Consider the following 57671-nt stretch of genomic DNA (forward strand, 5'->3'; position numbering starts at 1 on the left):
TGAAGACGCTGGTCTTGACCTTCATCAAACGTATGAGCCTTTTACAAGACCGCTTGGAGAAGAGCTTCTTGAACCGACCAAAATTTATGTGAAGCCTGTTCTTAAACAAGTGAAAGCCGGTAAGGTTGACGGTATGGCACATGTGACAGGCGGCGGCTTTATTGAAAATTTACCACGTATGCTGCCTGAAGGGCTTGGCGTTGAGATTGATAACGGCTCATGGCCAGTACCGCCAATTTTCTCCTTTATTCAAGAAAAAGGACAGTTAAAGGCTGAAGAAATGTTCAATGTGTTTAATATGGGCATTGGTTTTGTCTTAGCCGTAAAAGAAGATGACCTTGTCGAAGTGATCAGAGGACTTGAAGAAGACGGAGAGAAAGCTTTTCTCATCGGCCGTGTTCAAAAAGGAGAAGGTGTCACATTCGGCGGTGGAAGCCTCTCATGAAGAAGTTTGCGATCTTCGCCTCTGGAAGCGGGACGAATTTTCAAGCCATTATGGATACATTAAAAAAAGAACAGTGGCAGGCAGAGGCCGCCATTGTGATTTGTGATAAACCGGGGGCAAAGGTGCTGGAGCGTGCTGAGAAAGAGGGCATTCCCTCCTTTGCATTTACCCCGAAGGCTTTTCCGAATAAAGCCGCTTTTGAACAAACGATTATTGAACAGCTTAGGCTGCATGAAGTGGAATGGGTTTTCCTTGCTGGGTATATGAGACTGATTGGTCCGACATTACTTGAAGCATTCAGAGGGAAAATTGTTAATATCCATCCGTCCTTGCTGCCAGCCTTCCCAGGGCTTGATGCTATTGGCCAAGCCTATCAAGCAGGCGTCAAAGTGGCAGGCATCACTGTCCATTTTGTCGATGAAGGCATGGATACGGGTCCGATCATTGACCAAGCGTCGATTTACATCGAACAAGGGGAAGAGCTTGAATCGATTGAAAAAAGAATGCATGAACTAGAACACACACTATATCCAAAAGTGATCAAATCACTTTTAGAATTATCTTAATGAGGTGACGAAGGCATGACGATCAAACGCGCATTAATCAGTGTTTCCGATAAAACGAATCTTGTACCTTTTGTGAAAGGATTAACAGAACTTGGTGTTGAAGTGATTTCAACTGGAGGTACACACAAGCTTCTTCAAGAGAACGGTATTGATGTCATTGGGATTTCAGAAGTCACTGGATTCCCTGAAATCATGGATGGACGACTCAAAACACTTCACCCAAACATTCATGGCGGACTTTTAGCAGTGAGAGAAAACGATGAGCATATGGCACAGATTGAAAAGCATGGCATTCAGCCGATTGATCTAGTTGTCGTGAATCTCTATCCATTCAAAGAGACGATCTCAAAAGCCGATGTGACATATGAAGAAGCAATTGAAAACATTGATATTGGCGGACCGGGAATGCTTCGTGCAGCATCAAAAAACCATCAAGACGTCACAGTGATTGTCGATCCTCGTGATTATGATTCAGTCATTCAGCAAATCAAAGAAGGCGGCGTGTCACTAGAGAAAAAGCGTGAGCTCGCTGCAAAGGTATTCCGTCATACGGCTGCATACGATGCTCTGATTGCGGATTACTTAACAAACTTTGTCGGAGAAACAGAGCCAGAACAGTTCACTGTCACGTTTGAGAAAAAACAATCTCTTCGTTATGGAGAAAACCCGCACCAAGCGGCGACTTTCTATGAAAATGCTCTTCCAGCGAAAGGTTCGTTGGCTACTGCAAAGCAATTACATGGAAAAGAGCTTTCCTATAACAATATTAAAGATGCAGATGCAGCACTCCAAATTGTACGAGAATTCACGGAGCCGGCCGCTGTTGCTGTGAAGCATATGAACCCGTGCGGCGTTGGTACAGGAGAAACGATTGCAGAAGCATTTGACCGAGCGTTCAAGGCAGACGAAACTTCTATTTTTGGCGGCATTGTGGCACTTAACCGTGAAGTAGATAAACAAACGGCTGACGTACTGCATACGATTTTCTTAGAAATTGTCATCGCTCCTTCGTTCAGCCAAGAAGCACTTGACGTGTTAACGGCGAAAAAGAACCTTCGTCTATTAACATTAGATGTAGAAGCGGATCTCGGAAAAAAAGAAAAACAGCTGACAAGTGTCCATGGCGGATTGCTTGTTCAGGATATTGATACGTATGGCTTAGAGGAAGCAACGATCTCTATTCCAACGAAAAGAGAACCAACAGAAGACGAATGGAAAGACTTAAAACTTGCTTGGAAAGTGGTCAAGCATGTGAAATCAAATGCCATTGTTCTTGCGAAAGATCAAATGACAGCAGGGATCGGTGCTGGTCAAATGAACCGTGTTGGCTCAGCGAACATTGCGATTGAGCAAGCAGGTGAAAAGGCAAAAGGAAGCGCACTAGGCTCTGATGCGTTCTTCCCAATGGGCGATACAGTGGAAGCTGCTGCAAAGGCAGGCGTCACAGCGATCATTCAGCCAGGCGGATCTATTCGTGATGAAGAATCGATTCAAAAGGCAGATGAATACGGCATCGCCATGGTCTTCACTGGCGTTAGACATTTCAAACATTAAGGGGATGACAGAGTGAACGTACTAATTATCGGCAGAGGCGGAAGAGAGCATACCATCGCATGGAAAGTGAATCAAAGTGAACTTGTCAGCCAAGTATTTGTCGCACCCGGCAATGATGGAATGACAGATGCTGCGAAGCTTGTACCAATCGACGAAGGCGATCATGAGGCATTAATTCGTTTTGCAAAAGAAAACGAAATCGGCTTAACCATTGTCGGTCCAGAGGTTCCTTTAATCGCAGGTGTCGTTGATGCATTTGAAGAAGCAGGTCTAAAAGTATTTGGACCGAATGCAAAAGCTGCGGTCATTGAAGGCTCAAAGGAATTTGCAAAAGACTTAATGAAAAATTATGATATCCCAACAGCCGCTTATGCTACCTTCACATCGTTTGAAGAAGCGAAGGCATATGTGGAAGAAAAGGGTGCGCCGATTGTGATTAAAGCAGACGGTCTCGCCGCAGGAAAAGGTGTGACAGTCGCGATGACGCTTGAAGAGGCGATCGACTGTCTGCATGATTTCTTAGAGGATGAAAAGTTTGGCGATGCCAGTGCATCTGTTGTTATCGAAGAATTTTTAACAGGCGAGGAATTTTCACTCATGGCCTTTGTCAACGGAGAAAAGGTGTACCCGATGGTGATTGCGCAGGATCACAAACGGGCCTTTGAAGATGACAAAGGGCCGAATACAGGCGGAATGGGCGCTTATTCACCAGTTCCGCAGATTTCAGATGAAGTGGTTCAGAAAGCGGTGGAGGACGTCGTCAAACCGGCAGCTCGCGCAATGGTGCAGGAAGGGCGTCCATTTACAGGCATTTTATATGCAGGCTTAATGCTGACACCAGAAGGCTCAAAGGTGATTGAATTCAATGCACGCTTTGGCGACCCTGAAACGCAAGTGGTTCTCCCTCGTCTACAATCAGATCTAGTTCAAGTATTTCTCGATATTCTTGATGGAAAAGATGTGGACTTACAGTGGAAAGACACTGCGGCTGTCAGTGTGGTTCTTGCATCAGAAGGATACCCAGAAGACTATGCAAAAGGCACACCAATCGGTACCTTGCAAACGACTGTCTCTGATGTCGTGACCTTCCACGCAGGAACAAAAAAAGAAAACAATCAATTCGTCACGAATGGCGGCCGTGTAGCGAATGTAACCGCATTTGACGACACATTTGAAGCGGCAAGATCAAGAGTGTATGAAGCGGTTGAAGAAATCATACAGCCAGGTCTATTTTATCGCCGTGACATTGGTGCCCGTGCGCTGAAGGCTGCGGGGAAAAACGTTTAATCAAAACACCTTTCTATCTGACGAGATGGAAAGGTGTTTTTTGTTCATGAGAAGGGATGATGCTCGAATATGAAGAAGTAATATGGGATGACGAATTTATGAGGAGGCAGCATGGTCATTCAAGGAATCATTCTATTTGCCATCGTTCTACTTATTTTATTTATACTGTTCTCAAATCTCATCATGTATGAAGCGAGAAAGCAAAACAAAGCCAAAAAAGGCTCAGCCATTAGGTATATGATCATGTCGATTTTTTCTGGTATCGTCATTGTTTCATGTTCCATTTGGATTTTTTTTAGCTGATTTATAAGAGAGGATGAGTATATGGTGCAATTGAAGGAACTTGCGAACGAGCGTTTTTCTGCCTCGATCTGTATTGATTCATTTAATGAGCGAATCCGTTTGGATGACTATAGCGGCAGGGTGCGGGATGTGATTCAGTCGGTTCTTCAGGAAGCGGCGGACTGTAAGGCTTCTAAGGTCATTGTGAAAGTCAGGCGTGAGCATATGCGTCTTTTTTTAGAAAAAGGCTTTCGGCTTGAAGGTGTGTTTTCTCATTATTTTCTTGGAAGTGATGCGTACGGCATGTCGCTCTTTCTGACGGAGAGTCGAATGAACAGCCCGTATTGGCTGAAGGAAGATGAAATTGTTGCGTCTATTCAAGAAAAGCCTCTCAAAAAAGATCAAGGCACGTGGCAGGATGAGTATGTGATGAGGAAAGCGGATACGCAGGATATTCACAAGCTGGCAAAGCTCTATGATACCGTTTTTGAAACGTATCCTACGCCAATGAATGAGCCAGATTACATCCAAAAGGTGATGGAGGAAGGGACGGTTTTTTATGCCGTTGAACATGACGGGCATATTGTGAGTGCAGCATCTGCTGAAATCAATGCGCCGTATGGTCATGCGGAATTAACAGATTGTGCAACCCTTCCATCATATAGAAAACTAGGATTCATGCATCATTTGATTCTAGCACTCGAAAAGGAACTTCAATCCATGCACATTTATGTCTTTTATTCTCTTGCACGTGCACTGTCCTATGGAATGAATCAAGTGTTTTATCAGCTCGGGTATACGTATACCGGCCGTTTTCAAAACAACTGCTATATTTTTGACAAAATTGAAGATATGAATCTATGGGTCAAAACGCCGAATGAATCATGAAATGGTTCTCATCTGATCAAGCAGACCAGATAGGCGGTACGCCATGATACTGAGCTGCAGCTTCATCCGATCATCCGTGGATTTGAGGCTGCAGCCTGTTCTCGTTTCAATTTGTTTCAGCCGGTAGCTTAATGTATGTCTGTGAATAAACAATTCTCCCGCAGATTTTTGAATATTTTCATTGTGGGCCAAATACACTTCGAGTGTATGGATCAGGTCTGCTCCCTGTTTTTTCGTATAAAGCAAAGGACTTAACAGCTCCACGTAAAAGTCATGCAAATTCATCCCCGCTTCATTCATTTCAAGAAGCATCCCGTATAAGCCAAGCTTCTGATAATGAATGATGCATTCGTCTGTCTTTAAAAGCGGAAGAAGCCTTGCTGCATACTGCGCTTCTTTCGCGCTTTTTGCAAAGAGACCGATCTGGTCATAGGCTCTCCCAATGCCAATCACGATCGGATGGACGGGAAAAAAATAAGACCAAGTGCTCCGGCACTCTTCTGCTGCGCGATACCACTCCGTTTCTTGAAACGCTTTTTTTCCTGCGGGGGTAAGAACAAAAATGGAATCGAGCCTTGTCTTAAGTAAAAAAGGAATATGTCTGCGTTCAAATATCGACGTGAGCAATTGAGATAGGCGCTGCATCATTTGGTGATCGAGCTGTGTGTGCTGATGCTGAAATTGAAAGTAGATGACCACCTGCTCATCGCTCATATCATATTGCAGCTTAGTTGCTTGTTCGATGACATAGCTTTCTTCTGTATATTGCTGCTGCAAAATATCATCTAACAAATGACCTTGCATTTGGTTTTCTGTATCTTGAATGGCTTTTTGCTTCAGCCATTCAATCGCATACACGGCTCCGGCATGCTCGATGGCAATCGCGTCGAGATGATGCCACGCATCCTTTCTCTTCAAAGATACAATAAACCCGAAAATATCACCCATCGCAATCACCGGACATGCAGCAAGGACAAACGCACCGCATGTGTCATAAACGAGCCGTCCTTTCTCCTCAGCCTGCTTGAGAAGAGGTGTCGTTTCAATTGGTTCACGATCTGTCAGAAAGCCAAAAGCAGGAGAGTACGTCACTTCATCTTTGATGAGATGAGCTGCTGTTTGATGTAAAAAAACATCAAGCACAACAATGTTTGCCGAAGTGAGATGTGCCAGCTCATCTGTAATTTGTGTGACATTTTTATTGCTGACATTTAAATGAGTCAGTCTTTGGTGAATGGCTGAAGAATATTTAAGCTGGTGGAGCTGGCTGCTGACGATTTGCTCTAGAACGGCTTTTGTAATGTCTGAGAAGTTGACATGTGAAGGAATCTCGATGAGTGGAATGCCGCTGTTTTTGGCAGCTTCAATCAGTGATGCAGGAATTTCCGTTAAGTACACGCCTTTATAAATGGCAATGGCGGATAGACGATCAGATTGAATCAGTTCTTCAAGCCGGGCGCGCCTTTCCCTATTGTCTGCAAGCCCAAAGCCGGTTGTGACAAGCAGCTCTCCTTCTGAAAGCCTTGAAGTATCTTCGATAATTTCCACGATGGTCACCCACTGAATGAGGCGATCCAGTCCATTTTCTCCAGCAAGCAGCTTTGTTTCCTTCATGATATCGAGCGAGAGTGCATCTTTGACGAGAATCGCCATAGACTCATGACCTCCTTTTGAACACTCTTATACACGATGTATAAAAAATACGTGTGAAATTCGGGCATGTGGCGAATGGAGGATGACTGCCCTCTTGATTAAGCTAATCTTATAACAAGTATACAAAATTTTCTTGCGATTCATGAAAAAAGAAAGATGCAGCTGCTGACGAGAGAGGGAGGAATGACAAAGTGGAGACCCGGGATTACTTAATCAAACCAATGTTGAATCAGCATTATCCTGTGGCTGTGAAAGGAGAGGGGATTTATTTATATGATCGGGACGGGAAAAAATATTTAGACGGCTCATCTGGTGCTGTCACGGCAAGTATTGGACATGGCATAAGAGACATCATTGATGCCATGACAGAGCAAGCGGAAAAGGTGAGCTTTACGTACAGATCACAATTCACAAATGAACCAGCGGAAGAACTTGCCTATGAATTGAGTACGCTCTGCCCAGGGAACCTGAACTGGTCTTTTTTTGTCGGAAGCGGATCAGAGGCTACAGAAACCGCCATGAAAATTGCCATTCAGCATTGGCAGGAGCGGGGAAAGGCTGAAAAGAATCACATCATCTCAAGATGGATGAGTTATCACGGCATCACACTTGGTGCGCTGTCGATGTCAGGACATATTGCAAGGAGAGAGCGCTTTGAACCACTGCTCGAAAAACACCCGGTGCTGTCTCCGCCATACAGCTACCGTTCATGGCTGCCAAAGGAAGAAAGCAAACAGGTCGAATGGTATGTCCAGGAATTTAAAACCGTCATTCAGCGTATAGGAAAAGAGAGGATTGCGGCTTTTATTGCAGAGCCGATTGTTGGAGCAGCGGGCGCGGCACTTGTACCGCCAGATGGATATTTTGAGGCAATGAAGCGTGTCTGTGAGGAAAACGATATTTTAATGATTGCAGATGAAGTCATGACAGGCTTTGGACGAACTGGGAAAATGTTTGCTATGGAACATTGGGGCGTCGTCCCAGACATTATGGTGCTTGGAAAAGGCATGAGTGCCGGCTATTCACCGATTGCGGCAGCTGTCTCAGCGGATCATGTGATTGCACCAATTCTCAGCGGTTCGGGCTCTGTGATGGCAGGCCACACATATAGCGGCAATCCGCTTTCAGCAGCCGTCTCACTGGCTGTCATTCGATATATGAAAAAACACCAGCTTCCAGAACGAGCTGATCTGTCTGGCCGATATTTAATGAATGCTTTAAAGGATTTGCAAACAAACCATTCCATCATAGGAGATGTGAGAGGAAAGGGACTGCTTATTGGCATTGAGTTTGTCGCAGACCGATTATCGAAAACACCATTTCCTGCCCATGCTCAAATGACACATTTAGTTGTGGAGACGGCCAAACAGAATGGTTTGCTTGTTTACCCAGCAAGCGCTGGAGAGGATGGCGTAGGAGGTGCAGCAATCATGATCGCACCGCCGCTTTCCATCGCGCAGCAGGAGATGGATGAACTCATTCATTTATTCGGGCAGACAATGACGCAAGTTGAACAAGAAGTCATCAATCGAGGGTTTTTCCCATCTGCGATGTAGGGAGGAAAGAGGATGAACAAAACAGCGAGTCTTGATGAAGTGATCACACATTTTAAGGACGGGATGACCATCATGTTTGGCGGGTTTGGCGGTGTGGGGTCACCGCCATCATTGATCGATGCCATCCTAGAAGCCAATATCAAAGACCTGACATTGATCGGAAACGATGCAGGCTTCCCGCAAATCGGTGTTGGCAGGCTGATCACAGAAGGAAGGGTGAAGAAAATCATTGCTTCACATATTGGCTCTAATCCAATTGCCGGGCAGAAAATGCAGGCGGGTACACTAGACGTTCTTTTTTACCCGCAGGGCATCCTAGCGGAAAAGATTCGGGCAGGCGGAATGGGTTTAGCGGGCATTGTGACAGATGTCGGCATGGATAGCCTCAATCTTGATGAGAAACAATTGGTTCCGCTAGGTGGAAAGCAGTATATTCTTGAGCCTGCGCTGACTGCGGATATTGCGATTGTGAATGCCCTCAAAGCAGATGAAGCAGGGAACCTGATTTTTGATAAAAGTGCTCGGAATACCAACCCGATTGTGGCGATGGCAGGAGACTGGACCATTGCAGAAGTAGAAGAGATTGTGCCTGTGGGCAGGCTTCATCCAGAGGAAATTGTGACGCCAGGCGTATTTGTGAACCAGATCGTGCAATCAAAAGGAGTGAACTGGACATGGGCATGGGAGACATCGATTTAAGACACCGCATAGCCAAACGTGCGGCACAGGAAATTGAAGATGGGATGATCGTCAATCTTGGGATCGGCATCCCAACCCTTGCAGCTGAATACATCCCACCACATTACGAGGTGTGGCTGCATGCAGAAAACGGCATTATGGGAGCAGGCGCTTCACCAGCACGAGGGGATGAAGATCCGAATTTGTGCAATGCCGGAGGTTTCCCTATTACATTAACAAAAGGCGGCTCATATATGGACAGCACAACCGCTTTTGGCATCATTCGCAAAGGGATGCTGGACATGACGATTTTAGGTGCACTTGAAGTCAGCAGTCAGGGGGATCTTGCGAATTGGATTGTACCGGGTAAACGAGTACCGGGTATGGGCGGAGCGATTGAACTCGCGCAAAAAGCGAAAAAGGTAGTGGTCGTGATGAGCCACCTTGATAAACACGGACAATCTAAGATAAAAGCCGCCTGCACGCTACCTTTAACAGCTAAGTCTTGTGTGGATCTGATTATTACAGATATGGCAGTCATTGAGGTCAAATCACAGCTGCTCATTTTGCGTGAAGTCATGCCGCCGTTTCAGCCGGAAGATGTCATGAGGGCGACAGAGGCGCCGCTCATTTTAGCGCCTGATGTCAAATCTGTTGTGTAGAAAGGATGACTGACTTGCAGCCAACCACACGTATCAGAAACTGGATGAAAGAGCATAAGGAGGAAGCCGTAACGCTTCTTCAGCAAATGGTGCAATGTGACAGCACACAAGGAAATGAGCAAGAAGTACAGCAAATCGTAGCAAATAAACTTTCTGCCATTGGCTTTGATGTTGACGTATGGGACATTGGCGGAGATGACTTGCTGAACCATCCGTATTTTTATTCCCCGAGGCGTTCTTTTAAAGGAAGTCCTAATGTCGCCGGACGATTGAAAGGAAAAGGCGGCGGCAAATCTATTTTATTAAATGGGCATGTGGATGTTGTCCCAGCAGGAGATCACAAACAATGGACATATCCGCCCTACAGCGGGCATATCATAAACGGGAGACTTTATGGACGCGGGGCAACAGATATGAAAGGTGGAAACGTTTCTTTACTCTTTGCACTTGAGGCACTGCATGCACTTCAGATTCCGCTGAAGGGAGATGTCGTGTTTCATAGTGTTGTTGAAGAAGAGAGCGGCGGTGCAGGCACCCTTGCAGCCATACAGAGAGGATATACAGCAGATGCAGCCATCATTCCAGAGCCAAGTCATATGAAAATCTTTCCGATTCAGCAAGGATCTAAATGGTTCAGACTGCATATTAAAGGAAGGGCTGCTCATGGAGGAACAAGATATCACGGCGTTTCTGCTATTGAAAAGAGTACGATTGTCCTTTCACATATAGCAGCACTAGAAGAAGAAAGAAATCAGCGAATCACGGAGCCGCTGTTTCAGCATATCCCAATTCCGATTCCGATCAATATCGGGAAAATTCAAGGCGGTGATTGGCCATCCTCTGTAGCAGACCTTGTCACAATGGAAGGCAGGCTCGGGGTGATGCCGGGTGAAACGGTAGAACAGGCAGAGAAGGAACTAGAAAATTGGATGGCAGAACTCGGAGAAAAAGATGAATGGTTCCAAGAGCATCCTGTTGAGGTCGAATGGTTTGGTGCAAGATGGCTTCCGGGTTCAATCGATACGGATCATCCGCTTTTAGGTTTATTGAAGGAACAATATGAAGCGGTCATGAAGCAGCCGCCGAAGATCGAAGCCGCCCCTTGGGGAACTGACGGCGGATTACTGTCACAGGCAGCAGGTATTCCCATTATCGTGTTTGGACCTGGAACAACAGAGCTCGCCCATTTTCCGAATGAATCTATCGACATTGAGCATGTGATAGAAGCAGCAGAAATTATTGCAGGGACAATGGTCGAATGGTGTGAAGCAGCGGAATGAGATGAAAATGATCACAAAAAAGAAGGCTGCCTTACTCAGCCTTCTCTTTATGTGTGTCCTGCTGCTCACACATATATGTCACTGGACAAAAACGAAGAATGCCAGATCCTAGTTTCATACCGCCAAACATGATGCTAAAAAGAAGCATTTTACTCCATGGTTTTCTAGCATATAAGGATCCAGCTACAGTACATATTGTCATTCCGCAGGCAATTCTAATGAGCGCTTCCATTAAGCCGAGATTAGGTTTCATTGAAGGTGAATCTCCTTTTTTAAATTATTTTAAGTGTGATTTCAAGAAATTGTAACGTTTCATTAATGCGTAACGTGGTTCGTTATGTTACGATAGGGCTAATACAAATGAAGGAGAGTATGTGAATGTCCGAACGTACTTTTAATTGGAGAAATAATGACATCCGCACACAAATCGATGTAGTCGACTCAAAAATAGTTCCAACACTCCTTTTAACGAATGGACTCGTGCTTAACCCGTTTTTGAAGCAATGGGTGAAGGCAAATATTTGGATACATGATGATCGAATTGTTTATGTCGGAGCAGAGCTTCCTCAAAATAAATCAGCTAAACGTGTGATTGATTGTGAAGGGAAATACATTGTGCCTGGGTATATAGAGCCTCACGCGCACCCGTTCCATATTTATAATCCCCAATCACTTGCAGAATATGTGTCTCAATTTGGCACAACAACAATGGTCAGCGATAACTTATTTCTTCTTTTGCAAAGCAATGAAAAGAAAGCGCTTTCCACTCTATGTGAATTAAAAAAGCAGCCATTTCAGTATTTCTGGTGGTCCAGATACGATCTTCAAACGGAAGTCAGATATGAAGATGAGATGCTGCCAGTCAACTACCGGAAGGAATGGATTGATCATCCTGACGTCCTTCAAGGCGGCGAATTAACAAGCTGGCCAAGATTGATGGACGGTGATGATCTCATTTTATATTGCATGCAAGAAACGAAGAAGCAGAGAAAACGAATTGAAGGGCATTTCCCCGGAGCTTCTGAGAAAACGCTAACAAAAATGAAGCTGTTTGGCGCGGACAGTGATCATGAAGCGATGAATGCGGACGATGTGTTAAAACGCTTGTCCCTTGGCTATCATGTTTCATTGCGGCATTCTTCCATCCGCCCAGATTTAGTGAATATTTTAAGAGAATTGCATGAGCGTGATTTTAGACACTATGACCACTTTTTCTATACAACAGATGGTGCTGCTCCTCACTTTTATGAGGAAGGCATGATTAACCGCTTGATTTCGATTGCCCTTGAAGAAGGCGTGCCGATCATTGATGCGTATAATATGGCGACATTTAACATTGCAAAATACCATCAAATTGATGACTTATTAGGCGTTGTCGGTCCTGGACGGCTGGCTTCTTTGAATATTTTAGATGATCCAATGAACCCAAATCCTGAAACGGTCATATCTAAAGGGGTTATCCTCAAATTAGATGGCGAGAACCAGCATCAATTCCAAGAAACAAAATGGGAAAATGGCGGGCTTCTTCCATTAGATTTGGGGTATGATCTGACGATGAGTGATTTGCAATTCTCTATGCCGCTAGGTGTGAAGATGAGAAATGCCGTCATCATGGAGCCTTATACAGTGGAAATTGATAACTCAATCAACCAGCTGTCATGTGATCATGATCAAAGCTTCTTTAGCCTGATTGACCGAAAAGGCGAGTGGCGTGTGAATACGATGCTAAAAGGATTCGCAAACAAAGTGCAAGGCTTTGTCAGCTCATTTTCGCTCACGGGTGACATTTTAGTAATCGGGAAAAATAAAGACGATATGATGCTGGCACATAAGCGGATGAAAGAAATTGGCGGGGGAATCGTCCTCACAGAGAACGGGAAAATACTGCATGAAATCCCGCTGCAATTATCAGGCTGTGCATCGGCTGAACCATTTGAGACTGTTCTTCAGCAGGAACAAACATTACGCGAGCTGCTCATTGAGCGCGGCTATCCATTTGACTGCCCAATTGATACACTTGTCTTTTTCCAAAGTACACATTTGCCGTATATTCGAGTGACACCAAGAGGAATATTTGATGTCATGAAAAAAACTGTACTCTTTCCGTCTATAATGCGTTAAAATATAACAGAGTGGAGCTGTATCATCTTTGCCGCATTTCTGACTGCTGTTATAGGGCAGAAGTGAGCTATGGTTCTCTTCACTGCCATGTAAGTGATCATGATCTTATGTGGAGCTGTTGACAAAGCAGAGGGCTTTGACATGACGAATGAAGTACTCTAATTGTAAAATGATTCTGTCGGTTACGCTGACCGGCCAACATATTTTGAATGATCGAGCAAGGCGGGGCGCATATTTGTGGGTCTCGCTGAGCTTTCCGCAAAGTCTATATATTAGGGCAGAAGACCTAACCAAGCAGAAGTCATCTTTATACAGGAAGCAAACAAGTTTGTCAGATTGTCATACAAGGAAAATGACAGAACTTGTCGAATTTGTTTACGATAAAGAAGCTTCGGCTTACGAAAGAACCTGACGGCATTTTCAGCGTAGAACCAAACCTGTCATGATCTGTTCAAAGCTCATTGCTGAGGTTTTAAAAAAATTAGTCAGGAAAGATACCGCTTTCTTAGAAGAAGATCGTGCGAAGCGGTGTGGCAATAGTAAAGGAGAAGATGTATTAAGATGCAAATTGATAAATTAAGGGGCAAAAGCTTAGATCAGTTATTCAACTCCATCTTATCCCTTAAAGACCTGGAAGAATGTTATCGATTCTTTGATGATTTGTGTACCATCAATGAAATTCAATCTTTATCACAGCGTCTTGAAGTAGCACGTATGCTTCGCGAGGGGAACACGTATCATAAAATTGAGACGGAAACAGGTGCAAGCACTGCAACCATCTCACGTGTCAAACGCTGCTTAAACTACGGCAACGATGCCTATACGATGGCACTTGACCGCGTAGCCGAACAGCAGGAAAATAACGAAACAAAATAAAGCAGCTTTCACTGTAAACAATCCTTTTCACGAAAAATGGACTTGTTTGCAGTTTTTTTATGAAAAGCGGGCAGGGACTGATAAATTGTCCCTGTTTTTTTAATTTAGCTCGCCCATAAATCATCTTTCTCCCTCATAGGAGATGCTATCTTCGTTTGAGATGATTTTCTTAAACTCTACTGTTTGCTAACTTTATACGAAAATGTCAATAAAAAAAGGCGCGTTTCCGCACCTTTTCAAGCTAGACAGATGGCTGTGTGCCTGAGAACATCGGCACTTCGCTTGTCTCGCCATTCTCTTGTCTAAAAATAATATGTTTTTCATTAAAATGAATAGGCGATTCTATTCCCGCAGCTGCGGATAAGTTAAATAAACCTTCTCTAAGAGACAGGATATAATTGCACACTCGGTATTTTTTTTCTTCAATCGATAAACCCTTTTGCAGCTTTGGATCAGTTGTGGCGACCCCGACTGGGCATTTATTCGTGTGGCAGACTTGGGCGCGAATGCATCCGACTGAAAACATGAGACCTCTAGCAATATTCACAAAGTCAGCTCCCATTGAAAGGGCAATCGCAATTTTATCAGGCGAGAGAAGCTTGCCAGAAGCAAAGAGCTTCACCTGATCTCTGACACCGTATTCTTTCAAAATTTGATGAACCATAGGGAGTGCCGTGAAAATTGGCAGCCCTGCGGAATCCGCCAATTCATGAAAGGATGCCCCTGTACCGCCTTCTCCGCCATCAACTGTAATGAAATCAGGGTGTTTCCCGCTTGTTTTCATATAGCTGGCAAGCTCTTCAATATTTTCTTTATGTCCGACAACAAGTTTGATTCCAACTGGCTTTCCGCCTATACTCCGCAGCTCCTCAATGAAATCAAACATGTCAGGAATGGAGTGGAACATCTCAAAGCGGTTTGGGCTGTCAATGGATTGGTGAGGCGGTAATTTACGGATATTCGCAATTTCTTCCGTTACTTTTTCGCCGTCAATATGACCGCCGCGTGTTTTTGCTCCTTGTGCCAGCTTGAGTTCAAAGGCTTTGACTTCCTCGTGCTCGCTTTTTTTCTTGAATTCTTCAAAGGAAAATGCGCCATCCTCTGTTCTAACGCCAAATAAACCGGGCCCAATCTGACAAATGATATCTGCGCCGCCTTTGAGGTGATAAGGAGAAAGCCCGCCTTCACCTGTGTTCATCCACGTACCGCCGGCCATTTTTAATCCTGAGGATAGAGCGGTAATGGCCCTGTCGCCTAAGGAGCCGTAGCTCATAGCGGATTGACCGATCAGTCCTTTCACATGGAAAGGCTTTTGACATGTGTGTTCGCCAATGACTTGTACATCCTCTTGATGGAGAAAATAAGGATTTGCTTCGACTTCTTTGAAATGTTCACTTCTTCGCAGTAAATTGTCTTGATCAATTTGATACACTTTCGTTTTGATTTTTTCAGATTGATCGATTCGTAGTTCATCTCGCTGCTTTGGAAACAGGACGTTTCGAATGTAATAGCCTGGCTTGTCAAAATCACGTTTTGATCCAAAGCCCATCGTCCGGCTTTTGTACTTTCCTGACATGACCGCCTGCTCGTATTCTCTTCTTGAGAAGGGCAGCTCCTCTCGGTCATTCAGAAACAGATATTGGCGAAGCTCAGGTCCTATTTTTTCGAAGATAAACCGCAGCTTTCCAATGACCGGATAATTTCGCAGAACTGAATGTTCTTCTTGTTTTTCATCCCTCATCCAAATCCAGATCAATAGAATGATTGGGATGATCAAAAAAATGATTAGCAATGTGCCGATGATCATTAAGGTTGTGGTCATGAAGATCCCCTCTTTTCTCTTTCATTGCTGTTGTTATTCCACTTTTCATAAAAAGAGAAACCACATCAACATATTGTGACGTTTAGAAATGAAAAGGCGGGGTAACTTACAAATAAGATCATAAGGGGAGGGAACATACATGAATAAGCGTCCAAATGCGTATGTACTTGCAGGATTAGGGGTTGGAGGAGCTGTGTTATTAGCGGTAAAAAATAAACAGCATCTGAAAAAATGGGCAAGCATGTTCCGGTCAGATGAAAAGGTTCCTGAAAAAGCCGGCCACCCAGATCCATTAGATATCCAAGACAACAAGATGGTCGACGAAGGGGCCATGACATCCGTCCATTATTTTAATGAAGCGAGACAATAGTTTGAAAAAAAACCGTTTTGAAAGATCAAAACGGTTTTTTTCTTGTGATGTTATATCGAAGAGGATCGACAATGGTAAAACCGATCAGCCTTTTTTGATCAGGTGTCGAGAATTGGAATTCAACGCCTGACAGATGATAGGTTGAGAGAACTTCCTGATCCGTCAAACGTAAAGAAAGATGATCCTCATAAACCGGAGCGTTCCGCAGCACTTCGGATTCTTCTGCAAATAACTCCAATCCAGCCACTCGGTCCTCTTTATCGATATCTACATTGATACATTCATTGACATCTAATTCAATGGTTTCTTTGATTTTCAAACGCTCCGATTGCGGGGTGATATAGATGTATCCGATATCTATACTTTGTTCATATGTAATTGTTCTTTTCAAAAGAGTCACCTCTGTTCAATAGATCTTTTTTATATCTATAGTAAAATATTCCTTTATTGTATAATAGCATGTGACAAAGTGCCAAAATATCAACCTCTTTCAGCTCCTCTCCAAGTCGATTTTTTCATCTATTCTCCAGCCATTTTATCTAAAGTCACAATCGCTCATTTTCAAAAGAATGAAACTTTTAGCTGAAGGAGGTTACCCATTTTTTGCGGTCACTGATTTTGTTATAATATTTAAATGGAATGAAACGAATGGAGGAACGTTTTTCATGTATGATGTTACCGAGTGGAAGCATGTCTTTAAACTCGATCCAAATAAAGAAATCTCCGATGAACAGCTAGAAGCGATTTGCGAATCTGGGACGGATGCCATATTGATTGGCGGCAGTGACAATGTGACAGAGGACAATGTGCTTCAATTGATGTCAAAGGTCCGCCGGTTTCTAGTTCCTTGTGTGCTCGAAATCTCAACACATGAGATGATTGTGCCGGGCTTCGATCTGTATTTCATCCCGACCGTTTTAAACAGCTCTCATCCTGACTGGATTGTTGGGCTTCATAAGGACGCGATGAAGGAATTCGGTGATTTGATGTCAATGGAAGAGATTGTGCCTGAAGGCTATGTCATCTTAAATGAAGATTGTAAAGCGGCCAAGCTCACAGAGGCAAATACAGCGCTGGATATCGATGACGTCAGGGCATATGCAAGAGTGGCAGAGCATTTGATGAAGCTGCCCATTTTTTATCTGGAATACAGCGGAACGCTTGGAGACATAGAGCTTGTCAAAGAAACAAAAGCAGTGCTTGATGAAACAGTTCTTTTTTATGGCGGCGGCATCGAGAACGCTAAGCAGGCAAAAGACTTCTCCCAGCATGCAGACGTCGTGGTTGTAGGAAACGTCATTTATGACAATTTCAAAGAAGCATTAAAGACAGTGGATGCAGTCAAAAAGTCATCATAGTCAAATAAGATGAAACGGGTTAAAATAGAACATAAGTTCGAATTGGCGGTGAATGGAATGAATGAAATATCGAATCATCTATTAGAAGGGCTGAATGACGCGCAGAGGGAAGCGGTCAAAGCAACAGACGGGCCTTTGCTGTTGATGGCAGGAGCAGGAAGCGGGAAGACACGGGTGCTCACACATCGAATTGCCTACTTAATGGCAGAAAAGCATGTGGCGCCATGGAACATTTTAGCAATTACATTTACAAATAAAGCAGCACGTGAAATGCGTGAACGTGTCCAGGCTATTTTAGGGCCTGGCGCAGATGACATCTGGATCTCTACGTTCCACAGCATGTGTGTCCGTATTTTAAGACGCGATATTGACCGCATTGGTGTGAATCGCAATTTCTCTATTTTAGACACATCTGACCAGCTTTCAGTCATTAAAAACATTTTAAAAGAACGGAATATCGATCCTAAAAAGTTCGATCCACGCAGCATTTTAGGGTCGATCAGCAGTGCAAAAAACGAACTCATTGACGCAGAGGAATACGCCAAAACAGCCGGTGATTTCTATGATCAAGTGGTCAGCGATGTCTATACAGATTATCAAAAGCGTTTGCTCAAAAACCAATCACTCGACTTTGATGATTTAATTATGATGACGATTCGTCTATTTGAGCGCATCCCTGAAGTTTTAGAGCACTATCAGCGGAAATTCCAATACATTCATGTGGATGAGTATCAAGATACGAACAGAGCGCAGTACATGCTTGTGAAACTGCTCGCGCAGCGTTTTCAAAATATATGTGTTGTCGGTGACTCGGATCAGTCTATTTATCGCTGGCGCGGAGCGGATATTACAAACATTCTCTCCTTTGAAAAAGATTATCCATCCAGTGAAGTGATTCTGCTTGAGCAAAATTACAGATCGACGAAACGCATTTTGCATGCTGCAAATACGGTGATTCAAAACAATGCAAACCGAAAGCCAAAAAATCTTTGGACAGAAAATGATGAAGGCGCGAAGATAGCCTATTACCGTGCAGATAATGAATTCGGTGAGGGACAATTTGTCGCAGGAAAGATTCGTCAGCTTCATCAAAGCGGAAAGCGTAAATTATCCGATTTTGCGATCCTTTACCGCACAAATGCCCAGTCTCGTGTCATAGAGGAAACGTTAATGAAAGCCAACATTCAATACAACATTGTCGGCGGCACGAAGTTCTATGACAGAAAAGAGATCAAGGACATCTTGGCATACTTACGCCTAGTGGCAAACCCAGATGACGATATTAGTTTTGCACGAATTGTCAACGTACCAAAGCGCGGAATCGGTGCGACATCTGTTGATAAAATTGCAGCATATGCGGAGATGAATGATCTGTCTATGTTTGAAGCACTTGGTCAGGTGGATTTCATTGGACTGAGTGCACGAGCAGCCAATGCGCTTGATGAGTTCAAACAGCTCATTGATCAAATGACGAACATGCAGGATTATTTATCTGTAACAGAATTAACAGAAGAAATTTTAGAGAAAACAGGCTATCGTGAAGCGCTTAAGCTTGAAAAAACGATTGAAGCACAAAGCCGCTTAGAAAATATTGACGAGTTTTTATCCGTCACGAAGAACTTTGAAGAACAAAATGAAGACAAGTCACTTGTGACCTTCCTGACAGATCTTGCCCTCGTCGCAGATATTGATAAGCTGGATGAAAATGAAGAAGAAGATCAGGATGCTGTCATCTTAATGACACTTCACGCCGCAAAAGGTTTGGAATTCCCTGTTGTTTTCTTAATGGGAATGGAGGAGGGTGTCTTCCCGCACAGCCGTTCATTAATGGAAGATGCAGAGATGGAAGAAGAGCGCCGCCTCGCTTATGTAGGCATCACACGGGCTGAAGAAGAGCTTTATTTATCAAGTGCGAAAATGAGAACACTTTTCGGCCGGACGAACATGAACCTTGAATCAAGATTTATTCGAGAAATACCAGCCGATTTATTGGACAACCTAAATGAGAAAAAAGAAACAAAAACACCGTTTGGCCAAACAAGAGAAAGACCGCAAAGACGGGGACCTGTCTCACGTCCGCAAACACAAACCATTCAAAACACAGGCGGTGGCAGTATTGGCTGGGCTGTGGGCGATAAAGCGGCCCATAAAAAATGGGGCGTTGGTACGGTTGTGAGTGTGAAAGGCAGCGGAGACAGCACAGAGCTTGATATTGCGTTCCCAAGCCCTACAGGCATTAAGCGTCTTCTCGCAGCATTTGCACCAATCGAGAAGCAATAAACTGATAGGACTGACAAAACGGATGAATTGAAAGGAAGAAGCAGATGGATAAAGAAGCAGCGAAACGCCGGATCGAGGAACTGCACCAGATTTTGAATCAATACAACTACGAATATCATACACTTGATCGTCCAAGTGTTCCTGACGCTGAATATGATGCGCGGATGCGTGAGCTGATCTCTTTGGAGGAAGAGCACCCTGACTTAAAAGCAGCGGATTCTCCTTCACAAAGAGTGGGCGGTGCTGTTTTAGACGCCTTTCAAAAAGTGCGTCACGGCACACCAATGCTCAGCCTTGGGAATGCGTTTAATGAACAGGACCTTCTTGATTTTGACCGCCGGGTTCGTCAAGCAGTCGGTGACGATATCGCATACAATGTCGAGCTGAAAATTGATGGACTCGCTGTTTCTCTCCGTTATGAAAATGGCGTGTTTGTCCGAGGAGCGACGCGCGGCGATGGAACAACGGGTGAGGATATTACTGAAAATCTCAAAACGATTCGTTCCATCCCGCTTAAAATCAAACGCCCTCTGTCGATTGAAGTGAGAGGCGAGGCATTTATGCCAAAACCTTCTTTTGAAGCATTAAATGAAAAAAGAATACAAAACGAAGAAGAGCCGTTTGCAAACCCGCGTAATGCGGCTGCAGGTTCACTTCGTCAGCTTGATACGAAAATTGCAGCGAAACGAAACCTTGATATATTCGTCTACAGTATAGCGGAGCTTGATGAAATTGGTGTTGAAACGCAAAGTGCAGGACTTGATTTTCTCGACGAACTTGGCTTTAAAACAAACAAAGAAAGAAGAATGTGCCAAACGATCGAAGAAGTCATCGACCTCATTGAAACATTAAAAATAAAGCGTGCCGATTTTTCATATGAAATCGATGGAATCGTTATTAAAGTCGATTCACTCGCTCAGCAGGAAGAACTCGGCTTCACGGCAAAAAACCCGCGCTGGGCGGTTGCGTATAAGTTTCCGGCTGAAGAGGTCGTAACGAAGCTACTTGATATTGAACTAAGTGTCGGACGTACAGGCGTGATTACACCAACAGCGATTCTTGAGCCTGTCAAAGTCGCAGGGACGACAGTGCAGCGTGCATCTCTTCATAATGAAGATTTGATCAAAGAAAAGGATATTCGCTATTTTGATCAAGTGATTGTGAAAAAAGCCGGGGATATTATTCCTGAAGTCGCAGGTGTCCTTGTTGATCAGCGTACAGGCGAAGAAAAGCCGTTTCACATGCCAACTGAATGTCCAGAGTGTCATAGTGAGCTGGTGCGAATCGAAGGCGAAGTGGCCTTGCGATGCATCAACCCAGAATGTCCTGCCCAAATACGTGAGGGGCTCATTCACTTCGTTTCTCGTAATGCAATGAATATTGATGGACTTGGCGAGCGGGTCATTACTCAGCTCTTCAAGGAACAGCTCGTTTCTCGTGTGTCCGACCTTTATCGATTAACGAAAGAAGAGCTCATTCAGCTTGAACGAATGGGCGAAAAATCTGTCGACAATTTACTGCGTTCAATTGAACAATCGAAAGAAAACTCTCTTGAGCGTTTACTATTTGGACTCGGTATTCGATTTATTGGTTCAAAAGCGGCAAAGACCTTGGCGATGCATTTCGAAAACATCGATCAATTAAAGCAAGCGACGAAAGAACACTTACTTGAAGTCGACGAAATCGGTGAAAAAATGGCTGATGCCGTCGTCACGTACTTTGAGAAAGAAGAAATACTCGATCTGCTGAACGAACTAAAAGAGCTCGGAGTCAATATGACCTACACAGGGCCAAAGCCGGTAAAAGCAGAAGAAAGTGATTCCTACTTTGCAGGAAAAACCATTGTGCTGACAGGAAAATTAGAAGAAATGGCTCGAAACGATGCAAAAGCAGCGATCGAAGCATTAGGCGGAAAGCTGGCAGGCAGTGTGAGTAAAAAAACAGATCTAGTCATTGCCGGAGAAGCAGCGGGAAGTAAGCTGACAAAGGCAGAAGAACTCAATATTGAAATTTGGGACGAAGCTAAAATGCTCGAGGAGCTAAAGAAATAAGAGGAGTGTTTTCTATTGAAAAAGTTGTTATTGCTGCTGACAATGCTCACACTGGTATTGTCAGCGTGTGCACCTTTTGGGGGAAAGGAAGAGGAAGAGGTCACACAAAAAACGGATGAAACGAAGGAAACAAAGGAAACAGCCATCATCCCGATGTACAATATCTCAGACTCCTATTACAAAATGGTGCTGCCGTTTAAACAAGGAGCTGCTAGAGGTCTAACAGCGGAGCGTCTCAATACACGCTTGGACATTGATGAATTTGAAACAGGACTCATGCGCCTTGCAACAGAGTCATTTAATACAAACGACTATCTATTCCAAGAAGGACAGCATTTAGATGAGGACACCGTTCTCAGCTGGCTGGCGCGCAAAAAAACAGGCAGTGATCTGAAAAAGGCAGAAAAAGAAGATAAAGACTTTAAGAATCTAGGCTTAAATCCTGCTCTTCCAAACTCAGGTTCAACAAAGTCTAAAAATGAAAATAGTCCAATTTACTTAGCTTCAATGCTAGAGCATAATTACTTAATTCGAAAAGACAAAAACAGCTTACAGCTTGGCGGAGTTGTCATTGGTCTTGCGCTGAACTCGGTTTATTATTACCGTGAAAAGATCGGTGACCCGCAGCAAGAGGTGACCATCGATTCATCGAAAAATTCAAAGAAACTTTTGGCAGAGGGTGAAAAAATCGCTGAACAAGTGATCAAGCGAATTCGTCAAATGGACGGACTGCAAAAAGTGCCTGTCATGATTGCCCTTTATAAGCAAGCACCAAAATCATCTATCGTTCCAGGTAACTTTATCGCCAAAACAGATGTGAAAGCAGGCTCCGCTGATATCGGAAATTGGGATACGATCAAAGAGGAGAATGTATTCTTCCCTTCAGATAGTGCGAAAAGCACCTACAAAGATGATTCAGAGCGATTTGACCGCTTCAAGACAAAGGTAGAAGATTACTTCCCGAATTACACTGGTGTTGTAGGAAAAGGCTTTTACAAAAACGGCAACCTGCAAAAAATGAAAATCGAAATTCCAATGCAGTTCTATGGAAAAACGGAAGTCGTAGCCTTCACACAATATTTAACCGGAGAAGTCATGGATTACTACAAGAGTACCAATATTGAAATCAACATCACATCTTCTGATCAACAAGAAGCCCTGATCACGAAAAATGCTGAGGACAAAGAACCGACTGTTCATATATATGACTAAATAAGAGGGATTTCCAAACTCTTGTCAAAATATTAGTAGAAACCAAGAAGAAAGGCAGGTATGTTGATGCTCGTATAATGCTGATTACCGTCAAGAACATTTAAAAAGACGATAAAAGGAGAATCAGCATGCATAAAGAAGTAAAAGCACGATACGATGAACAGAAAGTCTTAAAGAAAGCGGCTCACTTGTATGACTTTCAGCTTGACCAAGTGACATTTCTAGCCGATGCAGAAAATTATGTGTATGAATATAAGGCAATGAATGGGGAGAATTATATATTAAAAATCACCCATACCATTCGTCGCTCACCCACATATATTTTAGGAGAAATGGACTGGCTTCGATTCCTGTCTCATCATGGTATTTCCGTAGCAAAGCCGATTTCATCAGCAAGAGGAAAAGACGTTGAAACCATTCCTGATCAAGCCGGAGGCGCATTTTTACTCCGTGTGTATGAAAAAGCACCGGGGAGAAAAGTGAATGAAGGAGATTGGAATGGGAAGCTGTTTGAAGCGTTAGGGTCCTATACAGGACGAATGCATCAAATAACAAAACAATATCAAGTAAAAGATCCTCTCTATAAGCGTCAAGAGTGGTATGAAGAGGAGCAATTAAAGCTTGATCAATATATTCCATCTGATCAAACGGTTGTGCTTCGAAGAAAAGATGAACTGATGCAAAAGCTTCACCAGCTCCGAATTTCGAAGGATGTGTATGGACTGGTGCATGCCGATTTGCATCACGGGAACTTTCATTATCATCAAGGAGAGATTATCGCATTCGATTTTGATGATATTGGATACCACTGGTTTATCAATGATATTAGTATTTTGCTATACAATGTTCTTTGGTATCCAGTGATTCCATATGATGATAAAGCTGAATTTACGGCAGAATTTATGAGTCATTTTCTAAAAGGCTATCGACAGGAGAATGAGCTTGATGACGCGTGGCTGGCAACAATCCCTGATTTTCTCATGCTGCGTCATATGCTTATTTATGGGCTTTTACATCAAGCATTTGATCTCCAAACATTGACTTCTGACGAAAAAGCCATGCTGTCATGTTTTCGAAAGGAAATTGAGCAAAAAACACCCATTACTCCTTTTGACTTTCAACAGCTGGCACGATAAAAGAAACCCCTTGCTGTGTTAAACAGCAAGGGGTTTTTTTATAACTACACCGTATCACACTTCACGCCAACGACGCCTTCTAGATCTTTAATATCAAAGTACACATCGGTTGTATAGCGGTCTTTATGCACACGTACGCGTACTTCCATGATCGGATAGTCTTTTTCTTTTAAATCATCAATTCGTACAGAATGAATGCGAATATTGAGGGCTTTCATTTCTTTTAAAATATCGGTCATACGGTTTCGATCAGAAAGAGACATTCTGATGCGGATTTCTTTTTCCTGCAGGCGAATCGGTCCGATCCGCTGGAAGAGCCATGGCAGGAATTCGACACTAATCAGAATAAAGAAAAGACTGAGGAAGGCCTCTTTATAAAATCCTGCACCGGTTGCAACCCCAAGTCCTGCTGCTCCCCAGATCATCGCAGAAGTCGTGAGACCTGAGATGACATCATTGCTTTTTCGAAGAATCACACCTGCTCCAATAAAACCAACACCAGATATAATTTGCGCCGGTAACCTGAGTGGGTCCATTTGAAGCTTAGAGACTCGAGGGAAATTGTAGGCTGCATCAATGCTGATGATGGTTAAGACGCAGGAGCTGACAGCAATGACAATACACGTTTTTAAGCCGAGGGGCTTTTTCTTCAGCTCTCGTTCAAGCCCGATAATCAGCCCGATTAAGGTGGCCACGGCTAATTTTAAGACTGTATCCCATTCAATTGTCCAAAACATGCGTATCGCTCCTTTCACTTCATGTACGTTTCACAACATGTATATGATCTTCTCACAGCCCATATGGCTGCACAACTCTTATTTTATTCAGTTTCTGAAGAAAGAAAAGCTTTTTATTTTATTTAAAAAGAGAGTCATCCGCATAGGGCAGATGACTCTTCAATTCTTTATTTTGTTTCTTCCTCAAGATGATCTTCCATTTTGTGAAATAGCTGTTTTGATGCTTTTGACGGCTTACTTGTCAATAAGCTGACAATAATGGCAGCTAATCCACTTAGCGTAAAGCCTGGAATCATTTCATAAATACCTGTGGCATGGTTGAGACCTGTCGTAATCCATGTCAGAACCACAACTGCACCAACGATCATCCCAACTAGGGCACCATGATGATTCATTCGTTTCCAGTATAGGCAAAGCAAGATGACTGGACCGAATGAAGAACCAAATCCTGCCCATGCATAACCGACAAGATCAAGAATGGTGTCACTTGGGTTAAGTGAAAGGCATAAGGCAATCACAGCGACAACGAGTACAGACATCCGGCCAATCATGACAAGCTCTTTGTCTGAAGCTGTTTTTCTAAAGAACGTTCTGTATAAATCCTCTGTCATTGCACTTGCTGTGACAAGCAGCTGAGACGAAATTGAACTCATAATCGCAGCTAAAATCGCAGAAAGTAAAAATCCAGTGATATATGGATGGAACAATACTTTAGAAAAGACGATAAAGATGGTTTCAGGGTCAGCAAGGTTCATGCCCGTTTCATGAACATAGGCAACACCCACTAAACCGACAGACAGTGATCCAATCACTGAAATAATCATCCAGCTCATTCCGATTCGGCGTGCTGGTTTTAAATCTTTTACAGACGTAATGGCCATAAAGCGCACGATAATATGCGGCTGTCCAAAGTAACCTAGTCCCCAAGCGAGGAAGGAAATAATGCCAATGACGCTCGTTCCTCTAAAAATATCTAGCAATTTAGGATCAATCTGTTGAATATCTTGGAATGTAGCAACAGGTCCGCCTAATTGTGTAAAGGCAACGATCGGCACGAGCACTAATGCTAAAAACATGATAGCCCCTTGGACAAAGTCCGTTAAGCTCACTGCCAAAAATCCGCCGAACAATGTATACAAAATGACAATACTTGATGTTAAGATCAGTCCAAACATGTAGTTAGCACCGAATGCTGACTCAAATAAACGTCCGCCTGATACCATCCCAGACGATGTATACAGCGTAAAGAAAATTAAAATGATGACGGCTGACACAGCTTTTAATAAAGCAGATGATCCTTTGAATCGTTTATCAAAGAAATCAGGAATCGTAATCGCATCATCCGCAATTTCTGTATAAGAACGTAAACGAGGTGCAAGAATGAGGTAGTTCAAGTAAGCACCAACGATTAAACCAATTGCAAGCCAGGCTGTCGATAAACCTGTTTTATACATTTCACCTGGCACACCCATCAGCATCCATCCGCTCATATCCGCAGCACCTGCTGAAAGGGCTGTAACGAATGGACCAAGCCCGCGTCCGCCAAGCATATAATCATTTAAATCATGTGTTTTCCTGAATGCATACCAGCCAATGGCAAGCATCCCGATAAAATAAATAGATAAGGAAATTGTAACTTCAATACTCATTTTGTGTTCTCACCTTTTTCGTATTAATTTGACATCACCTCAATCAAAATATACAGAAGTGCGATGGCAGCTTTTTTGTTTGACTGTCCCGCTCACTGCTATGGTTACTTAACCTAACAGAGTATTCCCAAGTGATCAACCTGCCTAAACCTCTTCATTTTGAAGAAAAAATGTACCGATCGATGATAAGAATCAATATGTAAGCGATTACAAAAATAATCAAAAGTAAAAATTTTCTGAAAAATAAAAAGTCACCTGATGAATATTTCTTTTATCGATTTGATCATAAAGACGTTTCAAGAGAACGGACCTTTTACCGCACCTGCGTAAAGTTGCTTTAGAACAGTAAAATTTGATATGATAAAGTGTATATGACTTATGATCATGACCACGATCACGCATCATTTTTGGAGGTGAACCTGCATGTCAAGAATTTCAATAGAAGAAGTCAAGCACGTTGCGCATTTAGCAAGGCTTGCGATTACAGAAGAAGAAGCTGAGATGTTTACAGAACAGCTTGATAGCATCATTTCATTTGCAGAGCAGTTAAACGAGGTAGATACGGAAAACGTTGAACCTACTACACACGTATTAAAAATGAAAAACGTCATGAGAGAAGATGTTCCGAATAAAGGTCTTTCCATTGAGGCAGTCGTCAAAAACGCGCCTGATCATAAAGACGGCTATATTCGTGTGCCATCAATTTTGGACTAAAGGAGGCCCGAGACATGTCACTGTTTGATCACAAAATTTCTGAATTAAAAGAGCTTTTACATAAAAAGGAACTGTCTGTTTCTGATTTAGTGGACGAGTCTTATAAACGAATCAATGAAGTAGACGGGAAAGTACAAGCATTCCTTGCACTGGACGAAGAAAAAGCTCGTGCGTATGCAAAGGAATTGGACGAGGCAGTTGGTGAAAAGGACGAGCTTGGCCTATTGTTCGGTATGCCGATCGGTGTGAAAGATAACATTGTTACAAAGGATCTGCGTACAACAGCTTCAAGTAAAATCCTACAAAACTTTGATCCAATTTATGATGCAACCGTTGTGAACCGCTTAAGAGACGCAGAAGCAGTCACAATCGGTAAATTAAATATGGACGAATTCGCAATGGGATCTTCTACGGAGAACTCAGGCTTCAAAGCGACGAAAAACCCGTGGAATTTAAACACCGTTCCAGGCGGATCAAGTGGTGGATCAGCAGCTTCTGTTGCAGCAGGTGAAGTACCGTTCTCACTTGGATCAGATACAGGCGGTTCTATTCGTCAGCCGGCATCTTTCTGCGGAGTTGTAGGTCTTAAACCGACATATGGCCGTGTATCCAGATACGGATTAATTGCATTTGCTTCATCATTAGACCAAATTGGTCCGATTACACGCAATGTAGAGGACAACGCTTATGTTCTTCAAGCGATTGCTGGTGTCGATCAAATGGACGCAACAAGTGCAAATGTCGATGTCCCAGATTTTCTTTCTTCATTAACTGGCGACATCAAAGGTCTGAAAATCGCTGTGCCGAAAGAATATCTTGGCGAAGGCGTTGGCGAGGAAGCAAAAGAGTCTGTTCTTCAAGCGTTAAAAGTATTAGAAGGACTTGGTGCTTCGTGGGAAGAAGTGTCTCTACCGCATTCTAAATATGCGCTTGCGACTTACTACTTATTATCTTCTTCAGAAGCATCTGCAAACCTTGCACGTTTTGACGGCATCCGCTATGGCTACCGTACAGATAATGCAGACAACCTGATTGATTTATACAAAAATACTCGTTCTGAAGGCTTCGGAGACGAAGTGAAGCGCCGCATCATGCTTGGTACATTCGCGCTAAGCTCAGGATATTACGATGCGTACTATAAAAAAGCGCAAAAAGTCCGTACATTGATCAAAAAAGACTTTGAAGATGTTTTCGAAAAGTATGATGTCATTGTTGGACCGACAACGCCAACTCCTGCATTTAACATTGGTGAAAAGACAAGCGATCCATTGACTATGTACGCAAACGATATTTTAACGATCCCTGTTAACCTTGCAGGCGTTCCAGGAATCAGTGTGCCTTGTGGATTTGCAAATGGCCTTCCGTTAGGACTGCAAATCATCGGCAAGCACTTTGACGAAGGAACAGTGTACCGCGTGGCTCACGCTTTTGAGCAAGCAACAGATCATCATAAAGCAAAACCTGAACTGTAAGGGGTGAATCAGAATGAACTTTGAAACGGTAATTGGACTTGAAGTCCACGTAGAGCTAAAAACACAATCGAAAATTTTCTCAAGCTCGCCGACACCTTTTGGTGCAGCTGCCAACACGCAAACAAGTGTCATCGACCTTGGATATCCTGGCGTACTGCCTGTACTGAACAAAGAAGCGGTGAACTTTGCGATGAAAGCGGCTATGGCGCTGAACTGTGAAATCGCAACAGATACAAAATTTGACCGTAAAAACTACTTCTATCCTGATAACCCAAAGGCGTATCAAATTTCTCAATTTGATAAACCGATCGGTGAAAACGGCTGGATTGAAATTGAAGTAGAAGGCAAAACAAAACGAATCGGTATTACGCGTCTCCATTTGGAAGAGGATGCAGGGAAACTAACGCACACAGGCGACGGTTACTCACTCGTCGATTTCAACCGTCAAGGAACACCACTTGTTGAAATCGTATCTGAGCCAGACATTCGCACGCCAGAAGAAGCGTATGCTTACTTAGAAAAATTAAAATCCATTATTCAATATACAGGCGTTTCTGACTGTAAGATGGAAGAAGGCTCACTTCGCTGTGATGCCAACATTTCTCTTCGCCCAATCGGCCGTGAAGAGTTTGGTACAAAGACAGAGCTCAAAAACTTGAACTCATTTGCTTTCGTACAAAAAGGCCTTGAATTCGAAGAGAAGCGTCAAGAGCAAGTATTGCTTTCTGGCGGCTTGATCGAGCAGGAAACACGCCGTTATGATGAAGCGTCTAAAAAGACAATTCTTATGCGCGTTAAAGAAGGCTCTGATGATTACCGCTACTTCCCAGAACCGGATTTGGTGGAGCTGTACATTGATGACGAGTGGAAAGAACGCGTAAGAGCATCCATCCCAGAGCTTCCAGACGAGCGCCGCAAACGCTACATCGATGAGCTTGGACTTCCTGCTTACGATGCAATGGTACTCACGCTGACGAAAGAAATGTCTGATTTCTTTGAAGCGACCATTTCAGAAGGTGCAGAAGCGAAGCAAGCATCGAACTGGCTCATGGGTGAAGTATCTGCATACTTAAACTCTGCTCAAAAAGAGCTGGAAGATACAAAGCTAACGCCGCAAGGGCTGGCTGGTATGATCAAGCTGATTGAAAAAGGAACGATTTCCTCTAAGATTGCGAAAAAGGTATTCAAAGAGCTCATCGAAAATGGAGGAGATGCAGAAACAATCGTCAAAGAAAAAGGACTTGTCCAAATTTCTGACGAAGGTGCACTGCTCAAACTTGTCACAGAAGCACTTGATAACAACCCGCAATCCATTGAAGACTTTAAAAATGGTAAAGACCGCGCGATTGGTTTCTTAGTCGGACAAATCATGAAAGCATCGAAGGGCCAAGCGAACCCACCGATGGTGAACAAGATTCTCCTTGAAGAAATCAAAAAACGCTAAATAGCAAAAAAACCGCCTGATGAAAAAGGCGGTTTTTTTTGATTGAAATGACAGGGTCTTACTATAGATTCGGACCACAGCCGTATATCAATTTAGAGATACTTTTCTTATAATGAAGCATAAGCGAAACTGCACATTCGAAGGGGGAAAGGTGAGCTAAATCAAAAAACAGCACGTTATGTTACTGAAGAAACAGCCTCAATTGTTCCACTGCTCTTAGAACAGCAGGGTCCTCGCACTTTTCTAAATTTGTCAGCATTCCTTGGATGACTGGCTTACGAGGTTCAGCTTTTGCCAGCTCTTCTTCAATCACTTCAATGGATACAACGGTATCATCAGAAAGCAGATGCTCCAGCTTTAACAAACGAAGTTCCTCTTGAAGGGAAGCAGCACTAGGCGCTTCGTCGTCCCAAATGGTTTGCTTCAAAATCGGCTTCGTCTGAGAACGAAGCAATCCTTGAACCAGATCATCAAACCGTTCGAGTATAAAGGATGAGAGCTCATCAAATGATAATTGCATTTGATCCTGTAAAAGCAGAACCTGCACATACGATTGGATAATTCCTTGAATCATGACTGACAGGTCAGTTATATATGGTTCGATCTCCTGTCCATAAGTGGTCAAGATGGAAATTTGAATTTCATCATTCATTTGCTTTTTCACAGTTTTTGAATACTTTTTAATTTGCTGGTTTTCCGGAATAATGTTCTCGCTGAGGATCAGAATGATAAAATCCTTGTTCTCAGCAAAATGCTGAAACTGTTCAGCAATTTGTTTCTGAAAGATCTCTCTCGGCGCGAGATGCTGATTCTCTTTTCGAATCGTTTCGATTGTTTGCATCGAAGTGTCGATATAATATTCAAACGCTCGGTTGAAAAGCTGTTCTTTTGATTTGAAATGTAAATAAAATGCGCCTTTTGATATTCCGCATTCATCTGCAATTTCCTGAATGGTCGTAGAAGAAAAACCCTTTTTCGCAAACAATTGGATGCTTGCTTTAATGATTTTTTCTTTTTTTTCGTTCATGAAATAAGGCCCCTTCAGCTTTAGAATGTTACGTCAAACGCAAGTGAAATGGTTGACGGCATTGTATATCACCGTTTATTATGATATAGAATGACCAGTCAGTCAATACATAAAGGAAAATGGAGGATATAATGAATTCGATCATCAATTTTGTATTAAAGAATAAGTTCGCTGTATGGCTCATGACGATTATCGTAACAGTTGCTGGTCTATATGCCGGATTGAATATGAAACAAGAATCAATCCCGAATATCAACACTCCAGTCATTACGGTTTCTACAACGTACCCTGGCGCAACGCCGGACGAAGTATCAGATAAGGTGACAGATCCAATTGAAAAGTCAATTCAAAACCTCAATGGGGTCAGCGTAGTCACTTCTAATTCTTTTGAAAATGCATCATCCATTCAAATCGAGTACGATTACAGCAAAGACATGGATGAAGCAAAAAAGGAAATTGAAGATGCGATTAGCAATATTGATTTCCCTGAAAATGCAGAAAAACCTAAAATCGCACGCTTTAGTATTAATGCGATTCCAATCCTAGCCCTTAGTGTCTCAGGTGATAAAGAATCATTACAAGACCTTACACAAAAAGTAGAAAATGACCTCGTTCCTTCACTTCAAGGATTAGACGGCGTCTCTTCTGTGGAAGCTTCAGGACAGCAAATCAAAGAAGTTGAATTTTCGTTTAAAGAAAAGAAACTAAAAGAATACGGTTTAGATGAAGAAACCGTCCAAAACATGATCAAAGGCTCTGATGTGAATGTACCATTAGGTCTATACACATTTGGCAACAAACAAAAATCAGTTGTCGTGGACGGCAATATTTTAAGCGTCAAAGATTTGAAAAACATGCGAATTCCAGTCACACCAAGTGCAGGCGGCGGTGCGGGAAGCGCTGGAGCTGGATCCCCTTCTAGCAGCGCAGGTGCGCAAGGTGTCGAGCAGCAGGCGGGAAGTGCAAGTCAGCAGCAAGCAGCAGCACAGCAGCAAACAGGTGCAGCAAGCAGTCAATCTGTAGAGCTGCCAACGATCAAGCTGTCTGAGATTGCAGATATTAAAGTCGTCAAAGAGGCAGAATCGATCTCTAGAACGAATGGGAAAGACAGTATCGGTCTGCAAATTGTCAAAGGCTCTGATGCCAACACAGTGAGTGTTGCAGAAGAAGTGACAAAAGAGCTTGAGAAATTCAAAAAAGACAACAAAGGAATCAAAGTAAGCACCACATATGATCAAGCAGAGCCGATTAAAGAGTCTGTCAGCACAATGCTGAACAAGGCGATCATCGGAGCAATCTTTGCGATCATTATCATTCTCTTGTTCCTGCGAGATATCAAATCAACATTAATCTCGGTCATCTCCATTCCGTTATCTCTGTTGATTGCTGTCTTACTATTAAATCAGCTGGATATCACGCTAAATATCATGACACTTGGTGCCATGACCGTCGCCATCGGGCGTGTTGTCGATGACTCGATAGTGGTCATAGAAAATATCTATCGACGAATGGCGTTAAAGGATGAACCGTTAAAAGGCAAGGCACTCGTCAGAGAAGCCACAAAAGAAATGTTTATCCCAATCATGTCTTCAACGATTGTGACAATTGCGGTATTCTTACCGTTAGCATTAGTAGGTGGAATGATTGGTGAACTATTCATCCCATTTGCCTTAACGATTGTGTTTGCGTTACTTGCTTCACTGCTTGTCGCCATTACAATTGTTCCAATGATGGCACACACTCTATTTAAAAAGAACCTGTACGGCACAGCGAAAAAGGTAAAAGAACATAAACCAAGTAAGCTTGCTGGCGGTTATAGACGTGTACTGAATTGGACACTCAACCATAAATGGATCACATCAGGAATTGCCATTCTTATGCTTGTCGGAAGCTTATTCTTAGCACCACTTGTTGGTGTCAGCTTCTTACCACAGGAAGCAGAGAAAACCGCGATGGTGACATATACACCTGAACCTGGACAAACGAGAGAGCAAGCAATTGATGAAACGAAAAAAGCTGAAGAATATTTGATGAAACGTGACCATGTCAATACAGTTCAGTATTCTCTTGGCTCTTCAAATGCCATGACAGCAAGTGTTGGCGGTAACTCTAACGGTGCATTATTCTTCGTACAATATGACGAGGACACACCGAATTTTGATAAAGAAAAAGATCGTGTAGTCAAAGCCCTGCAAGACAAAGCGTCTAAAGGGGAATGGAAATCACAAGACTTTTCATCTGCTGGCGCCAGCAATACTGTGACGTACTATGTGTACGGTGACAAAGCAAGCGATATTGAAGGCACAGTAAAAGATGTTGAGAACATCTTAAAAGATGAGAAAAACCTGAAAAATGTCAGCACAAGCTTATCTGAGAAATACGACGAATATACGTTTAATGCAGATCAAGAAAAACTGGCGAAACTGGGTCTAACTGCTTCACAAATCGCTCAAGCGATTGCACCTCAAAATAGTGAAACAACACTGACGAAAGTCACAGAGGACGGCAAAGAACTTGATGTGAAGCTTCAAACGGAAAAAGATGAATATAAGAGCAAAAAAGATTTAGAAAATAAAAAGATCACTACACCAACAGGGCAAGAAGTCCGAATTGGTGATGTCGTCAAAGTAAAAGATGGGACGACAGCAAATACGGTGACAAAACGTGATGGAAAAATCTACGCAGAAGTGTCTGGTGACATGACAACAGACGACGTCTCAAGTGTGACACAAGATGTTCAGAAGAAAGTTGACAAGCTTGATCTGAAATCCGGCGTAACGATTGACACAGGCGGCGTAAGTGCGGATATACAAGAATCCTTTACACAGCTTGGCCTTGCAATGCTTGCAGCGATTGCCATTGTGTATCTCGTTCTCGTCATCACATTTGGCGGAGGTCTTGCACCATTTGCAATTCTCTTCTCACTTCCATTTACAGTTATTGGCGCTCTCGCTGGATTGTTTATAGCAAAAGAAACCATCAGCTTAAATGCCATGATTGGATTGCTCATGCTGATCGGTATCGTTGTAACAAATGCCATTGTCTTGATTGACCGCGTGATTCATAAAGAACAAGAAGGTCTCTCAACAAGAGAAGCGTTACTTGAAGCAGGTGCAACAAGATTACGTCCAATCTTAATGACGGCACTTGCGACAATTGGTGCACTGCTGCCACTCGCATTAGGATTTGAAGGCGGAAGCCAGATCGTATCAAAAGGACTTGGTGTTACCGTAATTGGCGGTTTAACAAGTTCTACACTTCTCACATTGGTCATCGTTCCAATCGTGTATGAAATGTTAAGCAAGTTTAAACGTAAGAATAAATACGCAGAAGAAGAATAAGAGGAAGCCCCGCTCATTGGCGGGGCTTTTTTTTATTTTGAAATCTGGCAAACAGCTTTTCTCATAAGTTCTTCAAATGCGTGGAAAAAGGCATCACGATCGACATGGTCAATCACTTGAATTGATTTTCCATCTGGATGTTCTTCTGTCCGTCCTTGCTTTGGCGTCTCGGTATAAACGATCGCATTCACTTCTTTTGAACGGGTAAATGATAATGATGTAGAAGCAAGAGTAATTGTTGTCAGCACATCCCATAGGTAATACGTCGAATTGGTTTCATGATGAATGAGCGGCGGACAAAAGGCGTAGCACTGTCCGATAAAATCTATTCCAATATGAGAACGAAGAGAAGCCCAGCGCTGGCGTACATCAAGTGTAAGCGGGACTTGATTTGTACTTTCAAGTGCGACCATTTCAATAGGAAACGGTTCCTGAAAGACAGTGCTCACAGCATAAGGATCCCAAAATGCATTCCATTCTGCTGTCCCGTCATGCTCGGGTTCTTCAACATTGCCTTTTTCAAGGAACGTGCCGCCCATCCACACCAATTTCTCAATTTTGTTAGAGATTGAAGGATCTTCTTCTAAAGCTCGTGCAAGATCTGTGAGCGGACCAGTAAAGAGCAGGGTGACAGGTTCTTTTGCCTTCTTAACTGTTTCAATCAGATGAAGGTGTGCTGGCAGCTTGGACACCTTTGTATCAACATTGCCTTTTTCATTTAAAATTGGCAAAGCATCTACATAGAAAGCATGCATACGCCACTCCTTCGGAAATGGATTGACGCCTCTAGAAGTTGAAGCAGCGACTTCAATTTCATAAGGGCTGAATCGATCAATGATTTTTTGAGATGCACTGAGCGCAGGCTCTAAATAACAATCAGCAGGAATCACAGACATTCCGATGACTTCCAGATGTTCCATTTGAAGGAGAAGAAATAAAGAGACGAGGTCATCAACACCGCCGTCATGATTAAAATAGACAGGCTTTTTCATCGCATATCATCCTTTACAGCGTTTTCTTTTATCTTATCAGAATGCTTTCTTACTGAGGGAAATGTGCTTGGAAATTTTACATATTAGGCGGTTGTTTTGTTGCCATTTTCAAATCTCATAGTATAATTAAAGGTTGTTAGTGGTGAAAATAGATTGCATAATGAATATAGGATGATGATGAATGAAACGTGCTCGAATTATATACAATCCGACATCTGGGCGTGAACTCTTCAAGAAGAATTTACCGCAGGTTTTGCAAAAATTTGAACAAGCTGGCTATGAAACTTCTTGTCATGCGACGACATGTGCAGGAGATGCCACGCAAGCAGCAGAAAAGGCCGCACAGAGAGATTTTGATTTAATTGTAGCAGCAGGTGGAGACGGCACGATCAATGAAGTCGTCAACGGACTAGCACCGCTTGAAAAAAGACCAAAACTAGGAATTATTCCAGTTGGAACGACAAATGATTTCGCAAGAGCACTTGGAATTCCACGAGAAGGTGTTTTGAAAGCGACAGATGCCATTATTGAGGGTGTAGCGAAGCCGCTTGATATCGGTAAAGTCAATGGCCATTATTTTATTAATATTGCTGGCGGCGGCCGATTAACAGAGCTCACCTATGAGGTGCCTAGTAAACTGAAGACCATGCTTGGACAGCTTGCTTATTATTTAAAAGGCATGGAGATGCTTCCTTCAATCCGCCCGACAGAAGTCGAAATTGAATATGACGGCAAATTGTTTCATGGAGAAATCATGCTGTTCCTTGTTTCACTCACAAACTCAGTAGGCGGCTTTGAAAAACTAGCGCCAGATTCCATTTTAGATGATGGGATGTTTGATCTAATTATTTTAAAGAAGGTCAATTTAGCAGAAGCCATTCGAGTGGTCAGCCTTGCTCTCAGAGGCGAGCATATTCATGATAACAATGTCATCTACGCAAAAGCGAATCGCGTGAAGGTAGATGTAAAAGATAAAATGCAATTGAATTTAGATGGTGAATACGGCGGCATGCTGCCAGGTGAATTTGAAAACCTGTATCGCCATATCGAATTTATTGTGCCAAAAGAAACAGCTGAAAAAATAGGGTGAAGACTGAACTTGGTTCCTTATGGCGGCCAAGTTTTTCTTTGCAAATGAGGTGATAAAATTGGTGAAAATGAAACCGCCTGTTGAAAAGAATGAATACTACAATGTAACCTTCGAAGACTTAACGCATGAAGGTGCAGGTGTAGCGAAAATTGAAGGATTCCCTGTCTTTGTACCGAATGCCCTTCCTGACGAACAAGGGCAAATCAAAGTCACACGAGTCAAAAAAGGATTTGCTTTTGGACGACTCATGGAGCTGACAAAGGAAAGTCAGCACAGGCAAGATGCGCCATGTCCCATTTACAAGCAGTGCGGCGGCTGTCAAATTCAGCATATGAGCTATGAAGGCCAGCTGCTATTTAAACAGAAACAAGTAAAGGACGTTTTAGAGCGGATCGGCAAGCTTGATATGAGCCGTGTAAAAGTTCATCCTGTACTCGGCATGGAAGACCCCTGGAATTACCGAAACAAAGCACAAGTTCCAGTTGGCGAACGCGAAGGCGGACTTGTTGCAGGGTTTTATCAGCAGCGTACCCATGAAATCATTGATATGGAAAAATGTTTGATTCAGCAGTCAGAAAACGACGAAGTGGTACAGGCAGTAAAAGACATATGCAATGCGTTTGGCATCAAAGCATATAACGAAGAGCGGCACAAAGGCTGGCTGCGTCATGTGATGGTTCGCTACGGTATTGCAACAGGTGAAATGATGGTTGTGTTTGTTACTAGAACGGCTGACTTTCCGCAAAAGCAGCAGGTGATTGAGCAGATTATAGCACGCTTCCCACACGTTCGGTCAATTGTACAAAACGTGAATTCAAAGAAAACAAATGTCATTTTCGGAGACGAAACAACCATTTTATGGGGCGAAGAATACATTTATGACACGATTGGCGACATCAAATTTGCCATTTCAGCCCGCTCGTTTTATCAAGTGAACCCAGCCCAAACAAAGGTGCTTTATGACAAAGCGCTTGAATATGCCGAGCTGCAAGGCGAAGAAACTGTTATCGATGCCTACTGCGGAATCGGTACGATTTCCTTATTTCTCGCACAAAAAGCAGGCAGAGTATATGGGGTTGAAATTGTTCCAGAAGCAATTGAAGATGCAAAACGCAATGCTGCCTTAAACGGAATCAATAACGTCGAATTCGCAGTCGGCGAAGCAGAAACCGTCATCCCAAACTGGTACAAAGAAGGCATCAAAGCAGACACGCTCGTCGTCGATCCGCCAAGAAAAGGCTGCGACGAAGCACTGCTTGACACGATTTTAAAAATGAAACCAAACCGTGTTGTTTACGTCTCCTGTAACCCAGGGACGCTTGCTCGTGATTTGCGCATTCTTGAAGATGGCGGGTATGTGACGGAGGAAGTGCAGCCTGTGGATATGTTTCCGCATACGAGTCATGTGGAGTGCTGTGCATTGTTAGTTAGAAGTAAAGAATAAGCAGGAGAGTCCGAGAGTCTGTAAAAGATTCTAGGACTCCCAACTGATTTAATATCAATGCGATCAATTAGTCTGTGAAGGAATCCGTTTTAGAGATTTCCTGTGAAAATAAACAGCATCGGTGTTGAAGGTATGATCGCCTAAAAGTTTAACTTAGGAACTAACCTTTCCTTGCCGTGTCGTTGACGGTGGTCGTTTTTTGCCTTGGAAGTTCGGTAGTTGAAAAGCATTGCGATGTATACAAACCTGTTCATCATGATTTATACTAATAGATGGAGCGGGTTCGTTCTTCTTTAATCATTTTTATTAGGAGATGTTTTTCTTGATCATCAAATTCATTCGTTTACGTTAATGGAAGGTACAGTCTATGTATACTCACGTCATTTTTAAAAAACTATGACCTGGGTTTATTTAACTGTGCCTTTTTCATTTACTAAATACGAATGAATGAGGTGTTTTTATTTTGTCTAAAAACAATCGGAAAATGACAAACGCATGTCTTCTCTCTGAGTATGAAGACATTTTTAGATGTCCAATATGTTCAAATCCAATTGAGGTAGTAAATTTAAGGAGTTTAATTTGTTACAATCATCATTGTTTTGATATATCTAAGCAAGGATATGTTAACTTATTGTCTCATCCTCCTAAAACAAAATACGATAAAAAACTGTTTAAGTCTAGAAAGATGTTTAGCCAAAGCGGCTTTTTTGATCCGTTGATTGCTCAGGTTTGTGAGAATATGTTAGAAGAGTTGAAACCAACGAGTGATACCATAAAAATATTAGATGCTGGATGCGGTGAAGGTTCACATTTGTCGAAGATACAGCAGAGGATAATTGAACAATCGCAATGTAACTTGTTGGGAATAGGTGTTGATATCTCAAAAGAGGGAATCGATATTGCTTCAAGGAGTCCTTCTAAAACAATCTGGTGCGTAGCCGATCTCGCAAAGTGTCCATTAATTGATAAACAATTCAATTTCTTATTGAATATATTATCTCCATCCAACTATTCTGAGTTCCATAGAATGCTTGCAGATGATGGAATGGTTATAAAAGTTATACCTGAAAGTAAGTACCTTCAAGAATTAAGAGAGATATTTTACAATCAAACAGATAGAACTGTATATTCAAATGAAAATACATTAGAGCTTTTCAATCGTAATTTTGATCTTGTTGACATCCAGCGTGTTCAGTACGGTATAACAATGGAAAGTAAGTACATTAAACAGTTGATCCATATGACCCCCTTGTCTTGGGGAGCATCGGAAGAGCTTATACAACAAGTTCTGAGCGAAAATAAATTGGAAATCACTTTTGACTTTTCAGTCTTGCTTGGGAAGAAAATGAAGGCTCATAGATCAATTAATTAAAAACTTATGATTAAAAAAGCTTATAAGGCTATATGGTTCGAAGACTAAAAACAGCTTGATGTTCGAAATATCTATTATTAAATACCCCCTTAATGGATAGGGGGGTATTCTTCTATGTTCTGATTCTTTTGATCAAGCGCAGAGGATATGATATCAAGTCCAATGTATAAAAAACTAACAAAGAAAGATAAAATCAATGCACCATTTCCCCATATTGAAACTTCAACTAACTTTAAATTTAATACATATTTAATCGTGAAGTAAATAAGCGCCCACGAAGCAAAAAATTCTAAAATATAAGTTATCCATTTTGGGATCTTCAACAAAAAAGTGATTCCTTTCCCTATAAATAAAACTATAAACGACCAAAAAACTACGATGATGCTGACTAACAATGAAAAGGTAATCAAAGAAAATAATGAATCATAAGTGATGTATTCACCGAATAGAAAATTCACTCCCAATGAGACTAGAAAAAGCATAACAGTTGGAAGCGCAATAACAATACTAAGGGAAAAACATATTAGTAAAATAAGAAGAACGGCAGCAAAAGCGCCAGGTGCTTCATCTACAATGTTTTTCTTTCTGAAAAATGTATAGAGCATGATAGATACTAAAAGGAGTACTAAAAAAGTCATTAGAATAACGTAAGATAAAGACATGATCACCCTCCATAAAAAAGTGCTATTTAGTACTTATTGTTTATTTAGAGAAGATTAATAATGAATTTGCCATAGTTTTAGTAACTTTTAATAAAAGCATAGTGAACTGTTTTATGTATTATTACTATAAGATAATTACTCCTTTCTATAAAATAAACAAATATCATAATAATATCCATATTAAGGTTGATTGGTATTTTTGCTATTTGTATAATGTGATATTTGTCGATTTCAAATTTGAAATAATTGAGGTTTTTTTCATTAGTTTGGCGAATGCCTTACCTTCTCCCATTGAATGACACGTTTCTCAGCAGCACTTTTGAAAGGCGTTTACGTCTCCTCAAATTTTTGATATTTTATAAAGTGCTGATAGCATTTTGTTATTGTTCATTTTATGCTCCTTTTGCGTTGAATCCTAACTAAAGTATATAATGATAATAGAAGGACATGCCCTTTAGGCGCTATGTCATGAGAGGAATTGGATGAAAGATGAGTAAAAATTTCTGGCGTGATTTACCGCGGCCATTTTTTATATTAGCACCAATGGAAGAAGTGACAGATGTTGTGTTTCGTCATGTTGTGAGTGAGGCGGCGAGACCTGATGTGTTTTTTACAGAGTTTACGAATAGTGAGAGCTATTGCCATCCTGATGGCATTCAAAGTGTGAAGGGGCGTTTAACGTTTACAGAGGATGAGCAGCCGATTGTTGCTCATATTTGGGGAGACAAGCCTGAGAACTTTAGACAAATGAGTATTGGAATGGCGGAATTAGGATTTCAGGGGCTTGATATTAATATGGGCTGTCCTGTTCCAAATGTCACGCAAAACGGGAAGGGCAGCGGCTTAATTCTTCGTCCAGATGTTGCTGCAGAGCTGATTCAAGCAGCAAAAGCTGGGGGATTACCTGTCAGCGTGAAAACAAGACTTGGTTTTACTGAGGTCGATGAATGGCGCGGGTGGCTTCGACACATTTTGGAGCAAGATATTGTGAATTTATCGATCCACCTTCGCACAAGAAAGGAAATGAGCCAGGTGGATGCGCATTGGGAGCTCATTCCTGAGATCAAAAAACTTCGTGATGAAGTAGCACCTGATACGCTTTTGACGATCAATGGTGATATTCCTGATCGTCAAACAGGCTTAAAGCTCGCTGAACAGTATGGAGTGGACGGAGTGATGATTGGGCGCGGGATTTTCCATAACCCATTTGCTTTTGAAAAAGAGCCGAAGGAGCATACAAGTGATGAACTGCTCGGTCTGTTAAGGTTACATCTTGATCTCCATGATCAATACTCATCACTAGGCTTGCGTCCATTCAAGGCACTGCACCGTTTCTTTAAGATTTATGTAAAAGGATTCAGAGGAGCGAGTTTCTTAAGAAATCAATTAATGAATACATCATCAACAGATGAAGTGCGTGCAATGCTGGATGAATTTGAAGCGAGAAATCAAGAACAATCATGACCAACAAGAGGAGGGGGCGAACCCTTCTCTTTTTTTATTAAATAGGACTATTAAACTAGTTCTCTTAAATGGTAAAATGAGATAGAAATAACAATTGGAGGTATTTCATTTGAAACCATTTTGGGATAAAGACAGTGAAAGCGAAGAAACATTTAAGAAAATCAATGAGAAAGGCATTGCAAAAGCGGAAAAGAAGCTAGGCGTCATCTTGCCGGATACATATAAAAAACTGATTCTCGAACAAAATGGCGGGTATACCCTGCATAACGCTTTTCCCACGGATCAGCCGAATGGATGGGCAGAGGATCATGTGTCATTTGATCATTTAAGAGGAATTGCCAAAAATGAAGGCATTATGGATAGTGATTATTTAATAGAAGAATGGGAATTGCCTGAGGGACTTGTGCTCATTTGTGGAGATGGTCATACGTGGATTGCATTGGATTACAGAGAAACAAAGGAACATCCGCCGGTTCATTACTTTGATCTAGAATATGAGACGGATTTCAAATTAGCGGATTCGTTTGATGAACTGCTCGCTGGGCATTATACTGCTGAATAGGAAAAGGCAGCCGCAAGTAGATATATTTCATTAAATCCGCTGTTATACAGTGTTTTTTGAGAGAGACAAAAGAGTCTCTCTTTTTTTTGCGAAGCAACATTGAATCTCTCTCCAAAACGGTACCTGTTATGTTTAAGTCCTATTATTCAATTGGTTCACTTTCCACTCACTATATTTTCTGACGATAATATCTGCCACAATGTAAAATGGCAGAAAGCTGGAGTTGTCCACTTTGTTATATAAGTGAAACGGGGTGCTGCTTACATAGATGTTAAACATGGCATTTTGTGCAAGGAGGTTATTCCTTAATGTGGTCATGCTGATAAATTTGATATGTCTCGTTTTCACCAATTGAATGATTTCATCTAAATTCTTCGATTCACCCGATAAAGAAATGATAAATAAAAGGTCATCCTCACCAAATTCAATGATTCCATCTGTTAAGTCCCGCTTGCTTCGTAATACTTGAGATTTTTTATGCAGTGACCATAGCTGCCGCTGTACATCATTGGCCAAATCGAGTTGTGCAGTTCCTGTACCATAAATATAAATATACGGTGCGCGATCTATCAGTTGATTTAATTGATGAAAGTCCAGCTGCTCCATATATTTTCTTGTCTGCCGGATATCTTGATCAAGCAGCTGCATTAAATCTTGTGTTGTCTCTTCAGTGAAAGCATTTAATTTCACATAAGACTTTAAGTCACTATAGCCGTCGAACCCTATTTTCTTGGCAAGCCGATGGATGGATGAGATGGAAGTATGAGCATAACGGGCAAGGTCCTGAATTTTCATTGTCTTCATTTCTTCAAGATGATCATGGATCGTTTTAATAATGTGTAGGTCATTCTTATTTAAATCTTCGAAGTATTCATTAACCAGCTTGTCCAGTATCATGCGATGTGCCCTCCAACATGAAAATATTTTCTTCCTATGAAAATATAATCTAATGTTACAACTTGATTTCTAAATACGTCAAACCTATTGGTTTTTGTAAGCGCTGCCTTTACAGTGGTGTTATGGATCAAGCAAAGGGGTAATGCTTATGAATGCAATCAAGCGGTTTGGCAGTGCTATGGTAGTTCCTGTACTTTTATTCGCGTTTTTTGGTATTGTTGTCGGCCTCGCGACTTTATGTAAGAATCCAGCGATTATGGGGGAAATGGCTGCAGAAGGTACGATGTGGTATAAGGTTTGGACACTGATTGAAAGCGGAGGATGGACGATTTTCAATCATATGGAATTAGCCTTTGTGATTGGATTGCCTATCTCACTTGCAAAAAAAGCGCAAGCCCGTGCGACGCTCGCAGCTTTGATGATTTATCTCGTATTTAACAATTATATTCATGCTATTTTGACACTTTGGCCGTCTGCTTTTGGTGTTGATTTATCGCAAGGTGTTGAGAATGTAGCGGGAGTAAAAGAAATTGCGGGTATACCTACGCTGGATACAAGTATCATTGGTGCGGTGATGATATCTGGAATCGTCATTTGGATCCATAATCGTTTTTATGATCAAAAGCTGCCTGAAATGCTTGGGATTTTCCAGGGGCTTGTATTTGTTGTCATCATCGGATTCTTTGTGATGATTCCTATTGCTTTTATCGTTGCTTTTGTATGGCCCTATGTTCAGCAGGGGATTCAATCTCTCCAAGGGTTCATGGCACAGTCTGGTTATATTGGTGTCTGGCTGTTTCATTTCTTGGAAAGGGTGTTAATTCCAACAGGACTTCACCATTTTATTTATACACCTTTTGAGTTTGGTCCAGCGGCTGTAAATGGAGGGTTAAAACCATATTGGATTGCTCACTTAAATGAATTTGCGTCCTCAACTTCCGATTTGAAGGATCTTTATCCATACGGATTTTTATTACATGGGAACATTAAGATGTTCGGCTGTTTAGGGATAGCTCTAGCCATGTATTTTTCTACACCGAAGGAAAATAGAAAAAAGGTTTTGGCTTTGGTATTACCCGCCACATTGACAGCCATATTTGCGGGAATTACAGAACCGCTTGAATTTACGTTTCTATTTCTCGCGCCTTATTTATTTGTGATACATGCACTTCTTGGAGCGACCATGGTGACAATCATGAATATGTTTGGTGTTGTCGGAATGATGGGTTCCGGGCTGATTGAAATAGCTGCATTGAACTGGATTCCGCTCTCCTCAAATCATGGAGGGATTTATCTGATCCAAGCGATGATTGGGCTTCTCTTTACTGCATTGTATTTTGTCATATTTAGATGGATGATTGTGAAATTTGATATTCCATTACCAGGACGAAAAGATGAGGAGGAGACGAGGCTATATACAAAACAAGATTATGAGAGTCATAAAAAAGGTCATGACAAAAAGGAATCACCCGTTTATGCATCAGAGTATGAAGAGAAAGCCGTTTATTTCTTAGAAGGCCTTGGCGGTAAAGAAAACATTAAAGATGTGACAAACTGTGCCACACGACTGCGTATTACAGTGATTGACCCTAGCTTGGTGAAAGATAGGGACTACTTTACAGAAAATAAACTGGCACACGGCATGGCTAAGAGTGGTCAAAGCATTCAAATCATTGTTGGCTTAAGTGTACCGCAAGTAAGAGAGTCCTTTGAGACTAAACTTTCATTAGATTGAAAAAGGAGCTGGATATCATGAAAAGATTTAATATTACCATCGCTGGAGGCGGAAGTACATTTACACCGGGAATCATTTTGATGCTGTTAGACTATTTAGAGGAGTTCCCAATTCATACAATTAAACTCTATGATAATGATGAAGCTAGACAAAAGACGATTGCAGATGCATGTGAGATTATGTTAAAAGAACGAGCACCAGAAGTGCAATTACTGGCAAGCACGGACCCAGAAGAAGCGTTTACTCAAGTCGATTTTGTGATGGCACATATTCGTGTCGGAAAATATGCAATGCGTGAATTAGATGAGAAAATTCCATTGAAGCATGGAGTCGTCGGACAGGAAACATGCGGTCCAGGCGGGATAGCTTACGGAATGCGTTCTATTCCAGGTGTATTAGAACTTGTCGATTATATGGAAAAATACTCACCTGAAGCTTGGATGTTAAACTATTCGAACCCTGCAGCGATAGTAGCTGAGGCAACACGTAAGCTAAGACCGAATTCTAAGATTTTAAACATATGTGATATGCCAATTGGCATCGAAGAATTAATTGCAAAAAATTTAGGCTTATCTTCACGGAAAGAACTAGAAGTAGATTACTATGGTTTGAATCACTTTGGCTGGTGGACAGATATTCGAGATAAATCAGGAAATAGCTTAATGCCTGAGGTGATTAAGCATGTAAGCCAGCATGGTTATGCAACAGATGGAACATCTGAACTAGAACAGCAGAAGAGCTGGAACAGCACATTAAAAAAGGCCAAAGATATTCAAGCGCTTGATCCAAAAACGGTCCCTAATACGTATTTGAAATACTATCTATTTCCAGATGAAGAAGTAGCACATTCCAATATAGAATTCACACGTGCCAATGAAGTCATGGAGGGACGGGAAGCTTTTGTTTTTAGTGAGTGTCAGGCCATCATTGATAAAGGAACTGCAAAGGAAACAAAGCTGACCATTGATGAGCACGCTTCCTATATCGTTGATTTGGCAAGAGCCATTGCTTTTAATAAAAAAGAACGGATGCTGATGATTGTAGAGAACAATGGCGCCATTAGAAACTTTGACCCAACAGCAATGGTCGAAATTCCTTGTATCGTTGGCAGCAATGGTCCAGAAAAATTAGTAGTTGGAGAAATTCCTAGATTTCAAAAAAGTCTCATGGAGCAGCAAGTTGGCGTAGAAAAATTAGTAGTAGAAGCATTTGAAGAAGGTTCCTATCAAAAACTATGGCAGGCCATCACATTATCGAAAACGGTGCCGAGTGCAAAAGTAGCAAAAGATATTTTAGACGACTTAATTGTGGCAAATCAAGCATTTTGGCCAGAATTAACATAACAGGAGAATAAGCAATATGGGCGTGACAGCGCTCATATTGCTTATTTATTGTGATGGAGACGAAAAGAACCCTTACCAAAAGGGGCCCGTCATTCCTTACTCCGCACTCTCCTCAACCTCACGGCTATCCTCAGTTTCACCAATATAAATAGGGCCGTTTGCGTGGTCGATTCGGATTGGCCATTCGTATGGAATTTGAAGACGTCTAGCAATGGTTCTCCAGAATTTTGTGGAATCCAATTCGAATTCTTGGAAGTCTTTTAATAAGTCTTTGTAAGACGAGCCGTCAAATTGAATGTACATATCTTGAAGGCGCATGAACGCGACATGTCTCACTTCTAGTGCTGCTGCGGCTTCCATTTCTTCTTCTGTTGCTTCTCCGATGATTGTACCTGCGGGCGGTAGCATGTCGTATACGTTAAATTCCTCTTCTTCTTCGTGTGCTGCATTGTGCTGTTGATCTGACATTTTTCTTCACTCCTTCTCGTTTTCAAGCAAAACTTTATTCCGTGCTTACTTCTATTATCGGAAGGAAATGTGAAATGTGGAATGAAAAGAGGAGCAGATCCACAGTACTTGCTTTTTTCTCTTGAATCATCTATGATCAATTACAGATATAAAAGGTCTATAATAGATAGAAAGGAGCTTCCTTATGAAATATTCTAAAGCGACCAACTATGCGCTACATACGATGGTGTTTTTAACTATTGCGCCAAAGGGTAAAGCGATTGGCGTTGAGCCACTTGCTAAGATGCAAGATCTTTCACCAACCTATTTATCCAAAATTTTAACAAAGCTTGTGAAGGCGGGATTGATTGAATCAACACCTGGTGCAAAGGGAGGATACACCCTTATCAAACGAAAGGAAGACATTTCGTTTTTAGATGTCATTCAGGCTGTAGAAGGACAAACGAATTTATTTCGCTGCTCTTTAGAGCATGACTCCTTCATGCCTCATGATGGCTGTTTGATTGAACAAGTCATGCAGGATGTGGAAACGAAAATGCAGGAGACGTTAAGTCAAAAACGGTTAATTGATATTGCGAACCAAATTGAGCAGACAGAAAAAAATCCATTTTTCAAGATGTGATTTTTTTGAACTAATTATAGATATTAAGAGTCTTTAAAATCTTTAATAAAAAGGAGAGATTGATATGTTATTAGATTGCGCCATTATCGGAGGCGGGCCAGCCGGATTAAATGCAGCACTTGTTGTGGGCCGGGGCAGAAAGCAGGTCATTGTATTTGATGACGAGCTGCCGAGAAATCGAGTGACTCAGGAATCACATGGATTTATTACAAACGATGGAATGACACCGTTTGAGATCAGACAAGCCGGAGAGGCAGATCTTCAAAAATACCCTAATATCCAAATCAAACGAAGTAGAATTAATGATATACAAAAGCGAGAGGAATTCTTTACGTTACTGACACACGAAGGGGATACATTCGAAGCGAAAAAAATCATCTTGGCAACTGGACTTCAGGATATATTACCAGAGATCGAAGGAATTCATGATGTGTATGGAAAAACGTTGTTTAGCTGCCCTTTCTGTGATGGATGGGAATTAAAGGATAAAGCGCTTGCCCTTATTGCGGAGAATCAGCGAGCCTTGCATATGGCTAAGCTTCTATCCAATTGGACAAAGGATTTGATCGTGTTTACGAATGGGCACGTGTTGGCTGAAGAGGACAAGTCACTTCTGACGGAGCATTCTATTCAAGTCATTGATGTGCCTATTGTATCGATTGATCATGACAATGGTGAGCTGCGCTCTCTCCAGCTTGCAAATGGGGAGACAGTAAAAAGGGAAGGCGGTTTTGTCGCAAGTGAATTCAAGCAGTCAGCCCCATTTGCTGAAAAGCTTGGCTGTCAAATGACGAAGAATGCAGGGATTGAAACAGATATTCTTGGACGTACAACCGTCAGTGGTGTCTTTGCATGTGGTGATAATCTAGGCGGTCCTGCTCAGTTAGTTCTCGCAGCAGCAGCTGGAAGCCAGGCAGGAATGGGTGTCATTCATGAACTTGTGCAAGAAGAGTTTCAAGAAAAAACATCTCTATGAAAAGAGATGTTCAGCGATGAGCGGTTTTCTGTTTTGCTAAGACGTGAGCTGTCCATTCAAAAAGTGCGTAGATGACAAAGAAGATCAGGATCCAGCTGCTGGCATCGACCCAAACATTGGTAATATGAATGATGTTCGCCTGATCAAGTCCAGTCTGTATCCACATAGTGATCAATGCGGTGAGGAACACCTGTAAAAACCATTTTTTCAATTGGTCACACCTCCATCTCTTTCTATCATATAAGAAATGACAGTTAATTCCTAATTGTTTTCCTGTATGTTTCAACGGTAAAATAAGAAATAAAATCAATGGAAGGACATGACATGAGCGATCAAACAAATAGCTTTTTAAAAAGTCATTTTCCTGATCTTGTCCTCACCCCGCCTCTTTTTTATGGGTGGCCTTTTAGTCTTCGCTTTGAAGTGGCAGATTGGTCATTAGGAAAAGAATCGATTGTATTAGAAAAATCGGGAGATCGTGCTTTTGAGATTGTAAAATATGCTTTTGATCCAGAAGACGAAATGCTGCTTGTAACGGATGTGTATACAGAACATGAACATGAATTAACGAAGCGTAAGCTCCTGGTTTATCAAAAATATGTGCATCGGCAAGTAAGGAAGCGGTTGCGTCACGAGCTTTTGACTTATGTACGTCCAGAAATAGAAGATTCACTGACATTAGAGAGATTTACACTCAAATGCCAGCTGCAAGACATTCGATTGCGTCCGCTTCTCCATGCGATCTGCCAGGAGGACTTTTATACGCCGAATCAAATCTTGAAGGGAAAGCTTGGTTATGAAATTTACCTAATGAATGTCTCGAAAAAAATGATTTTTCACTTATATGATGATCGAGGCTGTGATCTCATTGCAGCAGAGCCAGAGCGTTTAAGACCAGTCTATGAAGGATTACAGCACTGGCTATTAGACTATGATCGTTCTAAGATGGACCGGCTGTTTGCAGCCAAATAAAAAACCGCACTTTTGACAAGTGCGGCTTCTTTTTATGCCTCTACTTTATTGAAAAACTGTGGCAAATATTCTTTGTGTGCTTCTAGCATTTCATCTAGGATGCTTTTTGCAACAGCATCTGATGGGACAAGCGGGTTGATGGTCATTGCGACAAGGGCTGTGTTGTAATCGCCTGTCACGGCTGCTTCAGCAGCTACACGTTCAAAGGATTTAATTTGAGAAATGAGTCCTTTGACAGCGACCGGCATTTCACCAACAGCGATTGGTTTAGGACCGTCTTTTGTGATAACGCAGTTGAGTTCAACGGCAGAATCATTTGGAATGTCACTGATGGCGCCATTGTTAATCGTGTTGACAGGCTGAATGTCATGTTTATCGTTATAAATGGATGCAATTAAGTTACAAGCTGCATCACTGTAGTAGGCACCGCCTCGTTTTTCAAGCTGTGGCGGCTTGATGTCTAGATCAGGGTCTTTGTAAAGCTCGAACAGATCATTTTCTAATGCGCGAACGACTTCTGCACGAGTTCCTTCGTTTGCTGCTGCTTTCTTTTCCTCAGCCAGCATATCACTTGTTTTGTAGTAGTAGCGGTGATATGGACAAGGAATAACGCCAAGCCCTTTTAAGAAATCAGCATCCCACGGAATCGCTTGAATGTTGTTCATCGACATGCTGGAGTTTGGATCCGCCATGTCTTCGATCACTTGATCCATGATGCTTTTGCCGTCTAAGAATACATTGAGTCCAAAGACCATATGGTTTAATCCAGCAAAGCTGACTTCGACTCTGCTTGCGTCGACATCAAGCCCTTTGGCGATTCCCATGCGAATACCGATTGGCACGTTGCATAAGCCAACGACTTTTCGATGGTTTGAATAACGAAGAACTGCTTCAGTGACCATACCAGCTGGATTTGTGAAATTCACAAGCCATGCATTCGGGCAAAGCTCTTCAATATCTTTGACAATATCAAGAATGACAGGAATGGTGCGAAGTCCTTTGAATAGACCCCCTGGACCATTTGTTTCTTGACCAATGACATCATATTTTAAAGGAATGCGTTCATCCTTCATACGTGCTTCAAGAAGTCCGACACGGAATTGTGTTGTGACGAAATCAGCATCTACAAGCGCTTTTCTGCGATCTAATGTTAAATGAACCTCGATTGGAAGTCCTGCTTTTTTGACCATGCGTTTTGCAAGATTTCCGACGATCTCAAGCTTTTCTTTTCCCGCTTCAATATCAACGAGCCAAAGCTCGCTAATCGGAAATTCATCGTATCGTTTAATGAATCCTTCTACAAGCTCTGGTGTATAGCTTGATCCTCCGCCAATTGTGACAACCTTTAATCCTTTTGCCATGCTCTGCACCTCCGAATAATGTAACGCGCAATGTTATAATAGAGAAAAGTCTTTTTTATTTTGTACATCTATAGCTTATCGTGAGAGCATCTCATGCGTAAATGACTTCAGTGTCTTTAGGCAAGGGTGCCCTATTTAGAGATTTGTTACATAAAAGAAACACGATGTGACATGTTGTTGGAGAAAGGGGAAGTCAGATGTTTTCAAGTGAGGTCATTTCCAGCTTTAATGAACTAGAAAGCGCTTTATACCGATATATCATGGAAAACAGTGAAAAGGTCGTGTACATGAGAATTCGAGACCTTGCAGATGCTGCACATATTTCCACCTCGTCTGTCCTTCGTTTTTGCCGAAAAGTAAATTGTGAAGGCTTTTCAGAGTTTAAAGTGAAGCTCAAAATGTATTTAGAATCAGAGCAGACACCTTCTTTAAAAAGCACACAGCACTTTCTATATGAATTTATTGAACGAACATTAAAGGGAGACTTTGAGGGGAAAATTAAGGAGGCAGCGAAACTCATTGCTGAGGCAAAAAATGTGCTGTTTATCGGGACTGGCAGTTCTGGCATTTTGGCGCAGTATGGGGCGAGGTACTTTTCAAGTCTTGAGAAATTTTCCTTTTACATCAATGATCCATTTTTCCCGATGAATATGCAGTATTTAGACAATAGTGTCACCATTGTGCTGTCTGTATCAGGGGAGAACAGTATTACGATCGATCATATTTCAAAGTTAAAAAGGGAAGGCAGCACAATCATTAGTATTACGAATAACCAGCACTGCACGATTTCGCGCATTTCAGATTTAAATATTGCCTACTACGTCACAGATGAGCGGGTACACAGAGCCAATATCACCACACAGACGCCAGTTGTGTATATTTTAGAAGCAATGGCCCGTGACATGTTCGCGATGTTAAAAGAAAAGTAAAAGAGCCGCTGCATGAATCAGCTGCTCTCTTTTTTCTGCTTCATAAAAGAAAGGATGGCAATACCAGAACAGACGAGCACAAACAGACCGCCTAGCAAATACACAGACCTCGCCCCATATGCATCCGCAATCAATCCAACAAAGAAAATAGATAAACCGACAGATACAGAAGAAAGGACGTAATGAGCTGAGTACACCTTTGATAAATCTTGGACAGGTGTTTCCGTTTGAAGAATGGTTTGCTGCGAAACATCACGAATTTGATAAGCAGGCCCCATCAAAATACAAAGCAGTAATGCAAGCCATGGCAGGTTGTTCAGTGAATAGACAATAGTCAGCACTGCATAAATGAATGACCCAGCTGCCATAAAGAGAAGAAGCTGTTTTTGAATAAATTGACTCATCCATGCAGCTAAGAGACCGCCTAGAATGGTGCCGATATAATAAGCGGCATTGATAAAGCCCCACCATTCCTCACCTTGCTTTAAATCTTGTGTGACAAAGGCAAGCGTAATTGCCCCGATCCATACAGCACCCGCAATATTTTCACAAACATCCATAAACGTCAGGGTGCGCACCGTTTTATTTGTCCAAATGATCGTCCAGCCATCTTTGAAGCTGTTCGTCTTATTTGCTTTTCGAACCGTCTCTTCTTGCTTGAGAAGAGGAAAGACAGGGATGAAAAATAGGTAAGACAACACAATCATGACACAAGTGATCCACATTAAATAAAATGGCCCGATCCATAGGACGAGCATTCCAGTGAACGAATAGCCGGCGATTTGAACCATTTGATGAAATATGGACGCTGTACTGTTTGCTTTCACAAGCTGATTTGCTGGCACAAGCATCGGCATGATCGCCTGCATTAAAGGACTGATGAACCCGCCTGTGAGGGAAATCAAAATGAGTGCACTAAACAGCCAGACCATATGCTGCTGAAAGAAATGAAATTGGGCTGTAAACACGACGAGCATCCCAAGACGTAAAAGCGGGACCCATTTCAATAGGCGGCCAGCTTGAAAGTAATCAGTTAAAACAGGAGAGAAAAGCCCAGCCAATAGCTGGCATATCGTTCTGATCAGTGGAAAGACAGCCGCATAGGCAACAGATTGTGTATCTTGATAAATGACAAACGTGATCGTCATGACAAATAAAATATCACTTAGCATGAGAAGGCTTTTACTGCTTGTATAACACCAAAACTTGTTTCCCATATTAAACCGGCTCCTTTTCAAAAACATGTTTAGTATAGCATGGTGATGAAGGGTTCAGAGGCTTTCCATTGAAAAATACATCTTAAGGATGAGAAGATTGTGATAAGCTAAATGAAGGACATTGTAAGGAAAGGGGTTCAATCACTTGAGAAAATTACCAGCACATGACTTTTTGGACAAACATGGCATCCCATATGAGATCAAAACATTTTCTGCCGAAACAGAAAAAGGAGCAGCAAATGTAGCGGCAGCCCTTGGTTTTCGTGAAAGACAAATGATCAAAACATTGATCTTTGAAACAGGAGAAGGGGAGCAGCTGCTTGTGATGGTTGGCGCTGACCAGCATATTAAGTCAGGGAAACTAAAGAAAGCGGCCGGCTCCCGTAATATTAAAATGGCTTCACCGGAGAAGGTTCTTGAAGTGACGGGCTATCGAATTGGTTCGATTCCGCCGTTTTGCTGGCAGCCAGAAGGATTCCGCACGATCATTGAAGCTTCATTATTAGAGGAAGAGATATTAGGGGTTGGAGCAGGAGAATGGGGAAATGAAATCCTCATCACACCAGAACAATTAGTGAAAGCCTCAAAGGCTGTACCGTTTGACATCGTGCAGCCAGCCGAATAAAAAAAGTGCCTGTTTTTGGAGCAGGCACTTTTTTAATTGGCAGCAGGCGTAGTGAATGGACCGATACCTTTCATTTGCAGGAAGGCATCCACGGTTCTATTTTCTTCAAGATCATTCGCCCGCTTGCACACAACAACTGGTCTGACGATCTCAATGCCTTCAATGTACACCCGCCCAATTTCTTTCCGCTTGAGACTGCCTTGAACCGCATCACGGGGAACAAGTGTGATACCATATCCAGCTTTGATCATTTGTATCGCTTCATGAACACCGCTGAACTGTAAGTCCACGGTCGGTTTTTTGATCCCTTTCGAGGTAAAAAGAGAAAAAAGTTTATCTCTTGTGGAACTGCCTTCTTCTCGCATCAAAAAAGGCTCCTGGCTCAGCCGCTCTAGCGGGACAGTTTTTCCGTTCAACGGATGGTCTGCCGGGACAATAAAATCATAGCTTAAATTCGTTAAATGAGAGGTGAGAATCTCCTCATGGTGCAAATCCTCGATCACAGCGATGGCCACATCTGATTCATATTGAAGCAGGCTTTCTAAAACCTGAGCGGAGTTTCCACTTTTTAATTCAATTTCCGTTTCGGATGAAGATGTTTTAAAAGCAGCGAGCCAATCTGGCAGTAAAAAGTTGAGTGGTACATAGGTAGAAGCGATGCGGAGCCGCCCCTTTTTTCCGTTTTGTAAAAGTGCAATCTGATATTCTACTTCCTTTTCAGCCTCGAATACTTGCCTGGCATAAGGGTATAGAATTTTCCCCATTTCCGTAAGTGTAATCCCTCTGCCATTTCGTTTAAAAAGACGGAACCCGATCTCACTTTCAATGCTTCTAAGCTGAGCCGTCACAGCTGGCTGTGTCAAAGATAGCACGTCTGCTGTTTGTGTAACACTTTTTGTTTCTGCGACTTTTGCAAAAATTCGAAGAGCATGTAAATTCAACTTTGCACCACCTATCAATTATTTTGATGGTTCAATCAAAAACATTCATTAGATTTATTATAAGGCATCCCTTATTGTAAAGATAGCGAAGGGGGAAGGGAAAATGGATCATCGTCAAAAGCAAGTGGTGTCAATATCGCTTATCACAGCATTTGCACTGATTGGGGATTCAATGCTTTATATTGTTCTTCCGATCTATTGGAAAGAGATTGGTTTATCATCTATTTGGGAGGTTGGGCTGCTGCTGTCCATCAACCGATTCATCCGCATCCCGCTAACGCCTGTCGTTTGGTGGCTCTATCGGTTTGTCCCAATGAAAACAGGTGTATTGATCGCTATATTGATTGCATCAGTAACCACGATGCTATATGGTGTGAGCGGTTTTTGGCTGCTGCTGATTTGCCGCTGCGCTTGGGGGCTGGCATGGACGTTATTGCGTATGAGTGGAATGAGGTTAATTGCTGAGATGGACGAAGGCTCACAGGGGCATTATACGGGCATTTATAATGGGCTTTACCGGCTGGGCAGTTTATTTGGCATGTTATTTGGCGGAATATTTGCCAGCCTGATCGGCTTCCAGTCCATGACGCTTGTTTTTGGTTTACTCACATTACTAGGGGTCATTTTTTATGTCTCTTTGGATGAGATTGAAAAGGGAGAAGAGGGGCAGGTGTATCAAGTCATCAAACAGCGGTGGCTTGTACGAGATGTTGTAAAAGTATTAATGACAGGTATGCTGATCGCACTTGTGATACAAGGGTTATTCGCATCAACACTCAGTCATGTCATTGAAGCAAGGATCGGTGATGGTGAATTTGCTCTGTTCGGCTTTGTCATCGGAGCTTCGGCTTTAAGTGGAATCATTCAAGCGCTCAGATGGGGGTGGGAACCATTTGTAGCACCGAAAACGGGCAGATGGTTTGATGGCCTTGTGATGAAGGAACGAACGCTTTGCTGGATGTTTCTTTCATTTGGAGGTCTCAGTCTTCTGGCGGTCATGCTGAAGGTCAGCGGCTGGTTTCTTGTGATGCTGCTTTTGATCCAGCTGCTGTCAACAGTCTTAACGACATTAACGGATACGCTTGCCTTTCAAAAAGCCTCTGCTCAAACCGATAAAAACCGCTTCCTCGCAAGCTATTCCTTTGTTCAAGATATGGGAGCAGCTTTAGGACCCTTGTTTGGATATACGATGATTCAGTTTTTTGGATCAAGCAGCGTCTTTTGGCTGATGCTCATCATAAGCTTATTGCTTGTCAGCATGTGGGCAAGAGGCAGAGAGCTGCATGTTTCTTCTGATCCAGCATAATAAATTCAGGTCTTATACAAAAAAACTGCCTCTTGCGCTGAATGCAAGAGGCAGTCATGGTTTCTTATTCTACATCTGAATCATAGGCTTTTTGCGTCAGCTGGCTGACCACCTCTTTTAACCCATTTGGTTTATGAAACTCAACAGGTGTGCTTCCTTTTTCAAAGACGATTTGATCTGCTTCAACGAGCACGACATATCGATTGTTGAGCTTTGCAATATGGATCGAGTGGCCAAAGTCTGCTAGAAGACCTTTGATTTCCGTCTCGCCTAGACGCATTTTCATTGTGATATCAGGAGTTTGTTCAACAATATGAGAGGCTGCTTGTGTAACCTGCTCTGTATCGAGTGTTTCTCTAATTTCTCGTTTTTCACTCGCTTCCCATATTTCAAGATCCTCTTCAAACTGCTTTAATTCTTCACTTTCATCCTGTAATGTTTCAAAAACTTGTTCCTGTACCATATTCATGACCTGTGATTTCATGATTTCAGGCATGGATTCACCGTATTCGACGAACTTCAAAAAGTCCTCAAAATAACGAGCGTGTGAGGATTGGTGAATTTTCACTTCAGCTTCCTCAGTCATGCCCTCTTCTGGCATAAACGGGTATTGAATTGATTTCATGTTTTTTGTCGTAATGGCCATTTCGACTTTTCTGATCAAGGTAGATGTATCAGCGATAGAAGCCACTTTCTGCTCGAAATCGCATTTCATAATAAAGACAAAGGAATCGTCGAAATACTTTTTAGGAACGGCAGAAGCCACTAAAAAAACGCCGCCTCTGACAGCACTTGTATCTAAATATGTGCGAACAAACTGTTCACTGCATTCATTAAACAATTCTTTTGTATCTGCAAATCTCGTTTGATGAAATAGGTTGTAGTTTGGGTTTGAATCGAGCTCATGACCGGGTTCTACAATAAATCGGCCAATTTTGGTCGGTACTTGTTCAGATTTAGGGTGTCTGTCCACTTTTCGTTTGACGATTTTTTTCAGTTCACCGTCTAAAAAGTCCTTCAGCTCACTTTGTTCAAATTCCTCTTGATCTAGTGTTTGATAATGTTTAAATCGTTTATTTGCTTGTTCATCTTTGCCTTCGATTTCTACGACAAAGAATGATAGAAAACGTATCGTAAAATCCATTGATTGGTCACCACTTTTTCTTCTTCGGATATGTTGAGTATAGAAAAAGGAGTGAAAATCGTCAACGAATGGAGAAATATCGTGTCATTATTTCCCGAGAAATGTTTATTGAAAAACACTTGATAATAATTATCATTCTTGATAGAATGATAAAAGAAAAGAAGGAACCTGCCAGTTCCTTCATCTCAGAGAAAAATAGATTATTTTGTTTCAAATGTTTCGCAATCAGTTTCAGTATTGCGAGTCACTTCAGTCATCGTGTTTTTACCAATTTTAATGGTAGAAGCGGTACAGCTGTTTTCAGCCCAGAAACGGCAAGAGTTCACTTCACAAAGAACGTTTTGTGCCATGGGAATTCACCTCCGTGATTCATATTGAGAATGAAGCAAGCTGCCACTTGAATTCATTCAATCTAGTAGTCTCTTTATAGAAAGAGGCTGTTTGTGCTGGTTATGCACATGTTTATCATACCATCTACCCTGAAAATATACAATTTAAACTTTGAAAGAGCGAGAATATGAATCTCGCTCTTTTTTTATTTGTAAAAATAGTTAAATGCTAGGTGGCACACTCTCTCATTTCGACATATGAATAGAGTAGATTCAAAACCTGATGTCGGACAAAGTATGAGGGTACATGTACTGATTTTCCGCATAAAGATAGGGTTTTAATCAAAAATCTTCATAGAGAGATGAGGGGAGAAGATGAAAGCAGTCATTCTCTGCGGAGGAAAGGGAACGAGAATGAGTGAGGTCACACAAGCGCTTCCTAAACCACTTGCTATGATCGGAGATCGGCCTATTCTATGGCATATTATGAAAATCTATCAGTATTACGGTGTAGACGAATTTATCCTATTGCTTGGTTATAAAGGAGAGAAGATCAAAGAGTACTTTCTAAACTACGACTGGCAGCACCACAGCATGCAGCTCGATATGGCGACAGGAGAAATGAAGCTATTAGGGAAATCGGAGAACTGGAAAATCACCTTTTTAGATACAGGTGAAGATACGATGACAGGCGGACGTTTAAAGCAGGCACGGGATTACATCGGTGATGAGACCTTTATGATGACGTATGGTGATGGA

52 protein-coding genes and 1 pseudogene (2 of these 53 cut by a window edge) are annotated in these 57671 nt (G+C 42.1%); 36 read left to right on the forward strand and 17 right to left on the reverse strand.

Annotation, left to right across the window (positions count from 1 at the left end):
- The 6 genes from purM to ablB all read left to right on the forward strand — a co-directional run.
- Window positions 1-445: the final stretch of a phosphoribosylformylglycinamidine cyclo-ligase gene (gene purM / locus ACN6NB_RS03085; RefSeq protein WP_039176942.1), read on the forward strand. Its footprint begins 596 nt before the window's first position; the window shows 445 of its 1041 coding nt (coding positions 597-1041); its start codon lies beyond the left edge, outside the window; it ends in the stop codon at window positions 443-445.
- Complete coding sequence (purN, locus tag ACN6NB_RS03090) at window positions 442-1011, forward strand: phosphoribosylglycinamide formyltransferase (protein ID WP_059376576.1); 570 nt, start codon at window positions 442-444, stop codon at window positions 1009-1011. Before purM ends, purN begins: the two co-directional genes overlap by 4 nt.
- 15 nt (window positions 1012-1026) lie before the next feature.
- Entirely contained in the window at window positions 1027-2565 is a 1539-nt protein-coding gene (gene purH, locus ACN6NB_RS03095; RefSeq protein ID WP_126681390.1) for a bifunctional phosphoribosylaminoimidazolecarboxamide formyltransferase/IMP cyclohydrolase, read from the forward strand.
- A gap of 12 nt (window positions 2566-2577) precedes the next feature.
- Window positions 2578-3852 (forward strand): phosphoribosylamine--glycine ligase, encoded by a 1275-nt coding sequence (gene purD / locus ACN6NB_RS03100; RefSeq protein ID WP_048240009.1) that lies wholly within the window; start codon window positions 2578-2580, stop codon window positions 3850-3852.
- 111 nt (window positions 3853-3963) lie between these two features.
- Window positions 3964-4155, forward strand: coding sequence for a hypothetical protein (locus ACN6NB_RS03105; protein ID WP_126681389.1), 192 nt, complete (start codon window positions 3964-3966; stop codon window positions 4153-4155).
- Window positions 4156-4176: 21 nt separating this feature from the next.
- Window positions 4177-5022, forward strand: coding sequence for a putative beta-lysine N-acetyltransferase (gene ablB / locus ACN6NB_RS03110; protein ID WP_126681388.1), 846 nt, complete (start codon window positions 4177-4179; stop codon window positions 5020-5022).
- Here the strand turns inward: ablB and ACN6NB_RS03115 are convergent.
- On the reverse strand, window positions 5017-6675 hold the full coding sequence (locus tag ACN6NB_RS03115) for a PucR family transcriptional regulator (protein WP_474253229.1): 1659 nt from the start codon (window positions 6673-6675) through the stop codon (window positions 5017-5019). The two genes, ablB and ACN6NB_RS03115, sit on opposite strands and share 6 nt — an antisense overlap.
- A 191-nt stretch (window positions 6676-6866) precedes the next feature.
- Here ACN6NB_RS03115 and ACN6NB_RS03120 point away from each other — a divergent pair, with 191 nt between their 5' ends.
- The 4 genes from ACN6NB_RS03120 to ACN6NB_RS03135 are packed head-to-tail and all read left to right on the forward strand — an operon-like array spanning window position 6867 to window position 10851.
- Window positions 6867-8231: an aspartate aminotransferase family protein gene (locus ACN6NB_RS03120; RefSeq protein WP_341040085.1), complete on the forward strand. Its 1365-nt coding sequence runs from the start codon at window positions 6867-6869 to the stop codon at window positions 8229-8231.
- A 12-nt stretch (window positions 8232-8243) separates the two neighbouring features.
- On the forward strand, window positions 8244-8930 hold the full coding sequence (locus ACN6NB_RS03125; protein WP_058837843.1) for a CoA transferase subunit A: 687 nt from the start codon (window positions 8244-8246) through the stop codon (window positions 8928-8930).
- Window positions 8906-9571, forward strand: a complete 666-nt coding sequence (locus ACN6NB_RS03130; RefSeq protein ID WP_474253230.1) for a 3-oxoacid CoA-transferase subunit B — start codon at window positions 8906-8908, stop codon at window positions 9569-9571. The genes ACN6NB_RS03125 and ACN6NB_RS03130 overlap by 25 nt, the downstream gene beginning before the upstream one ends.
- Window positions 9572-9585: 14 nt before the next feature.
- Window positions 9586-10851, forward strand: coding sequence for a peptidase (locus ACN6NB_RS03135; RefSeq protein WP_144464302.1), 1266 nt, complete (start codon window positions 9586-9588; stop codon window positions 10849-10851).
- A 31-nt stretch (window positions 10852-10882) separates the two neighbouring features.
- Here ACN6NB_RS03135 and ACN6NB_RS03140 read toward each other — a convergent pair whose 3' ends face one another.
- On the reverse strand, window positions 10883-11104 hold the full coding sequence (locus tag ACN6NB_RS03140; protein WP_024426689.1) for a YgaP family membrane protein: 222 nt from the start codon (window positions 11102-11104) through the stop codon (window positions 10883-10885).
- 125 nt (window positions 11105-11229) lie between these two features.
- Here ACN6NB_RS03140 and ACN6NB_RS03145 point away from each other — a divergent pair, with 125 nt between their 5' ends.
- Window positions 11230-12972: an adenine deaminase C-terminal domain-containing protein gene (locus ACN6NB_RS03145; RefSeq protein ID WP_041087099.1), complete on the forward strand. Its 1743-nt coding sequence runs from the start codon at window positions 11230-11232 to the stop codon at window positions 12970-12972.
- A gap of 561 nt (window positions 12973-13533) precedes the next feature.
- On the forward strand, window positions 13534-13848 hold the full coding sequence (locus ACN6NB_RS03150; protein WP_024424524.1) for a YerC/YecD family TrpR-related protein: 315 nt from the start codon (window positions 13534-13536) through the stop codon (window positions 13846-13848).
- Window positions 13849-14089: 241 nt separating this feature from the next.
- On the opposite strand, the gene ACN6NB_RS03155 is transcribed toward ACN6NB_RS03150, so the two are convergent.
- Window positions 14090-15670: an FMN-binding glutamate synthase family protein gene (locus ACN6NB_RS03155; RefSeq protein WP_058837840.1), complete on the reverse strand. Its 1581-nt coding sequence runs from the start codon at window positions 15668-15670 to the stop codon at window positions 14090-14092.
- Window positions 15671-15809: 139 nt separating this feature from the next.
- Here ACN6NB_RS03155 and ACN6NB_RS03160 point away from each other — a divergent pair, with 139 nt between their 5' ends.
- A complete protein-coding gene (locus tag ACN6NB_RS03160; protein WP_039176971.1) occupies window positions 15810-16040 on the forward strand; it encodes a hypothetical protein in 231 nt (76 codons plus the stop codon).
- Window positions 16041-16065: 25 nt separating this feature from the next.
- Here the strand turns inward: ACN6NB_RS03160 and ACN6NB_RS03165 are convergent, their stop codons facing one another.
- The gene (locus ACN6NB_RS03165; protein WP_126681382.1) at window positions 16066-16431 is read right to left on the reverse strand and encodes a DUF2283 domain-containing protein; all 366 of its coding nucleotides are present in this window, start codon (window positions 16429-16431) and stop codon (window positions 16066-16068) included.
- Between the two features lie 274 nt (window positions 16432-16705).
- Here ACN6NB_RS03165 and pcrB point away from each other — a divergent pair, with 274 nt between their 5' ends.
- The 5 genes from pcrB (at window position 16706) to ACN6NB_RS03190 (ending at window position 24077) form a co-directional block, all read left to right on the forward strand.
- Window positions 16706-17398: a heptaprenylglyceryl phosphate synthase gene (pcrB, locus tag ACN6NB_RS03170; RefSeq protein ID WP_047204235.1), complete on the forward strand. Its 693-nt coding sequence runs from the start codon at window positions 16706-16708 to the stop codon at window positions 17396-17398.
- A gap of 57 nt (window positions 17399-17455) precedes the next feature.
- Entirely contained in the window at window positions 17456-19678 is a 2223-nt protein-coding gene (gene pcrA, locus ACN6NB_RS03175; RefSeq protein WP_047204234.1) for a DNA helicase PcrA, read from the forward strand.
- Window positions 19679-19722: 44 nt separating this feature from the next.
- The gene (gene ligA, locus ACN6NB_RS03180; RefSeq protein WP_474253231.1) at window positions 19723-21729 is read left to right on the forward strand and encodes an NAD-dependent DNA ligase LigA; all 2007 of its coding nucleotides are present in this window, start codon (window positions 19723-19725) and stop codon (window positions 21727-21729) included.
- 15 nt (window positions 21730-21744) lie between these two features.
- Window positions 21745-22941, forward strand: a complete 1197-nt coding sequence (locus tag ACN6NB_RS03185) for a CamS family sex pheromone protein (protein ID WP_474253232.1) — start codon at window positions 21745-21747, stop codon at window positions 22939-22941.
- Between the two features lie 128 nt (window positions 22942-23069).
- Complete coding sequence (locus ACN6NB_RS03190) at window positions 23070-24077, forward strand: phosphotransferase enzyme family protein (RefSeq protein ID WP_064497688.1); 1008 nt, start codon at window positions 23070-23072, stop codon at window positions 24075-24077.
- Between the two features lie 44 nt (window positions 24078-24121).
- On the opposite strand, the gene ACN6NB_RS03195 is transcribed toward ACN6NB_RS03190, so the two are convergent.
- Window positions 24122-24814 (reverse strand): MgtC/SapB family protein, encoded by a 693-nt coding sequence (locus ACN6NB_RS03195; RefSeq protein WP_024424547.1) that lies wholly within the window; start codon window positions 24812-24814, stop codon window positions 24122-24124.
- Window positions 24815-24981: 167 nt separating this feature from the next.
- Entirely contained in the window at window positions 24982-26463 is a 1482-nt protein-coding gene (gene putP, locus ACN6NB_RS03200) for a sodium/proline symporter PutP (RefSeq protein ID WP_144495419.1), read from the reverse strand.
- Window positions 26464-26886: 423 nt separating this feature from the next.
- Here putP and gatC point away from each other — a divergent pair, with 423 nt between their 5' ends.
- The 3 genes from gatC to gatB are packed head-to-tail and all read left to right on the forward strand — an operon-like array spanning window position 26887 to window position 30093.
- Window positions 26887-27177 carry an Asp-tRNA(Asn)/Glu-tRNA(Gln) amidotransferase subunit GatC gene (gatC, locus tag ACN6NB_RS03205; RefSeq protein WP_024424549.1) on the forward strand — a complete coding sequence of 97 codons (291 nt, stop codon included), beginning with the start codon at window positions 26887-26889 and terminating at the stop codon, window positions 27175-27177.
- Between the two features lie 14 nt (window positions 27178-27191).
- Window positions 27192-28649, forward strand: a complete 1458-nt coding sequence (gene gatA, locus ACN6NB_RS03210) for an Asp-tRNA(Asn)/Glu-tRNA(Gln) amidotransferase subunit GatA (RefSeq protein ID WP_041116096.1) — start codon at window positions 27192-27194, stop codon at window positions 28647-28649.
- A 13-nt stretch (window positions 28650-28662) separates the two neighbouring features.
- Window positions 28663-30093 carry an Asp-tRNA(Asn)/Glu-tRNA(Gln) amidotransferase subunit GatB gene (gene gatB, locus ACN6NB_RS03215; RefSeq protein ID WP_059374649.1) on the forward strand — a complete coding sequence of 477 codons (1431 nt, stop codon included), beginning with the start codon at window positions 28663-28665 and terminating at the stop codon, window positions 30091-30093.
- A gap of 181 nt (window positions 30094-30274) precedes the next feature.
- Here the strand turns inward: gatB and ACN6NB_RS03220 are convergent, their stop codons facing one another.
- Window positions 30275-31120, reverse strand: a complete 846-nt coding sequence (locus tag ACN6NB_RS03220) for a TetR/AcrR family transcriptional regulator (RefSeq protein ID WP_039176996.1) — start codon at window positions 31118-31120, stop codon at window positions 30275-30277.
- A gap of 131 nt (window positions 31121-31251) precedes the next feature.
- Here ACN6NB_RS03220 and ACN6NB_RS03225 point away from each other — a divergent pair, with 131 nt between their 5' ends.
- Window positions 31252-34461 (forward strand): efflux RND transporter permease subunit, encoded by a 3210-nt coding sequence (locus ACN6NB_RS03225; protein ID WP_268465635.1) that lies wholly within the window; start codon window positions 31252-31254, stop codon window positions 34459-34461.
- Window positions 34462-34493: 32 nt separating this feature from the next.
- Here the strand turns inward: ACN6NB_RS03225 and ACN6NB_RS03230 are convergent, their stop codons facing one another.
- On the reverse strand, window positions 34494-35453 hold the full coding sequence (locus ACN6NB_RS03230) for a nucleoside hydrolase (RefSeq protein WP_072367866.1): 960 nt from the start codon (window positions 35451-35453) through the stop codon (window positions 34494-34496).
- Between the two features lie 181 nt (window positions 35454-35634).
- Here ACN6NB_RS03230 and ACN6NB_RS03235 point away from each other — a divergent pair, with 181 nt between their 5' ends.
- From ACN6NB_RS03235 to ACN6NB_RS03245, 3 genes are all read left to right on the forward strand, one after another.
- Window positions 35635-36543, forward strand: a complete 909-nt coding sequence (locus ACN6NB_RS03235; RefSeq protein ID WP_039177003.1) for a diacylglycerol kinase — start codon at window positions 35635-35637, stop codon at window positions 36541-36543.
- Window positions 36544-36604: 61 nt separating this feature from the next.
- Complete coding sequence (rlmD, locus tag ACN6NB_RS03240; protein ID WP_144491795.1) at window positions 36605-37987, forward strand: 23S rRNA (uracil(1939)-C(5))-methyltransferase RlmD; 1383 nt, start codon at window positions 36605-36607, stop codon at window positions 37985-37987.
- Between the two features lie 463 nt (window positions 37988-38450).
- Entirely contained in the window at window positions 38451-39359 is a 909-nt protein-coding gene (locus ACN6NB_RS03245; protein ID WP_260982301.1) for a putative RNA methyltransferase, read from the forward strand.
- An 89-nt stretch (window positions 39360-39448) separates the two neighbouring features.
- Here the strand turns inward: ACN6NB_RS03245 and ACN6NB_RS03250 are convergent, their stop codons facing one another.
- Window positions 39449-40021 carry a hypothetical protein gene (locus ACN6NB_RS03250; RefSeq protein WP_059376695.1) on the reverse strand — a complete coding sequence of 191 codons (573 nt, stop codon included), beginning with the start codon at window positions 40019-40021 and terminating at the stop codon, window positions 39449-39451.
- Window positions 40022-40510: 489 nt separating this feature from the next.
- Between ACN6NB_RS03250 and ACN6NB_RS03255 the strand changes: the two genes are divergently transcribed.
- Together ACN6NB_RS03255 and ACN6NB_RS03260 are read left to right on the forward strand one after the other, a co-directional pair.
- The gene (locus ACN6NB_RS03255) at window positions 40511-41485 is read left to right on the forward strand and encodes a tRNA dihydrouridine synthase (RefSeq protein ID WP_017366774.1); all 975 of its coding nucleotides are present in this window, start codon (window positions 40511-40513) and stop codon (window positions 41483-41485) included.
- 109 nt (window positions 41486-41594) lie between these two features.
- Window positions 41595-42044, forward strand: a pseudogene (locus tag ACN6NB_RS03260) (SMI1/KNR4 family protein); the annotation flags it as partial.
- Window positions 42045-42179: 135 nt separating this feature from the next.
- Here the strand turns inward: ACN6NB_RS03260 and ACN6NB_RS03265 are convergent.
- Complete coding sequence (locus ACN6NB_RS03265; protein ID WP_059376692.1) at window positions 42180-42944, reverse strand: MurR/RpiR family transcriptional regulator; 765 nt, start codon at window positions 42942-42944, stop codon at window positions 42180-42182.
- Between the two features lie 148 nt (window positions 42945-43092).
- Here ACN6NB_RS03265 and ACN6NB_RS03270 point away from each other — a divergent pair, with 148 nt between their 5' ends.
- Window positions 43093-44679: an alpha-glucoside-specific PTS transporter subunit IIBC gene (locus ACN6NB_RS03270; RefSeq protein ID WP_039177009.1), complete on the forward strand. Its 1587-nt coding sequence runs from the start codon at window positions 43093-43095 to the stop codon at window positions 44677-44679.
- 17 nt (window positions 44680-44696) lie between these two features.
- Entirely contained in the window at window positions 44697-46022 is a 1326-nt protein-coding gene (locus tag ACN6NB_RS03275; protein ID WP_064497772.1) for a 6-phospho-alpha-glucosidase, read from the forward strand.
- 96 nt (window positions 46023-46118) lie between these two features.
- Here ACN6NB_RS03275 and ACN6NB_RS03280 read toward each other — a convergent pair whose 3' ends face one another.
- Complete coding sequence (locus ACN6NB_RS03280) at window positions 46119-46490, reverse strand: hypothetical protein (RefSeq protein WP_064497694.1); 372 nt, start codon at window positions 46488-46490, stop codon at window positions 46119-46121.
- A 184-nt stretch (window positions 46491-46674) separates the two neighbouring features.
- On the opposite strand from ACN6NB_RS03280, the gene ACN6NB_RS03285 reads away from it, so the two are divergent.
- Window positions 46675-47112 (forward strand): Rrf2 family transcriptional regulator, encoded by a 438-nt coding sequence (locus ACN6NB_RS03285; RefSeq protein ID WP_039177017.1) that lies wholly within the window; start codon window positions 46675-46677, stop codon window positions 47110-47112.
- Between the two features lie 64 nt (window positions 47113-47176).
- Window positions 47177-48088 (forward strand): NAD(P)/FAD-dependent oxidoreductase, encoded by a 912-nt coding sequence (locus tag ACN6NB_RS03290; RefSeq protein WP_144491778.1) that lies wholly within the window; start codon window positions 47177-47179, stop codon window positions 48086-48088.
- Between the two features lie 10 nt (window positions 48089-48098).
- Here ACN6NB_RS03290 and ACN6NB_RS03295 read toward each other — a convergent pair whose 3' ends face one another.
- Window positions 48099-48299 (reverse strand): hypothetical protein, encoded by a 201-nt coding sequence (locus ACN6NB_RS03295; protein ID WP_064497696.1) that lies wholly within the window; start codon window positions 48297-48299, stop codon window positions 48099-48101.
- Between the two features lie 113 nt (window positions 48300-48412).
- On the opposite strand from ACN6NB_RS03295, the gene ACN6NB_RS03300 reads away from it, so the two are divergent.
- Window positions 48413-49060 carry a DUF3885 domain-containing protein gene (locus ACN6NB_RS03300; protein ID WP_144491777.1) on the forward strand — a complete coding sequence of 216 codons (648 nt, stop codon included), beginning with the start codon at window positions 48413-48415 and terminating at the stop codon, window positions 49058-49060.
- Between the two features lie 32 nt (window positions 49061-49092).
- On the opposite strand, the gene ACN6NB_RS03305 is transcribed toward ACN6NB_RS03300, so the two are convergent.
- Window positions 49093-50421, reverse strand: coding sequence for a 6-phospho-beta-glucosidase (locus ACN6NB_RS03305; protein WP_039177025.1), 1329 nt, complete (start codon window positions 50419-50421; stop codon window positions 49093-49095).
- Between the two features lie 197 nt (window positions 50422-50618).
- Here ACN6NB_RS03305 and ACN6NB_RS03310 point away from each other — a divergent pair, with 197 nt between their 5' ends.
- A complete protein-coding gene (locus tag ACN6NB_RS03310) occupies window positions 50619-51350 on the forward strand; it encodes a MurR/RpiR family transcriptional regulator (RefSeq protein WP_039177027.1) in 732 nt (243 codons plus the stop codon).
- Between the two features lie 17 nt (window positions 51351-51367).
- On the opposite strand, the gene ACN6NB_RS03315 is transcribed toward ACN6NB_RS03310, so the two are convergent.
- On the reverse strand, window positions 51368-52567 hold the full coding sequence (locus tag ACN6NB_RS03315; RefSeq protein ID WP_144491776.1) for an MFS transporter: 1200 nt from the start codon (window positions 52565-52567) through the stop codon (window positions 51368-51370).
- 145 nt (window positions 52568-52712) lie between these two features.
- Here ACN6NB_RS03315 and ACN6NB_RS03320 point away from each other — a divergent pair, with 145 nt between their 5' ends.
- Window positions 52713-53192, forward strand: coding sequence for an aminoacyl-tRNA deacylase (locus ACN6NB_RS03320; RefSeq protein WP_039177033.1), 480 nt, complete (start codon window positions 52713-52715; stop codon window positions 53190-53192).
- A gap of 32 nt (window positions 53193-53224) precedes the next feature.
- On the opposite strand, the gene ACN6NB_RS03325 is transcribed toward ACN6NB_RS03320, so the two are convergent.
- Window positions 53225-54133: a LysR family transcriptional regulator gene (locus ACN6NB_RS03325; protein WP_041087143.1), complete on the reverse strand. Its 909-nt coding sequence runs from the start codon at window positions 54131-54133 to the stop codon at window positions 53225-53227.
- 103 nt (window positions 54134-54236) lie between these two features.
- Between ACN6NB_RS03325 and ACN6NB_RS03330 the strand changes: the two genes are divergently transcribed.
- Entirely contained in the window at window positions 54237-55439 is a 1203-nt protein-coding gene (locus tag ACN6NB_RS03330) for an MFS transporter (RefSeq protein WP_144491775.1), read from the forward strand.
- A gap of 64 nt (window positions 55440-55503) precedes the next feature.
- Here the strand turns inward: ACN6NB_RS03330 and ACN6NB_RS03335 are convergent, their stop codons facing one another.
- Window positions 55504-56583: a DUF3900 domain-containing protein gene (locus tag ACN6NB_RS03335; RefSeq protein ID WP_039177040.1), complete on the reverse strand. Its 1080-nt coding sequence runs from the start codon at window positions 56581-56583 to the stop codon at window positions 55504-55506.
- A gap of 200 nt (window positions 56584-56783) precedes the next feature.
- Window positions 56784-56933 carry a DUF1540 domain-containing protein gene (locus ACN6NB_RS03340; RefSeq protein ID WP_072367870.1) on the reverse strand — a complete coding sequence of 50 codons (150 nt, stop codon included), beginning with the start codon at window positions 56931-56933 and terminating at the stop codon, window positions 56784-56786.
- Window positions 56934-57287: 354 nt separating this feature from the next.
- Between ACN6NB_RS03340 and rfbF the strand changes: the two genes are divergently transcribed.
- Window positions 57288-57671: the 5' portion of a glucose-1-phosphate cytidylyltransferase gene (rfbF, locus tag ACN6NB_RS03345; protein ID WP_058837819.1), read on the forward strand. Its footprint extends 381 nt past the window's final position; the window shows 384 of its 765 coding nt (coding positions 1-384); its start codon is at window positions 57288-57290; its stop codon lies beyond the right edge, outside the window.

This window comes from Bacillus sp. 11B20, assembly GCF_056098985.1.

What these genes read in the sequence shown, in the direction of transcription:
- purN (WP_059376576.1), top strand. Translation starts at nt 442, where the DNA reads ATGAAGAAGTTTGCGATCTTCGCCTCTGGAAGCGGGACGAATTTTCAA.
- purH (WP_126681390.1), top strand. Translation starts at nt 1,027, where the DNA reads ATGACGATCAAACGCGCATTAATCAGTGTTTCCGATAAAACGAATCTT.
- ACN6NB_RS03105 (WP_126681389.1), top strand. Translation starts at nt 3,964, where the DNA reads ATGGTCATTCAAGGAATCATTCTATTTGCCATCGTTCTACTTATTTTA.
- ablB (WP_126681388.1), top strand. Translation starts at nt 4,177, where the DNA reads ATGGTGCAATTGAAGGAACTTGCGAACGAGCGTTTTTCTGCCTCGATC.
- ACN6NB_RS03115 (WP_474253229.1), bottom strand. Translation starts at nt 6,675, where the DNA reads ATGGCGATTCTCGTCAAAGATGCACTCTCGCTCGATATCATGAAGGAA.
- ACN6NB_RS03125 (WP_058837843.1), top strand. Translation starts at nt 8,244, where the DNA reads ATGAACAAAACAGCGAGTCTTGATGAAGTGATCACACATTTTAAGGAC.
- ACN6NB_RS03130 (WP_474253230.1), top strand. Translation starts at nt 8,906, where the DNA reads ATGGGCATGGGAGACATCGATTTAAGACACCGCATAGCCAAACGTGCG.
- ACN6NB_RS03140 (WP_024426689.1), bottom strand. Translation starts at nt 11,104, where the DNA reads ATGAAACCTAATCTCGGCTTAATGGAAGCGCTCATTAGAATTGCCTGC.
- ACN6NB_RS03145 (WP_041087099.1), top strand. Translation starts at nt 11,230, where the DNA reads ATGTCCGAACGTACTTTTAATTGGAGAAATAATGACATCCGCACACAA.
- ACN6NB_RS03150 (WP_024424524.1), top strand. Translation starts at nt 13,534, where the DNA reads ATGCAAATTGATAAATTAAGGGGCAAAAGCTTAGATCAGTTATTCAAC.
- ACN6NB_RS03155 (WP_058837840.1), bottom strand. Translation starts at nt 15,670, where the DNA reads ATGACCACAACCTTAATGATCATCGGCACATTGCTAATCATTTTTTTG.
- ACN6NB_RS03160 (WP_039176971.1), top strand. Translation starts at nt 15,810, where the DNA reads ATGAATAAGCGTCCAAATGCGTATGTACTTGCAGGATTAGGGGTTGGA.
- pcrB (WP_047204235.1), top strand. Translation starts at nt 16,706, where the DNA reads ATGTATGATGTTACCGAGTGGAAGCATGTCTTTAAACTCGATCCAAAT.
- pcrA (WP_047204234.1), top strand. Translation starts at nt 17,456, where the DNA reads ATGAATGAAATATCGAATCATCTATTAGAAGGGCTGAATGACGCGCAG.
- ligA (WP_474253231.1), top strand. Translation starts at nt 19,723, where the DNA reads ATGGATAAAGAAGCAGCGAAACGCCGGATCGAGGAACTGCACCAGATT.
- ACN6NB_RS03190 (WP_064497688.1), top strand. Translation starts at nt 23,070, where the DNA reads ATGCATAAAGAAGTAAAAGCACGATACGATGAACAGAAAGTCTTAAAG.
- ACN6NB_RS03195 (WP_024424547.1), bottom strand. Translation starts at nt 24,814, where the DNA reads ATGTTTTGGACAATTGAATGGGATACAGTCTTAAAATTAGCCGTGGCC.
- putP (WP_144495419.1), bottom strand. Translation starts at nt 26,463, where the DNA reads ATGAGTATTGAAGTTACAATTTCCTTATCTATTTATTTTATCGGGATG.
- gatC (WP_024424549.1), top strand. Translation starts at nt 26,887, where the DNA reads ATGTCAAGAATTTCAATAGAAGAAGTCAAGCACGTTGCGCATTTAGCA.
- gatA (WP_041116096.1), top strand. Translation starts at nt 27,192, where the DNA reads ATGTCACTGTTTGATCACAAAATTTCTGAATTAAAAGAGCTTTTACAT.
- gatB (WP_059374649.1), top strand. Translation starts at nt 28,663, where the DNA reads ATGAACTTTGAAACGGTAATTGGACTTGAAGTCCACGTAGAGCTAAAA.
- ACN6NB_RS03220 (WP_039176996.1), bottom strand. Translation starts at nt 31,120, where the DNA reads ATGAACGAAAAAAAAGAAAAAATCATTAAAGCAAGCATCCAATTGTTT.
- ACN6NB_RS03225 (WP_268465635.1), top strand. Translation starts at nt 31,252, where the DNA reads ATGAATTCGATCATCAATTTTGTATTAAAGAATAAGTTCGCTGTATGG.
- ACN6NB_RS03230 (WP_072367866.1), bottom strand. Translation starts at nt 35,453, where the DNA reads ATGAAAAAGCCTGTCTATTTTAATCATGACGGCGGTGTTGATGACCTC.
- ACN6NB_RS03235 (WP_039177003.1), top strand. Translation starts at nt 35,635, where the DNA reads ATGAAACGTGCTCGAATTATATACAATCCGACATCTGGGCGTGAACTC.
- ACN6NB_RS03250 (WP_059376695.1), bottom strand. Translation starts at nt 40,021, where the DNA reads ATGTCTTTATCTTACGTTATTCTAATGACTTTTTTAGTACTCCTTTTA.
- ACN6NB_RS03255 (WP_017366774.1), top strand. Translation starts at nt 40,511, where the DNA reads ATGAGTAAAAATTTCTGGCGTGATTTACCGCGGCCATTTTTTATATTA.
- ACN6NB_RS03265 (WP_059376692.1), bottom strand. Translation starts at nt 42,944, where the DNA reads ATGATACTGGACAAGCTGGTTAATGAATACTTCGAAGATTTAAATAAG.
- ACN6NB_RS03270 (WP_039177009.1), top strand. Translation starts at nt 43,093, where the DNA reads ATGAATGCAATCAAGCGGTTTGGCAGTGCTATGGTAGTTCCTGTACTT.
- ACN6NB_RS03275 (WP_064497772.1), top strand. Translation starts at nt 44,697, where the DNA reads ATGAAAAGATTTAATATTACCATCGCTGGAGGCGGAAGTACATTTACA.
- ACN6NB_RS03280 (WP_064497694.1), bottom strand. Translation starts at nt 46,490, where the DNA reads ATGTCAGATCAACAGCACAATGCAGCACACGAAGAAGAAGAGGAATTT.
- ACN6NB_RS03285 (WP_039177017.1), top strand. Translation starts at nt 46,675, where the DNA reads ATGAAATATTCTAAAGCGACCAACTATGCGCTACATACGATGGTGTTT.
- ACN6NB_RS03290 (WP_144491778.1), top strand. Translation starts at nt 47,177, where the DNA reads ATGTTATTAGATTGCGCCATTATCGGAGGCGGGCCAGCCGGATTAAAT.
- ACN6NB_RS03300 (WP_144491777.1), top strand. Translation starts at nt 48,413, where the DNA reads ATGAGCGATCAAACAAATAGCTTTTTAAAAAGTCATTTTCCTGATCTT.
- ACN6NB_RS03305 (WP_039177025.1), bottom strand. Translation starts at nt 50,421, where the DNA reads ATGGCAAAAGGATTAAAGGTTGTCACAATTGGCGGAGGATCAAGCTAT.
- ACN6NB_RS03310 (WP_039177027.1), top strand. Translation starts at nt 50,619, where the DNA reads ATGTTTTCAAGTGAGGTCATTTCCAGCTTTAATGAACTAGAAAGCGCT.
- ACN6NB_RS03315 (WP_144491776.1), bottom strand. Translation starts at nt 52,567, where the DNA reads ATGGGAAACAAGTTTTGGTGTTATACAAGCAGTAAAAGCCTTCTCATG.
- ACN6NB_RS03330 (WP_144491775.1), top strand. Translation starts at nt 54,237, where the DNA reads ATGGATCATCGTCAAAAGCAAGTGGTGTCAATATCGCTTATCACAGCA.
- ACN6NB_RS03335 (WP_039177040.1), bottom strand. Translation starts at nt 56,583, where the DNA reads ATGGATTTTACGATACGTTTTCTATCATTCTTTGTCGTAGAAATCGAA.
- ACN6NB_RS03340 (WP_072367870.1), bottom strand. Translation starts at nt 56,933, where the DNA reads ATGGCACAAAACGTTCTTTGTGAAGTGAACTCTTGCCGTTTCTGGGCT.